General features: G+C 50.0%; 54 protein-coding genes and 1 riboswitch (1 of these 55 only partly in view). All 54 genes read left to right on the forward strand.

The features are described from left to right. Nucleotides 1-18 precede the first annotated feature (18 nt). Nucleotides 19-1617 (forward strand): DUF342 domain-containing protein, encoded by a 1599-nt coding sequence (locus tag F3H20_RS04185; RefSeq protein ID WP_149733698.1) that lies wholly within the window; start codon nt 19-21, stop codon nt 1615-1617. A gap of 137 nt (nt 1618-1754) precedes the next feature. Further along, on the forward strand, nt 1755-2078 hold the full coding sequence (locus F3H20_RS04190; protein WP_149733699.1) for a hypothetical protein: 324 nt from the start codon (nt 1755-1757) through the stop codon (nt 2076-2078). A 55-nt stretch (nt 2079-2133) separates the two neighbouring features. Next, nucleotides 2134-2676 (forward strand): DUF6115 domain-containing protein, encoded by a 543-nt coding sequence (locus F3H20_RS04195; protein ID WP_149733700.1) that lies wholly within the window; start codon nt 2134-2136, stop codon nt 2674-2676. A 188-nt stretch (nt 2677-2864) separates the two neighbouring features. Continuing rightward, nucleotides 2865-3575: a 30S ribosomal protein S2 gene (gene rpsB, locus F3H20_RS04200; RefSeq protein WP_091744886.1), complete on the forward strand. Its 711-nt coding sequence runs from the start codon at nt 2865-2867 to the stop codon at nt 3573-3575. A 64-nt stretch (nt 3576-3639) separates the two neighbouring features. Beyond that, the gene (gene tsf, locus F3H20_RS04205; RefSeq protein ID WP_188128192.1) at nt 3640-4287 is read left to right on the forward strand and encodes a translation elongation factor Ts; all 648 of its coding nucleotides are present in this window, start codon (nt 3640-3642) and stop codon (nt 4285-4287) included. Between the two features lie 107 nt (nt 4288-4394). After that, on the forward strand, nt 4395-5120 hold the full coding sequence (gene pyrH / locus F3H20_RS04210) for a UMP kinase (protein ID WP_149733701.1): 726 nt from the start codon (nt 4395-4397) through the stop codon (nt 5118-5120). Continuing rightward, nucleotides 5120-5677 (forward strand): ribosome recycling factor, encoded by a 558-nt coding sequence (gene frr / locus F3H20_RS04215; protein WP_149733702.1) that lies wholly within the window; start codon nt 5120-5122, stop codon nt 5675-5677. Before pyrH ends, frr begins: the two co-directional genes overlap by 1 nt. Nucleotides 5678-5680: 3 nt before the next feature. Further along, complete coding sequence (locus F3H20_RS04220) at nt 5681-5881, forward strand: hypothetical protein (protein ID WP_149733703.1); 201 nt, start codon at nt 5681-5683, stop codon at nt 5879-5881. 1 nt (nt 5882) lies between these two features. Beyond that, nucleotides 5883-6050, forward strand: a complete 168-nt coding sequence (locus F3H20_RS04225; protein ID WP_091744878.1) for a DUF362 domain-containing protein — start codon at nt 5883-5885, stop codon at nt 6048-6050. A 62-nt stretch (nt 6051-6112) separates the two neighbouring features. Further along, nucleotides 6113-6892 (forward strand): isoprenyl transferase, encoded by a 780-nt coding sequence (locus F3H20_RS04230; protein ID WP_149733704.1) that lies wholly within the window; start codon nt 6113-6115, stop codon nt 6890-6892. Nucleotides 6893-6928: 36 nt separating this feature from the next. Then, on the forward strand, nt 6929-7756 hold the full coding sequence (locus tag F3H20_RS04235) for a phosphatidate cytidylyltransferase (RefSeq protein ID WP_149733705.1): 828 nt from the start codon (nt 6929-6931) through the stop codon (nt 7754-7756). Between the two features lie 33 nt (nt 7757-7789). Then, nucleotides 7790-8839 (forward strand): RIP metalloprotease RseP, encoded by a 1050-nt coding sequence (gene rseP / locus F3H20_RS04240; RefSeq protein ID WP_394349558.1) that lies wholly within the window; start codon nt 7790-7792, stop codon nt 8837-8839. Nucleotides 8840-8862: 23 nt separating this feature from the next. Further along, nucleotides 8863-9936 carry a flavodoxin-dependent (E)-4-hydroxy-3-methylbut-2-enyl-diphosphate synthase gene (gene ispG / locus F3H20_RS04245; protein WP_149733707.1) on the forward strand — a complete coding sequence of 358 codons (1074 nt, stop codon included), beginning with the start codon at nt 8863-8865 and terminating at the stop codon, nt 9934-9936. Between the two features lie 2 nt (nt 9937-9938). Next, on the forward strand, nt 9939-11639 hold the full coding sequence (locus tag F3H20_RS04250) for a proline--tRNA ligase (protein WP_149733708.1): 1701 nt from the start codon (nt 9939-9941) through the stop codon (nt 11637-11639). 127 nt (nt 11640-11766) lie between these two features. Further along, nucleotides 11767-15432 carry a PolC-type DNA polymerase III gene (locus tag F3H20_RS04255; protein WP_149733709.1) on the forward strand — a complete coding sequence of 1222 codons (3666 nt, stop codon included), beginning with the start codon at nt 11767-11769 and terminating at the stop codon, nt 15430-15432. Nucleotides 15433-15679: 247 nt separating this feature from the next. Next, nucleotides 15680-16138, forward strand: coding sequence for a ribosome maturation factor RimP (locus F3H20_RS04260; protein ID WP_149733710.1), 459 nt, complete (start codon nt 15680-15682; stop codon nt 16136-16138). 30 nt (nt 16139-16168) lie between these two features. Then, nucleotides 16169-17212: a transcription termination factor NusA gene (gene nusA / locus F3H20_RS04265; protein ID WP_149733711.1), complete on the forward strand. Its 1044-nt coding sequence runs from the start codon at nt 16169-16171 to the stop codon at nt 17210-17212. A gap of 14 nt (nt 17213-17226) precedes the next feature. Beyond that, nucleotides 17227-17493 carry an RNase P modulator RnpM gene (rnpM, locus tag F3H20_RS04270; protein WP_149733712.1) on the forward strand — a complete coding sequence of 89 codons (267 nt, stop codon included), beginning with the start codon at nt 17227-17229 and terminating at the stop codon, nt 17491-17493. Beyond that, complete coding sequence (locus F3H20_RS04275; protein WP_223191599.1) at nt 17490-17798, forward strand: L7Ae/L30e/S12e/Gadd45 family ribosomal protein; 309 nt, start codon at nt 17490-17492, stop codon at nt 17796-17798. Before rnpM ends, F3H20_RS04275 begins: the two co-directional genes overlap by 4 nt. Nucleotides 17799-17847: 49 nt before the next feature. Next, complete coding sequence (gene infB / locus F3H20_RS04280) at nt 17848-20412, forward strand: translation initiation factor IF-2 (RefSeq protein ID WP_149733714.1); 2565 nt, start codon at nt 17848-17850, stop codon at nt 20410-20412. Nucleotides 20413-20523: 111 nt separating this feature from the next. Further along, nucleotides 20524-20880, forward strand: a complete 357-nt coding sequence (gene rbfA / locus F3H20_RS04285; RefSeq protein ID WP_149733715.1) for a 30S ribosome-binding factor RbfA — start codon at nt 20524-20526, stop codon at nt 20878-20880. Nucleotide 20881: 1 nt separating this feature from the next. After that, nucleotides 20882-21835, forward strand: coding sequence for a DHH family phosphoesterase (locus tag F3H20_RS04290; RefSeq protein WP_149733716.1), 954 nt, complete (start codon nt 20882-20884; stop codon nt 21833-21835). Then, on the forward strand, nt 21832-22704 hold the full coding sequence (truB, locus tag F3H20_RS04295) for a tRNA pseudouridine(55) synthase TruB (RefSeq protein WP_149733717.1): 873 nt from the start codon (nt 21832-21834) through the stop codon (nt 22702-22704). Before F3H20_RS04290 ends, truB begins: the two co-directional genes overlap by 4 nt. Nucleotides 22705-22771: 67 nt before the next feature. Next, nucleotides 22772-23716, forward strand: a complete 945-nt coding sequence (locus F3H20_RS04300; protein WP_149733718.1) for a bifunctional riboflavin kinase/FAD synthetase — start codon at nt 22772-22774, stop codon at nt 23714-23716. Between the two features lie 147 nt (nt 23717-23863). After that, nucleotides 23864-24130, forward strand: coding sequence for a 30S ribosomal protein S15 (rpsO, locus tag F3H20_RS04305; RefSeq protein ID WP_149733719.1), 267 nt, complete (start codon nt 23864-23866; stop codon nt 24128-24130). A 135-nt stretch (nt 24131-24265) separates the two neighbouring features. After that, the gene (locus tag F3H20_RS04310) at nt 24266-26365 is read left to right on the forward strand and encodes a polyribonucleotide nucleotidyltransferase (protein WP_149733720.1); all 2100 of its coding nucleotides are present in this window, start codon (nt 24266-24268) and stop codon (nt 26363-26365) included. A gap of 155 nt (nt 26366-26520) precedes the next feature. Continuing rightward, nucleotides 26521-27228 carry a polysaccharide deacetylase family protein gene (locus F3H20_RS04315; RefSeq protein ID WP_223191612.1) on the forward strand — a complete coding sequence of 236 codons (708 nt, stop codon included), beginning with the start codon at nt 26521-26523 and terminating at the stop codon, nt 27226-27228. Nucleotides 27229-27382: 154 nt separating this feature from the next. Beyond that, entirely contained in the window at nt 27383-28600 is a 1218-nt protein-coding gene (locus F3H20_RS04320) for a glycosyl hydrolase family 18 protein (protein WP_149733722.1), read from the forward strand. 24 nt (nt 28601-28624) lie between these two features. Then, entirely contained in the window at nt 28625-29515 is an 891-nt protein-coding gene (locus tag F3H20_RS04325; RefSeq protein ID WP_149733723.1) for an N-acetylmuramoyl-L-alanine amidase family protein, read from the forward strand. A gap of 223 nt (nt 29516-29738) precedes the next feature. Beyond that, a complete protein-coding gene (locus tag F3H20_RS04330) occupies nt 29739-30977 on the forward strand; it encodes a M16 family metallopeptidase (RefSeq protein WP_149733724.1) in 1239 nt (412 codons plus the stop codon). Nucleotides 30978-31017: 40 nt separating this feature from the next. Then, nucleotides 31018-31467, forward strand: coding sequence for a dUTP diphosphatase (gene dut, locus F3H20_RS04335; RefSeq protein WP_149733725.1), 450 nt, complete (start codon nt 31018-31020; stop codon nt 31465-31467). Between the two features lie 117 nt (nt 31468-31584). Further along, nucleotides 31585-31896: a hypothetical protein gene (locus tag F3H20_RS04340; protein ID WP_223191600.1), complete on the forward strand. Its 312-nt coding sequence runs from the start codon at nt 31585-31587 to the stop codon at nt 31894-31896. 14 nt (nt 31897-31910) lie between these two features. Beyond that, nucleotides 31911-32198 carry a YlmC/YmxH family sporulation protein gene (locus tag F3H20_RS04345; protein WP_149733726.1) on the forward strand — a complete coding sequence of 96 codons (288 nt, stop codon included), beginning with the start codon at nt 31911-31913 and terminating at the stop codon, nt 32196-32198. A 78-nt stretch (nt 32199-32276) separates the two neighbouring features. Further along, complete coding sequence (locus F3H20_RS04350; protein ID WP_149733727.1) at nt 32277-32990, forward strand: hypothetical protein; 714 nt, start codon at nt 32277-32279, stop codon at nt 32988-32990. Nucleotides 32991-33160: 170 nt separating this feature from the next. Next, nucleotides 33161-33338, forward strand: a riboswitch (Lysine riboswitch). Nucleotides 33339-33466: 128 nt separating this feature from the next. Next, complete coding sequence (dapB, locus tag F3H20_RS04355) at nt 33467-34261, forward strand: 4-hydroxy-tetrahydrodipicolinate reductase (protein WP_149733728.1); 795 nt, start codon at nt 33467-33469, stop codon at nt 34259-34261. Nucleotides 34262-34495: 234 nt separating this feature from the next. Then, nucleotides 34496-35527, forward strand: coding sequence for an aspartate-semialdehyde dehydrogenase (locus F3H20_RS04360; protein ID WP_149733729.1), 1032 nt, complete (start codon nt 34496-34498; stop codon nt 35525-35527). A 10-nt stretch (nt 35528-35537) separates the two neighbouring features. Beyond that, the gene (gene dapG / locus F3H20_RS04365) at nt 35538-36758 is read left to right on the forward strand and encodes an aspartate kinase (protein WP_091744822.1); all 1221 of its coding nucleotides are present in this window, start codon (nt 35538-35540) and stop codon (nt 36756-36758) included. Between the two features lie 69 nt (nt 36759-36827). Beyond that, nucleotides 36828-37709 carry a 4-hydroxy-tetrahydrodipicolinate synthase gene (gene dapA / locus F3H20_RS04370; RefSeq protein WP_149733730.1) on the forward strand — a complete coding sequence of 294 codons (882 nt, stop codon included), beginning with the start codon at nt 36828-36830 and terminating at the stop codon, nt 37707-37709. Nucleotides 37710-37935: 226 nt separating this feature from the next. Beyond that, nucleotides 37936-39597 carry a ribonuclease J gene (locus F3H20_RS04375; protein WP_149733731.1) on the forward strand — a complete coding sequence of 554 codons (1662 nt, stop codon included), beginning with the start codon at nt 37936-37938 and terminating at the stop codon, nt 39595-39597. A gap of 195 nt (nt 39598-39792) precedes the next feature. Further along, a complete protein-coding gene (locus F3H20_RS04380) occupies nt 39793-40569 on the forward strand; it encodes an ATP-dependent Clp protease proteolytic subunit (protein ID WP_316842412.1) in 777 nt (258 codons plus the stop codon). Then, a complete protein-coding gene (locus F3H20_RS04385; protein ID WP_149733732.1) occupies nt 40569-40802 on the forward strand; it encodes a YlzJ-like family protein in 234 nt (77 codons plus the stop codon). Before F3H20_RS04380 ends, F3H20_RS04385 begins: the two co-directional genes overlap by 1 nt. A gap of 221 nt (nt 40803-41023) precedes the next feature. After that, entirely contained in the window at nt 41024-43216 is a 2193-nt protein-coding gene (locus tag F3H20_RS04390) for an FtsK/SpoIIIE family DNA translocase (RefSeq protein ID WP_223191601.1), read from the forward strand. 217 nt (nt 43217-43433) lie between these two features. Then, nucleotides 43434-44186 (forward strand): helix-turn-helix domain-containing protein, encoded by a 753-nt coding sequence (locus F3H20_RS04395; RefSeq protein ID WP_149733734.1) that lies wholly within the window; start codon nt 43434-43436, stop codon nt 44184-44186. Nucleotides 44187-44230: 44 nt separating this feature from the next. After that, nucleotides 44231-46138: a YgiQ family radical SAM protein gene (locus F3H20_RS04400; RefSeq protein ID WP_149733735.1), complete on the forward strand. Its 1908-nt coding sequence runs from the start codon at nt 44231-44233 to the stop codon at nt 46136-46138. 170 nt (nt 46139-46308) lie between these two features. After that, nucleotides 46309-47343, forward strand: coding sequence for an ABC transporter substrate-binding protein (locus F3H20_RS04405; protein WP_149733736.1), 1035 nt, complete (start codon nt 46309-46311; stop codon nt 47341-47343). 39 nt (nt 47344-47382) lie between these two features. After that, nucleotides 47383-48711: a 30S ribosomal protein S12 methylthiotransferase RimO gene (gene rimO, locus F3H20_RS04410; RefSeq protein WP_149733737.1), complete on the forward strand. Its 1329-nt coding sequence runs from the start codon at nt 47383-47385 to the stop codon at nt 48709-48711. A 133-nt stretch (nt 48712-48844) separates the two neighbouring features. Next, nucleotides 48845-50086: a competence/damage-inducible protein A gene (locus F3H20_RS04415; protein ID WP_149733738.1), complete on the forward strand. Its 1242-nt coding sequence runs from the start codon at nt 48845-48847 to the stop codon at nt 50084-50086. A 32-nt stretch (nt 50087-50118) separates the two neighbouring features. After that, nucleotides 50119-51702, forward strand: coding sequence for a DEAD/DEAH box helicase (locus F3H20_RS04420; RefSeq protein WP_223191602.1), 1584 nt, complete (start codon nt 50119-50121; stop codon nt 51700-51702). A 146-nt stretch (nt 51703-51848) separates the two neighbouring features. Next, nucleotides 51849-52886 (forward strand): recombinase RecA, encoded by a 1038-nt coding sequence (recA, locus tag F3H20_RS04425; protein WP_223191603.1) that lies wholly within the window; start codon nt 51849-51851, stop codon nt 52884-52886. Continuing rightward, a complete protein-coding gene (locus F3H20_RS04430) occupies nt 52876-53322 on the forward strand; it encodes a regulatory protein RecX (RefSeq protein ID WP_149733740.1) in 447 nt (148 codons plus the stop codon). The genes recA and F3H20_RS04430 overlap by 11 nt, the downstream gene beginning before the upstream one ends. A gap of 247 nt (nt 53323-53569) precedes the next feature. Beyond that, nucleotides 53570-55087, forward strand: a complete 1518-nt coding sequence (gene rny / locus F3H20_RS04435; protein ID WP_149733741.1) for a ribonuclease Y — start codon at nt 53570-53572, stop codon at nt 55085-55087. 373 nt (nt 55088-55460) lie between these two features. Then, the gene (locus F3H20_RS04440; protein ID WP_149733742.1) at nt 55461-55979 is read left to right on the forward strand and encodes a hypothetical protein; all 519 of its coding nucleotides are present in this window, start codon (nt 55461-55463) and stop codon (nt 55977-55979) included. Nucleotides 55980-56156: 177 nt separating this feature from the next. Next, nucleotides 56157-56417, forward strand: a complete 261-nt coding sequence (locus F3H20_RS04445) for a stage V sporulation protein S (RefSeq protein ID WP_054260323.1) — start codon at nt 56157-56159, stop codon at nt 56415-56417. A 189-nt stretch (nt 56418-56606) separates the two neighbouring features. Further along, nucleotides 56607-57671 carry the 5' portion of a leucyl aminopeptidase gene (locus F3H20_RS04450; RefSeq protein ID WP_149733743.1) on the forward strand. Its footprint extends 438 nt past the window's final position, so only the first 1065 of its 1503 coding nucleotides appear in the window; it begins with the start codon at nt 56607-56609; its stop codon lies off the right edge, out of view.

A 57671-nucleotide genomic window follows, 5' to 3' on the forward strand; every position in this document is an offset into this window, starting at 1 on the left:
TAATAGGGGGCTGTCCTTATGTCTGAGAATATAAATGTTCTAGAAAATTCGACCGATGGCTACTTTCAGGTATTATTACAGGAAGATGGTTGCTATTTGACGGTATTTCCGCCGCGCGATGGTGGTATGCCGGTTGATGAAGCATTGATTTTTGAAGATTTAAATAAACGTGAAATAAACCATTGTGACAAGGTATTGGTTCAACAAGTGATCCGGGAGGCAGCCGGGAAGAGCATCCTGATTGCTCCGGCTGAGGCTGAACCGGTTATTCGTGTGCTGGTTTCGCGGGATAAGATGGAGGCTGCCCTGCAAATTGAGGTGCAGGGATCTGCGCGACCGGCGCTGCAGGATAAAGTTATGGAGCAAATCGCTAAAAGCGGAGTGACTTTCGGCATTGACGCCGATGCTATCCATACAGCCATTAATCAGCCTGGACAGGAAATTATTTTTGCCCGGGGGCAGCAACCAATACATGGGAATAATGCGTATATAAAGTATTTTGTGTCGACGGAAAACCAGGGCCGTCCGCTGGAAATGGCAGACGGCCGGGTTGATTTTAAAAATCTTAATCTGTTTACCGTGGTGCAGCCAGGTGACTTGCTTGCTCAGAAATATCCGGCCACTCAGGGTGAACAGGGATTTAACGTGCTGGGACAGGTGCTTCCGGCCAAACCGGGCAAGGATTTGCTGCTGCCAATGGGGAAAAACGTGGAAGTGGGGGAGCCTAATCAATTGGTGGCTTCTATCGCCGGTCAGGTACAGATTGTCAATAAAAAGGTCAGTGTCATTCCTCTTATTGAAATAAAGGGGGATGTGGACTTTTCGACAGGCAATATTGAATTTGTCGGCAGCGTCAATATTCGTGGCTCGGTGCAGCCGGGTTTTTTCGTAAAGGCCGAAGGCAATGTAGATGTGGCCGGAACCGTCAGCGGTGGGATTGTGGAAGGGAAAAACGTTATCATTAAGAGAGGCATTCAGGGAATGAGCCGCGGCTATATTCATGCCCGGGAAAATCTGATTACTCAGTTTATTGAAAATGCGACAGTCAGTGCCGGTAATGAGGTACAGGTCAGTGAGGCTATTCTGCATTCCCGGGTAAGTGCCGGCAAAAAGGTGGTTGTGGAGGGGCGGCGCGGTTTGATTACCGGCGGAACCATTTCGGCCGGGGAGGAAATCCGGGCGCAGAATGTGGGCAATCTTATGGCGGTGCCCACGGAATTAGAGGTTGGCGTTAACCCGACCTTGCGGGAGGAGTACCAGAAATTGCGTACGGAAATCCGCAAGGTAGAGGTCAGTCTGGATCAGACCCAAAAAGCGTTGACCATTCTTAAGGCAATGAACCAGAATACGATGGCACAGGATAAACGGGAAATGATGCTGAAGCTGACCAAGGCTCAATTTCATCTGGTAGGACAGCTTGGTAATATGCGCAAACGCTGGGAGGAAATCGAAGCGGCGCTGGAAGAAATGAAGGCGGGACGGATTAAGGTAGCCAATACTCTTTATCCCGGTGTAAAAGTTATTATCGGGACCTTGATTAAGCCGATCAGGGAAACCGTTCAATTTGCCTGTTTATTTGCCGAAGACGGAGAGATAAGAGTTGGAACTTTCAAATAACTAGCATCTTATCAGCCTTAATCCAGTGAATATGGTTTTCTGTTTTTCGCATCTTCTTCCTTAATGTTGCGAAAAATAACCTCGTCATGATCCTGTTGATTAAGGCTGACAAAGCACTAGCTTGTGAGGTGGGGAACGTGAATATACGACCTATAGACTTGCAAGTACTGATTCCGCGCACGACAGAAGTTGCCAAAAATCAAAACAACATCAATCAGCAAAATGTCGTTGCATCGGAACAATCGGCGGCGGAATGGCAAAAGCTATCTACTGTCCGGCAACAACAAATTCAACATACACCGAAAAGTGAAGGCGGCAGAGTCGGTGAGCGGGGAGGACAAAAACAGCCAGGCGGCGGGCACTCTTCCCGCGGCGGCGCAGGCGGGGGCGGCCAGCCGGAAGACGACGAGCTGCTTGCGAATGATCCTGTGCGGGGGCATACGATTGATATAAAAACCTGATAAAAGTGTGCAAGACATGGCAGGGTTGAAGTTTACAGTGATTAGAGGTGGTTTTATGTCCGGAAGTACGATGGTTACGGTAGCAGTACTTCTTTTTTTTGTATTTTTTATTTTTTATAAAAGAGATTTGGTTATGCGGCTGTTTTCCGTGGAAGCCCAGACCCCGGCCAATGAGCTGCAGGAGCGGTTGGAACGGACGGCCGATAACGTAATCTGGCGGCTGGAGGAGAAAATCGCCTATTTGGAGGCCTTATTAAAGGAGGCTGATCAAAAGATTGAACTGCTGGAAAGCAAAGTGGCGAGGGATGGTCAGGCCGAAAATGATGAAGCTACAGTTCCTGAGGTATCCTTTATGCCGCCGGCAAGAGCTGCCTCGCTGTATCAGCAAAGCAGCCTTCAGCCGGCGAAGGATAGACAGGAGGAACTGCTCCGGTCAGAAGCCCCGGCGGTGGAACCTAAGGGGAGACCTGTTCCGCAAGATAAGCATAAAGTTATTGTCGCCATGGCCGAACAGGGCTTTAACGTTACCGAGATAGCCAAAGCAGTGGGGATGGGCAAGGGTGAAATCATGCTGGTGTTGCAATTGAATAAGAAGTGAGATTTTTTTGCATAATATACATGAAAAATCTAGAACAATACTTGTTCTGTCTAAAGAGTTATGGTATACTAATTTTTGGTGTAAATCACACACGCATTTCAATTTTGTACTGTGCTGTTGGTAGCTATATCAACGGTGAAAACAAAAGATGCGGAATGCGGCGGAAAATTAACAGGAGGTGGCATGTTATGTCAGTAATTTCAATGAAACAGCTTTTAGAAGCAGGTGTACACTTTGGACACCAAACCAGAAGATGGAACCCTAAGATGGCTCCATACATTTTCACGGAGCGTAACGGCATCTATATTATCGATTTGCAGAAAACCGTTAAAAAGGTAGAGGATGCGTATAATTTCGTACGTGAAATCGCTGAACAGGGTCAAACCATTCTGATGGTGGGCACCAAAAAACAAGCACAGGAGGCTGTCAAGGAAGAAGCCAGCAAGTGCGATATGTATTATGTTAATGAAAGATGGCTGGGAGGCATGTTGACTAACTTCCAAACCATTCAAAAACGGATTAACCGTTTAAAAGAATTGGAAGATATGGAAGCCAACAACGTGTTTGATGTATTACCGAAGAAAGAAGTCATTGCTCTTCGTCATGAAATGGAAAGACTGCAAAAATTCCTTGGCGGCATCAAAAACATGAAGAAACTTCCGGGTGCTTTATTTATCATTGATCCCCGCAAGGAGCGTATTGCCGTTGCGGAAGCGAAAAAATTGGGGATTCCTATCGTAGCGATCGTGGACACCAACTGCGACCCTGACGAGGTGGACTATGTGATTCCTGGCAATGATGACGCGATCAGAGCCGTTAAATTGTTAACCGGCAAAATCGCTGATGCCATATTGGAAGGTCGTCAAGGCGAGCAGACAGCTGAAGCTGCAGCTGAGTAATAAAAAAGGTAAGGGGCAGTACGATTATGCCCCTTACCTTTACTAGTAGACAGGAGGATTTTACGTGATAACAGCAGGGATGGTAAAAGAATTGCGCGAGCGCACAGGCGCGGGCATGATGGATTGCAAAAAGGCGCTCAACGAAACCCAGGGAGATATGGATAAAGCCATTGACTTCCTGCGGGAAAAGGGACTGGCTGCTGCTGCCAAAAAGGCGGGCCGTGTGGCGGCTGAAGGTCTGGTGGAATCCTACATACATGGTGGCGGACGGATTGGCGTACTGGTAGAAGTTAACTGCGAAACCGACTTCGTGGCAAAGACCGAAGGTTTTAAAGCGCTGGCCAAGGATATCGGCATGCAGATTGCCGCAGCGAATCCCAGCTATGTAAGACGGGAAGAAGTGCCGGCCGAAATCATTGAACACGAAAAAGAAGTACTGCGGGCCCAGGCATTAAATGAAGGAAAGCCGGCTAATATTGTTGAAAAAATGATCGTCGGACGTGTTGAGAAGTTTTATAAGGAAGTATGTTTGATGGAACAACCGTTCATCAAAGATCCGGATAAAACAATTGCTCAATTGGTAACCGAGAGCATTTCTAAGATTGGTGAAAATATTTCTGTCAGAAGATTTACCAGATACCAACTGGGTGAAGGTATCGAGAAAAAAGCGAATGATTTTGCCAATGAAGTTATGGCGGCTGTAAAAAAATAAGAGAACACGGTTTGTGTTCTCTTTTTTTGAAAGTACTTTTTCAATAAAAAGGTATTACTGTGAATTTCGTAGAATGTATTTAATTCATGAGAGTTGGGTGAACATAAGTGAGTGCCGCAAAATATAAGCGTGTAGTGTTAAAACTGAGTGGTGAAGCGTTAGCCGGGACTAAGGGCTACGGGATTGATCCTGTCATTGTGGACACCATTGCCCGTGAAATTAAAGGCATCAAGGCTTCCGGGCTGGATTTGGCTATTGTGGTGGGCGGCGGCAATATCTGGCGGGGCTTGGCCGGCAGTGCAAAGGGCATGGACCGGGCAACCGCTGATTATATGGGCATGCTGGCCACCGTGATGAACTCACTGGCTCTTCAGGATGCGCTGGAAAATTACGATGTGGATACCCGGGTGCAAAGTGCGATTGAAATGCGCCAGGTGGCTGAACCATATATTAGACGGAGAGCCATTCGTCATTTGGAAAAAGGCCGGGTTATTATTTTTGCTGCCGGGACCGGTAACCCCTACTTTTCAACCGACACAACGGCTGCGCTCCGGGCTGCCGAAATTGAGGCTGATGTCATCCTGATGGCTAAGAAAAACACAGACGGTGTATATGATTCTGATCCCCGTCACAATCCGGATGCTAAGAAATTTAAGGAACTGGAATATATCGAAGTATTGCAAAGAGGTCTTGGCGTTATGGATGCCACGGCTACCAGTCTGTGTATGGACAACAAGATTCCCATTATTGTGTTTAGTATTGATGAACCCGGAAATATTCTAAAAGTAGCCCTGGGTGAGGATATTGGTACTGTTGTGGGAGGACGAAAATAATGTTAAAAGAAATTTATACTACCCATGAAGAAAAGATGAAAAAAGCCCTGGAAGCCTTGCGTAAGGATTTGGCTTCTCTGCGAGCCGGCCGAGCTACGCCGGCACTGCTAGACAAAGTGCTGGTTGATTACTACGGTACGCCGACACCGGTCAATCAGGTAGCCAATGTTTCTGTGCCTGAGCCGCGGTTGATTACGTTGCAGCCCTGGGAAAAATCAATGCTTGCTCCGATTGAAAAAGCTATATTGAAATCTGATTTAGGCCTTACGCCGAACAGCGACGGGTCCGTTATCCGGTTGAGTATTCCGCAACTTACTCAGCAGCGCCGTACCGAACTGGTGAAAATGGTCCACAAAAAAGCGGAGGATGCGCGGGTAGCTGTGCGCAATATCCGGCGTGACGCCAATGACGGTATTAAGAAGATCGAAAAAGAAAAATCTGCATCGGAAGATGAAACCAAAAAGGCGCAGGAAGATATGCAGAAATTAACGGATAAATACATAAAAGAAATTGATCAGGTTATGGGATCAAAAGAAAAAGAAATTATGGAAGTGTAAGCCATGCAGTATGTAGGATGGTCTTTAGCAGCAGCAACCCAGGCTTTGCGGGAAAAGCAGTTTGCCTTTGACGTAGTGACGACTAGTCCGGTAAAAAAGTCCGGAGCCGATCAGGGGCCGCTTTATGTGGTGCGTCAGCGGGAAAGGGAAGATGGGAGTTATTCTTTAGTCGTTGCTGCGAAAATGGAAAAGGAGGTGCAGTGATATGGCTTATAAAATTCAAGATGAATGTATTGCTTGCGGTTCTTGCGCTGGTACATGCCCGGTGGGTGCTATCGCAGAAGGCAACCCGATATATGTTATTTCCGATGAATGCGTAGAGTGCGGCGCCTGTGCGGCGGTTTGTCCGGTTGGTGCTATCGTAGCCCCCTAATTGGAGCCCCCTCTTGTGAGGGGGTTTATGTTTCATATGCATTTATTTTGGAGGTCACTTTTGTGTGGAAAAAGTGGTTTGGAAAACATCAGGTACAGGCAACTGGACAGAATTTATATGACAAGCTGAATAAGGATAATCTGCCCGAACATGTTGCAGTGATTATGGACGGAAACGGGCGATGGGCCAAAAAAAAAGGGATGCCCCGTACTTACGGGCACAGCGCGGGTGTGGAAGCACTGCGCAAAATTGTTACAGTGGCTTCCGATATAGGGTTAAAGGTACTTACTGCCTATGCGTTTTCCACGGAAAACTGGAAAAGGCCTGTTGAAGAAGTTGATTTTCTAATGAAATTATTTTCCGACTTTCTTGATAGCGAAATTAATGAGTTGCATAATAAAAAGGTGCAAATTCGGTTTATCGGTAAGCTGGACGAATTAGCGCCAGCCTTGCAACATAAAATGGAAAAAGCGCAGGACCGTACCAGACACAATCCGGGACTTGTTTTAAACCTGGCCGTCAATTATGGCGGACGGGCCGAATTGGTGCGGGCTGTTCAAATAATTGCCGAAAAAGTGCAGGCCGGCAACTGTACGCCGGCAGACATTGACGAAAATTTGATAAAAAAATGTTTATATACAGCCGATCTGCCTGACCCTGATTTGCTTATCAGACCTGGCGGTGACTGCCGCATCAGCAATTTCTTGTTATGGCAATTGGCCTATACGGAAATTTGGCTGACCGGCATGAATTGGCCGGATTTTGGACCGGAGCAATTTATTCAAGCACTTCAGGACTATCAACAGCGGGAGCGGCGGTTTGGCGGCCTGAGAAAGACATAGGGTGTGAGGATATAGACAGGAAAAAGTAGGTGGATTATGTTCAGCAAACGAGTTTTAACAGCAATTATCGGCATACCGGCCGCCATCTATATCATTCAATATGGACAGTGGCTGTTTTTCGCGACCATTGCCCTGTTAGCAGTGGCAAGCTGGCATGAATTTTGTACCATGCTGCGCGTTAAGAAAACAAAACTTGCCTATTATCCGGGAATTTTCGGCATACTACTTTTATTAGGGTGCGCTTGGCTGGGCAATCCGGATGAAACGATGGGAGTGTTGTTTATAACCATTTTGTTGCTACTGAGTAAAATGGTTATTGACCATAAGAATTTTTCCGTACAGGAAGCGGTATACAGCATATTCGGCATTGGTTACATCGGCCTGGCGTTTTCCTACTTAATTTTATTGCGCTCGCTGCAGTTGACTCAACTGTGTCCAACGCTGTGGGGAGCGTTGCCAGCGGGCATAGTTTATCTATGGCTGCCTTTTATCGGAACCTGGGCCAATGATACGGCCGCCTTTTTAGTGGGATCGCGTTGGGGAAAACAAAAATTGTGTCCGGCCATCAGCCCCGGAAAAACAGTAGAGGGAGCGCTTGGCGGGCTGGTTGGCAGCGTGGCCGCCTTGGCAGGGATCGGCAGTCTGCTGTTTGGTATTCCCGTGCTGCATGCCGTTCTGATTGGTTGTCTGGTGGGGGTGGCGGCGCCTGTCGGTGACCTGACTGAATCGGCGTTCAAACGTTTTTGCGGTGTAAAGGATTCAGGAAGTCTGCTGCCGGGACATGGCGGTGTGCTGGACCGGTTTGATAGTATAATGTTTACGGCTCCTCTCGTATATTATTATATACAGCTTTTTCTGATCTGAAGGTTAACAAGGGGTACCCCAATAACAATTGAGATGATAGGGGGAATTTTATTGTTTACAACCGTTATAGCCAGTATTTTCGTTTTCGGTGTATTGATTTTCGTACACGAACTGGGACATTTTATGACAGCCAAATGGGTTGGTATGCGGGTTGACGAGTTTGCGCTCGGTTTTGGCAAAAAGCTGATCAGCTTTCGCCGCGGCGAAACGCTGTATTCGCTGCGGTTGATCCCTTTGGGCGGTTTCAATAAGATTGCCGGCATGGACCCGGACGAAGAGCAGGATGAACGTTCTTTCGGCGCGAAACCAATCTGGGCGAGAATATTGGTTATTGTAGCCGGTTCGGCCATGAACTTTCTACTGCCGGTGCTTTTGTTTCTGATCGTATTTCTTAGTGCAGGAATCGATAATGTATCGGATCAGCCGATTATTGGCAATATCTTCGCTGATAAACCGGCGGCCAGGGCTGGGCTGATGACCGGCGACCGTATTGTCAGCGTTAACAATGAAAAAATTGATTCCTGGCGTCAGTTTGTCACGCTGGTTCAAAATAGCGGCCAGAAACCGTTACATATTCAGTTTGACCGGGCCGGAACAACAGGCCAGGCAGAAGTGGTGCCTGAGTTTGACAACAAAGCCAACCGGGGAATTATCGGTGTTATGCCGCAGATTGACAACTATCGCCCTGGTTTCTTTGAATCGGTAAAACTGTCGGTTGTGCAGACTTATACGGTTACGGCCGCCATGATCACTGGCTTGCTTCAAATGGTTACCGGGCAGGTGGCTGCTGAAGTGGCCGGGCCGATCGGTGTGGCTCAAATGGCCGGTGAAGTAGCCCAGCTCGGTATTATTCCGTTGCTTCAATTTGCCGCATTCTTGAGCCTTAACTTGGGTCTCTTAAATTTGCTGCCTGTACCGGTGCTGGATGGCGGCCATGTGGTGGCGCTAGCTCTGGAAGGAGTGCGCGGCAAATCCTTAAGCCGGGATAAAATGCAGTTTTTACAGATGATTGGTTTTGCTTTGCTGCTGTTACTTACTTTGGTTGCTACTTTCAAGGATATAGCAAAGCTGAAATTATTTTAGAACCTTTGGAAAAGAGTGGAACTATGCAAAGAAAAGTGACCAGACAAATTCGCATTGGCGCGGTGCCGGTCGGCGGTAGTGCGCCAATTTCCGTACAGTCGATGACAAATACCAAAACCCACGACGTAGCGGCCACCGTAGCCCAAATCCGCCGTCTGGTGGAAGCTGGTTGTGATATTGTCCGGCTGGCTGTGCCGGATATGCGGGCAGCCGAGGCACTGTCTGACATTAAGCAGGCGCTGCCGGCAGTGCCCTTGGTGGCCGATATCCATTTTGACCACCGCCTGGCTCTGGCTTCGCTGGAGCGGGGGATTGACGCGCTGCGGATCAATCCTGGCAATATTGGTGGCAACGATAAGGTCTCCCTGGTGGTCAAGGCGGCCCAAAGCCGCCATATTCCGATTCGGATCGGTGTTAACGCCGGTTCGCTGCCGCCCGATATCGTGGCCAAACACGGCGGGCATCCCTCCCCGGAAGCTATGGTGGAAAGCGCACTTCGCCATGTGCGTATTTTGGAAGAACATGATTTTCAGGATATAAAAATTTCCCTGAAGGCTCACGACGTACCGATGACCATCGCCGCTTACCGGCTGATGTCCGAAGCTGTCGACTATCCGCTCCACCTGGGAATTACCGAAGCCGGTACCGTTAGCAGCGGTGTGATTAAATCGGCGGTCGGCATCGGTGCTATGCTGGCCGGGGGGATTGGCGATACCCTGCGGATTTCCCTGACCGGCGATCCGGTGGAAGAGGTGCGGGTCGGCAACGAGATATTAAAGGCGCTTGGTCTGCGCGAATACGGACCTGTCCTGATATCCTGTCCTACCTGTGGCCGCTGTAACATTGATCTGGCCGGAATTGCGGCAGAGGTGGAACAAAAACTTGCCGCCATTAAAAAACCGCTCAAAATTGCCGTGATGGGCTGTGTGGTTAACGGTCCGGGCGAAGCCAGGGAGGCTGATTTCGGCATTGCCGGCGGAGCCGGACAGGGCCTGGTTTTCCGCAAGGGGGAAATCATCAAAAGAGTGGCCGAACAGGATCTAGTGGCCGAACTGTTTAAAGAAATAGATAAGTTTGTTGTTGAGGAGGAGCAATAATCATGCGCATGTCACATTTATACGCACCTACATTACGGGAGACTCCGGCCGAAGCGGAAGTGGTGAGCCACCAACTGATGCTGCGGGCCGGTATGCTGCGCAAAGCAGCCGGCGGCGTGTATACTTATTTGCCGCTGGCCTGGCGTGTATTGAAAAAAATTGAACAGATTGTCCGGGAAGAAATGGATGCCAAAGGTGGTCAGGAACTCTTAATGCCGATTGTTCAGCCGGCGGAAATGTGGCTGGAGACAGGTCGCTGGCATGTATACGGTGATGAAATGTTCCGCTTGAAAGACCGGCATGACCGGAATTTCTGCCTGGGTCCCACCCACGAAGAAATGATTACTACCCTGGTGCGTTCCGATGTCCGTTCGTACCGCCAGCTTCCTTTGCTGCTGTACCAAATTCAAAATAAATACCGCGATGAAATCCGGCCCCGCTTCGGCCTAATGCGCGGCCGCGAATTTATCATGAAGGACTTATATTCCTTTGACCGGGATGAAGCCGGCTTAAGCGAGAGTTATAGCAAAATGTATGATGCCTATTCCCGGGTGTTTTCCCGCTGTGGGTTGACCTTCCGGGCGGTAGAGGCTGACGCCGGTGCCATCGGTGGCAGCGGTACCCATGAATTTATGGTGATTGCCGATTCCGGCGAGGCGGCCATTGTCTATTGCACAAACTGTGATTACGCGGCTAATGTGGAAAAGGCTGAACTGAAACCTTTGCCGGCTGCATCGGAAACGCCGCAGGAACTGGCTGTGGTTGATACGCCGGCCATGAAATCTATTGCCGACCTGACCGCCTTTTTAGGAGTTACAGCCGATAAAACTATTAAAGCTATCGCTTACCGGACCGAAAAGGAAACCGTGTTGGCTCTGGTGCGCGGTGATCATGAGGTCAACGAAATCAAGCTGAAAAACAGCCTGAACTGCTTGGCACTGGAATTGGCAGGTGATAAAGAGCTTGCTGCTATCGGCAGTGTGGCCGGGTTTATCGGCCCGGTGGGCTTGAAAAACGTCACCGTCGTTGCCGACGCTTCGGTCATGAATCTCAGCAATGCCGTGTGCGGTGCCAATCAGACGGACAAACATTATATTCATGTGAATCCAGGACGGGACTTTACCCCTGCCATCGTTACCGATTTGCGGCTGATTACCGAAAATGATCCCTGTCCGCATTGCGACGCCGCCATCAAAACAGCCCGCGGTATTGAAGTCGGTCAGGTATTCAAGCTGCATACCAAATACAGTACCGCCCTGAAGGCCACTTATCTTGACGAAAATGGCAAGGAACAGCCGATGGTTATGGGCTGCTACGGCATTGGCGTCAGCCGTACCATGGCCGCCGCCATTGAACAGCATAATGACGAACATGGCATTATCTGGCCTGTAGCGATTGCTCCTTACCATGCAGTGGTTGTGCCGATCAGCACCAAGGATCAGGCCCAGGTAGCCCTGGCGGAACAAGTCTATGCCGCCTTGCAGGCCGCGCAGGTGGAGACTGTTCTGGATGACCGGAACGAGCGGCCGGGCGTTAAATTCAAAGATGCCGATCTCATTGGCTATCCGTTAAAAATAACGGTAGGACCCAAGGCAGTCAATGAAGATACCATCGAAGTAAAAATCAGACGTACCGGTGAAGTGTTGTACTATCCCCAGGAAGGTTTCGCCGCTAAAATAAAAGAACTGTTAGCAACACTGTAAATGGGTTAAAGAAGCGTGATGTAATGTTTATATCACGCTTCTAATTTGTCTTTTTAGCCTTTTTAGAGTATCAAAGAAAAACGGTTTTTATGGTACAATGGAAGTGTTAATGAATGGAGAGATAAGAATGCACAACTATTGTATAATCCCTGATAGTTGCCGGACGCTATATGAATTTATATCCGATGTTCCTGTTGCGGCAGAAGAGCAGGAGCTCTTGGCAGCGGCCAAGGTGGCCAGTGTTAATGTCAACACCGGTGCAAACGCCTGGGATCTGGTGCTTACCGTTCCCCGGCAGTTACCGGACAAGCTGCTAAATCTTGTAGCACGGAAACTGTGCCGGAACTGCGGCCTGCAAAGTGTAAGCTTCACCCAGCAGATGTCGAATCTGGAGGAGTACCTGGCCCGGGAATGGACTTCCTTTATCAGTCTGATTGCGCAAGAGGCTCCGGCCGTTAAACATATACTGATCCATGCTGCCTGGAGAGTGGAGGACCATACATTAACCATTGAGACATCCGGCGATCTGTCAGGGCAATTGATGGCCAGCTATGGGGTTGACCAAACGATACGGCAGTTTATTCTAAAGAAGTTTGGTCTTTCCTACCGGGTGGAGATACTGTCGGGCTTGCTTAGCGAAGATATAGCCAGCGAGGAAGACTATCTGACGCCGGAATATATGGAGGCTCTCTCCGAAAGTCTAAACAACCGGGAGAAAAAGAAAAAGGACAGTCCGGTTATTTTCGGCAAGCCAATTAAAGGGGATGCTCAGGCCATTCATGAGGTGCAGGATGAGGCCCGCAATGTCGTATTTTCCGGCGAGCTGGTAGGTTTTGAAACCAGGGAACTGCGGTCAGGCCGTTTTCTGCTTACCTTTGACTTGAGTGACGCGACCGACGGAATCAGCGGCAAGGCGTTTTTTGATGAGCAGGAGCAATTTAATCGGATTAGCGGTGCCTTGGCCCAGGGAATGCTGGTCAAAGTGAAGGGAACTGTCCAATATGACAAATTTTCCAAGGATTTAGTGCTGTTTGTGGACAGCATGTGCCGGTTGGATAAGACCGAACGCATGGATGACGCTGAACTGACACGGGTGGAATTGCACGCCCATACCCGGATGAGCAATATGGATGCCGTTGTTTCGGTGAAGAAACTGATTCAGACGGCTGCCCGCTGGAACCATCCGGCCATTGCCATCACCGATCATGGTGTGGTACAGGCCTTCCCCGAGGCCCATGAAGTGGCCGCTAAATGCGGGATAAAAGTGATTTACGGTATGGAGGGATATTTGTTTGACAACGAAATCAACCGTTCCTGCCATATTGTTATTTTAGCGAAAAACAGTGTGGGACTGCGCAATTTATACCGTTTGGTATCGCTATCCCACCTGAAATATATGCACAGGACACCGCGGATTCCCCGGACAGCCCTGATTGAGCACCGGGAAGGGCTGATCCTGGGATCGGCCTGCGAAGCGGGCGAATTAATCCGGGCCATTGTCAACCAGGCCAGTGAGGAAGAGCTCTTAGAAATTGCTTCTTTTTACGATTACCTGGAAATTCAGCCGATTGCCAATAATGCTTTTCTGGTAAGGGAAGGCAAAGTAGCCGATGACGAAGGCCTGCGCCAAATCAATCGCAAGGTATGCGAGCTAGGGGCAAAGCTGAACAAGCTGGTGGTGGCCACCGGTGACGTCCACTTTTTAAATCCCGAGGACGAAGTGTTCCGGCGCATTTTGATGGCCGGCAAGGGCTTTGCCGATGCCGATCAGCAGCCGCCGCTTTACTTCCGCACCACGGCGGACATGCTGGATGAGTTTTCCTATCTGGGCAAACAAAAGGCACATGAACTGGTGGTGGACAATCCCCGCCAGATCAGCGAATGGTTTGAGACCTTCAAACCAATTCCAGACGAACTGTACTCACCGCAAATTCCCGGCGCCGAGGAGCAGATCCGCTCGATGTCGTACCAAAGAGCGCATGAACTGTATGGCGATCCGCTGCCGGAAGTGGTGGCTGCCCGCTTGAAGTATGAACTGGATGCCATTATCAATAACGGGTTTGCCGTACTGTATCTCATTGCTCACAAGCTGGTTAAGAAATCGCTGGACGATGGCTATCTGGTTGGTTCACGGGGTTCGGTCGGCTCTTCCTTTGTGGCTACGATGACCAGTATTACCGAAGTAAACCCATTGCCGCCCCACTGGCGTTGCACGGCCTGTTTGTACAGTGAATTTGTTACTGACGGCAGTGTAGGCGGCGGCTATGATTTGCCTGACAAAGATTGTCCTCATTGCCAGCGGCCAATGGAGAAAAACGGACATGATATTCCGTTTGCCGTTTTCATGGGCTTCCACGGCGACAAGGTGCCTGATATCGACTTGAATTTCTCCGGTGATTATCAGCCGGTAGCCCATAAATATACGGAGGAACTGTTTGGCCGGGACAATGTATTCCGGGCCGGAACGATTGCGACGATTGCCGATAAGACAGCCTATGGCTTTGTTAAAAAATATTTCACTGAGAAGAATATCTCGGTCCGTGATGCCTACATCAACGGTCTGATCAACGGCTGCACCGGCGTCAAACGAACTACCGGCCAGCATCCGGGCGGCATTATGGTCGTACCCCGCGATATGGATGTGCACTATTTTACCCCCATTCAGCATCCGGCCGATGATGCCAAGTCGGGTACGATAACCACCCATTTTGATTACCACTCGATCAGCAGCAGGCTGGTCAAGCTGGATATTCTCGGTCATGACGATCCGACAGTGATTAGAATGCTGGAGGATTTGACCGGCATTGACGCCAAGCAAATTCCCTTTGACGATAAAATCACGATGAGTCTATTTTCCTCAACGGAAGCGCTCAACCTGACACCGGAAGAGCTGGGCAGCCAAGTGGGAACCTTCGGCATTCCCGAGTTCGGCACTAAGTTTGTTCGCCAAATGCTGGAGGATACGACGCCGAGCACCTTCAGTGAGCTGGTGCGAATCAGCGGCTTTTCCCACGGCACCGATGTCTGGCTTAACAATGCTCAGGATTTGATTAAGGCAGGCACGGCTAAATTGTCCGAGGCCATTTCAGCCCGCGACGACATCATGATGTATTTGATACATAAGGGCTTGGAGCCGCAGCTGGCGTTTAAAATCATGGAGGGCGTCCGTAAAGGGAAGGGCGTAAAACCGGAAGATGTGGAAAAAATGAAGGCCAACAATGTACCGGAGTGGTATATTGAGTCCTGTCAAAAAATCAAGTACATGTTCCCCAAGGCCCATGCCGTGGCTTATGTTATGATGGCTTTCCGCATTGCCTACTGCAAAGTACACTATCCGCTTGCCTTTTATGCCTCCTATTTCACGGTCCGGGCTACCGAGTTTGACGCCGATATTATTGTTCAGGGCGAAAAGGTGCTGCGCAGCCAGTTGGCCGATTTTGAGCAAAAGGGCAATATGATGACCGCCAAGGAAAAAGGCATGCAGACTATTTTTGAAATGGCGCTGGAAATGTATCTCCGCGGCTTTAGCTTTAAACGGGTTAACCTATACTCTTCTCACGCAACGAAATTTCTTATTGTGGACAACGGTCTGCTGCCGCCGCTGGCCTCCCTGCAGGGATTGGGCGACTCGGCCGCCCAGAATATTGTTCAGGCCCGAGAGGAACGGCCCTTTTCCTCAGTGGAGGACATCCGGGTGCGGGCCCGTGCTTCCAAGACGGTTATCGATATATTGCGCAACCATGGCTCCCTGAATGACTTACCGGAAACCGACCAAATCATGCTGTTTGCCTAAGCATAAGGTTGTTAAAATCTGTGATGTCGGTGTTGTAAATCCTATCCTATGGTGGTATAATTGATAAGGTATAATTTTGTTTACGCAGCTAAGAGTGGGATGTCAGCCCACTCTTTCCTCTTAATTACTGCTATTGACCTGCCAAATACAGGGTATAAGGGTGCGGGTTATTAGGCAACACTAAAAAGAGCAGGTATGTTGCTGCTCAATACCCGCAAGTGGCTACAAACGGTAGGGGGTTATCTATTTGTCGAAGGAACAGATCGAAAATTTGGTGGAAGGCTTGGTTAACGATATCATCGCTTCAACGGATTTGGAAATGGTAGACGTTGAATATGTGAAAGAACGCGAGTGGTATTTGCGTATCTTTCTTGATAAAGAAGGCGGTTTGGAAGTCGAGGACTGCCAATGGGTCAGCGAACGCCTTGAAAACAAGCTCGATGAGCTTGATCCGATAAAAGACAGTTATTACCTGGAAGTTTCGTCGCCGGGTATTGACCGGGCACTCAAAAAAGAACGTGATTTTGTCCGCCATAGCGGAGAAATGGTGGAAATCAGTACCTTTGCTCCGATTAACGGGAAGAAGAGCATCGTGGGTACCTTAATCGGCTTAACCGATGGAAACATTCATGTCGATGTGGCTGGCACCGAAGTGATTGTGGCGCGGGAAAAAGCGTCTCAGGTCCGGCTGCACATTGACTTCTAATTTAGTTAAAATTGAATAGGGGGAATTATAGTGAACGCTGAATTTATGCAAGCATTTGAGCAGTTGGGAAAGGAAAAGGGAATTGCACCGGAGATCTTATTTGATGCGATTGAAGCAGCACTGATTTCAGCTTATAAAAGAAATTTCGGTTCGGCGCAAAACGTCATGGTATCGCTTGACCGGCTAACCGGCGAAATCCATGTGTACGCCCGCAAAAATGTTGTGGAAGAGGTTACCGACAGCCGCTTGGAAATGTCGTTGGCCGAGGCAAAGAGCATCGATCCGCGCTATGGTCTGGAGGATATTGTTGAAGTGGAAGTAACGCCGAAGGATTTTGGCCGCATTGCCGCGCAAACGGCCAAACAGGTTGTTGTGCAGAGAATCAGGGAAGCCGAGCGGGGCATTATCTACGAAGAGTTTTCCAACCGGGAAAGCGATATTCTGACAGGCATTGTCCAGCGTATGGAACAAAAAAACGTATTCATCGATTTGGGCAAGGCGGAGGCTATTTTGGCGCCGTCCGAACAAATTAACGGTGAAACTTATCGTCACGGCGACCGCCTGAAAACTTACATAATTGAAGTCAAGAAAACGACAAAAGGACCGCAAATCCTCGTATCTCGCACACATCCCGGACTACTCAAGCGTTTGTTTGAATTGGAAGTACCGGAAATTCATGACGGTGTGGTGGAAATCAAATCAGTGGCCCGCGAACCGGGGTTGCGCTCGAAAATTGCCGTCCATTCCCGCGATGAAAATGTTGATCCCGTCGGCTCCTGTGTCGGCCACAAAGGGATGCGCGTGCAAACCATTGTCAATGAGTTGAAGGGTGAGAAAATCGATATCGTTAAGTGGAGCGTTGACCCGGCCAAATATATTTCCAACGCCCTAAGTCCGGCCAAGGTGGTATCCGTCGAGGTGAATGAGGCGGAAAAAATCTCCAAGGTGATTGTTCCAGACTACCAATTGTCACTGGCGATTGGCAAGGAGGGACAAAATGCCCGCTTGGCCGCTAAGCTGACCGGCTGGAAAATTGACATAAAAAGTGAATCCCAGGCCCAATCCGCCATATAGGGAGGGGAGTGGCTATGCAGAAGAAAAAGATCCCGCAGCGTATGTGCGTCGGCTGCCAAGAGATGAAAAGCAAGAAAGAATTACTCAGGATTGTCCGTACGCCTGACGGCAGTATTGTTTTGGATGCCACCGGCAAGAAGGCCGGACGCGGTGCTTATATATGTCCGTCAGAGGAATGCTTTACCAAGGCTATGAAGCAAAAACGGATAGAAAAAGCGCTTAATCAGCCGATTGAGGCGGCTGTGTACGAAGCCTTGCGCGACGGAATAACAAAATTATGAAGGAACAAAGAGTGATGTCGCTCCTGGGGCTGGCCCAAAAAGCCGGTAAAATCGTGTCAGGCGAACTGGCGGTGGAAAAGGCCGTCCGGTCAGGCAAGGCGAAGCTGATCGTGGTCGCGGCCGATGGTTCGGACAATACAAAAAAGGCCTATCAAAATATGGCAGCTTACTACAAACTGCCTTTTTACGAGATACTGTCCAAGGATGCATTGGGACAATGCATCGGAAAACATAACCGTGCGGCACTGGCCGTCATTGATGAAGGCTTCAGCCGGTCATTAGACAGCATATTGAACGGGAAATGAGAGTTTACCGGATGTGCCTTCGGGAGAGAACGAAAATGGGGGTGGATTGATGTCCAAATATAGAATATATGAATTAGCTAAGGAATTTAATACAACCAGTAAGGTGATTATGGATATTCTGGCACGCAACAATATGGCGGCCAAAAATCATATGAGCAGTGTGGACCAGGAAGCAAAGCAAATTATTGACCGTACCTTTGCCCGCAAAATTGATCAGCCGGTTCCGAGCAAAGCTCCGTCAGCACCGGCGGCGCCGGCGGCCAGACCGGAGTCAGCCCGGCCGCAGCCAAGACCGGGAGCTGTAGATGCACCACGGCGGGACCTGCGGAACGAACAGCCCAGTCGCCAGCAGCAGGGAGAACAGCGTCCTCACCAGCCCAATCGGAATAACGGAACGTTCCAGCAACAACGTCCGCAACAAGCTGCTCAGGGCAATCAGCAGCGCCCGCAGCAGCCTTTTCAGGGCAACAATCAACAGCGTCCGCAGCAGCAGGGCAACTATGCAAGACCGCAGCGCCCGCAGCAAAGCGGCGGGACTAATCAGCAGCGCCCACCGCAACAGGGTTCGCCAATTCATTCGCAGCAGCGTCCGCCTTATCAGGGGCCGCGCAACGCCGGCGGCACGGAGCAGCATAATGACAACCGGTCGAACAACCGGGGTCCGTCAGAACAACGTAACAACAATTCTGGTAACGCAGGCAACCGTTTTGCCGGACAGGGCCAGCAAAAACAACCATATAGCAACAACAATAACTTTAATAAGAATAAGCCTCATGGGGCAAACCGGCAGCAAAACCGTTCAAATCATGGCGGCAGAAACGCCCATCGTTCACCGCAGCCTGTACAGCCTAAAGTGGAGCCGCCGAAACCGAAGAATATTAAATTGGGCGAGTCCATCATTGTTAAGGAATTGGCCAGCAAGATGGGCCGTGAAGCCAGTGAAGTCATCAAAAAGCTGATGATGCTTGGCGTAATGGTCACCATCAACCAGGAAGTCGATTTTGATACGGCATCGTTGATTGCCACCGATTTTGGTGTAACAGTGGAGGCTTTGCCACCGGAAGAGGATCCGACGGAAATCCCTGAAATTGAAGATGACGAGGCAGATCTAGTGATAAGACCGCCGGTTGTAACGGTTATGGGTCATGTCGACCACGGCAAGACCTCGTTGTTGGATGCCATTCGCCAAACCCGGGTGACCCAGCAGGAGGCCGGCGGCATTACGCAGCATATCGGAGCCTACCAGGTTGTCTGTCAGGGCAAAAAAATCGTATTCCTGGATACCCCCGGTCACGAAGCGTTTACTGCTATGCGGGCCCGTGGTGCTCAGGTTACCGATATCGCTATTTTGGTGGTGGCCGCCGATGACGGCGTTATGCCGCAGACCATTGAAGCGATTAACCATGCCAAATCAGCCAAGGTGCCGATTATTGTGGCCATCAATAAAATGGACCGGCCGGGTGCCAATCCGGATAGGGTCAAGCAGCAGCTTGGCGATCACGGACTGGTGCCGGAGGACTGGGGCGGCGATACCATCATGGTGCCTGTCTCGGCTCATCAAAAAACCGGTATCGAAGAACTGTTGGAAATGATTCTGTTAATGGCGGAAGTGCAGGAAATTAAGGCTAACCCCAATCGGGCCGCCTATGGCATTATTATCGAAGCCGAGCTTGACAAAGGCCGTGGTCCGGTGGCTACCGTACTGGTGCAGAAGGGAACGCTGCGCATTGGTGATTCTATCATTGCCGGCACCGCTTTTGGCAAGGTACGGGCGATGGTCAACGACCGGGGCGAGAAGGTGAAGAAGGCGGAACCTTCGACACCGGTAGAAGTGCTGGGACTGGCGGATGTGCCGCAAGCTGGTGACATCTTAGTAGCCGTTGACGAAAAGACGGCCCGGGCAGTCGCCGAGAAGCGGATAGCCAAACGGCGTACCGAAGAAATGCAGCAGTCTCAGAAAGTGTCGCTGGATGACTTATTTAAACAAATCCAGGACGGAAATATTAAGGATCTGAACATTGTCATTAAGGCCGATGTGCAGGGGTCGATCGAGGCGCTGCGCCAATCGCTCTTAAATCTCAATACCGGTGAGGAAGTGCGCGTTTCCATCGTACATGCCGGCGTCGGTGCAATCAACGAGTCGGATGTCATGCTGGCTTCGGCTTCCAACGCCCTAATTATCGGCTTTAACGTCCGTCCCGACGGCAATGCCCGTAAAGCGGCGGAAAGCGAGAAAATCGATATTCGTCTCTACCGGGTTATTTATGAGGCGATCAATGATGTGGAAGCGGCTATGAAAGGGATGCTGGCGCCGGAGTATAAAGAAGTGGTACAGGGACGACTGGAAGTCAGAAAGGTTATTTCCGTCCCTAAAACAGTGGTGGCCGGTTCCTATGTGCTGGAAGGCAAGATCACCAGAACCTCTCAGATTCGTGTCGTCCGCAACGGTGTTGTGGTGCATGAAGGCGAAATTGAAGCGCTGCGCCGCTTTAAAGACGATGTCAAAGAAGTGGCTGCCGGTTATGAATGCGGCATCTCGGTAGAAAAATTCCGTGATATCAAGGAAGGCGATATTATCGAGTCCTTTGTCATGGAAGAAGTAAAGAAAGGTTAGCACTTACCGCTTTGGATTCTGTGAATGCCGGCGAAATGTGTTCGTCAGCATTCACTGGATTAGGTTAGCAAGGTACTGACGGTAAGGTGTTTGATAGAACGGAGGATAGTTATGGGACAACTCCGCGTGGAAAAGGTTCAGGAGTTTATTAAGCAGGAAGCCAGTAAAATTATCTTAAATGAATTGAAAGATCCCCGGGTCGGCTTTGTGACGGTGACTCAGGTGGAAGCGACCGGCGACCTCAGGCATGCGAAAATATATGTGAGTCTGATGGGTAGTGATGAACAGAAGGCTCAGACCTGGGAAGGACTGCAAAAGGCGCTCGGTTTTTTGCGTTCAGAAATCGGCAAACGGCTGCGTATGCGTTTTTCACCTGAGCTGACCTTACATTTGGATGAATCATTGGATTATAGTGATAAAATACAAAAATTGCTCTTAAAAATAAAAGAAGATGAGGATAACCGGTAGTATGGAAATGTCATTTGCAAGTATAGCAGCTTTGCTTGCGGCAGCGCGCAGCCTGGTGATTACCGGGCACATCCATCCTGATGGTGACTGCCTGGGGTCTGTTCTGGCGCTGTATCATGGGCTGGTGGCGGCCGGCAAAAAGGTTCAGATGCTGATTGATGATGATATTCCCGCTATGTACCGCTTTATGCCAGGAGTTGAGTTGATCGGCAAACCTGCCGATGCCAAGCTTGTCTGCGATGCTCTGGTGGTACTGGATGCCAGTGATGCCGAACGGATCGGCAAGGTTGGTGCCGTGGTAGCGGCGCCGGTAATTAATATTGATCACCATACCTCCAATGTTAAGTTTGCCGATTATTGGCTCATAGACAGTCAAGCTGCCGCAACCGGTGAACTCATTCTTAGGCTGCTGCGGGAAATGAGGACGGAAATTACCGAGGACATTGCTATTTGCTTATATACGGCGATTGCCACGGATTGTGGATTTTTTAAATATGCCAATACTTCTCCGTCTACCTTGCGGGATGCTGCTCAACTGATGGAGTGTGGTGCACAGCCACACTTAATAGCCGAACAATTGGACACTCGTCCGCTGGCCACGCTGACGGCGCTGGGCAAGGTGCTGCAAACGTTGGAGTTTCACGCCGGAGGGCAGATTGCGACTATTAGCGTAACCAGGGAAGTAGGCGAGTACGCTCAAAATACCGAAGGCTTTATAAATTATCCGCGGACGGTGGAAGGCGTGGAAGTGGCGATTATGTTCAAAGAAGCTGAAGATAAAAATGTCAGAGTCAGTTTGCGTTCGAAGAATATCGATGTCAGCAGCATTGCCTTGACTTTTGGCGGTGGCGGACATATGCGTGCTGCCGGCTGTACGGTAACAGGCAGCCTAAAGGATGCGCAGGTCAAAGTGGTGGCGGCTGTGACGGAAGCCCTGGACAGGACGCCGCTATGACGGCAGGAGTTATTAATGTTTTGAAACCGCCAGGAATGACATCGCATGATGTCGTTTCTTTTATTCGCCGGACTTATGGCCTTAAACGGGTGGGCCATGCCGGTACGCTGGACCCGGCCGCTGCCGGTGTGCTGCCGGTTTTTTTAGGCGCGGCCACCCGGTTGATTGAATATGTGACCGACTGTGATAAAAGCTACCGGGTGGAGTTGACCTTCGGTTATGCCACCGATACCGGCGACGATACGGGGACGGTTATTGCCCAGGCGCCTTGTCCGGCACTGCCGGTCGAGCGGCTGACGGCGGTGCTGCGCTCCTTTTTAGGTGATAGCGAGCAAATCCCGCCGATGTATTCGGCCATCAAAGTGAATGGGAAGAAACTGTATGATCTGGCCCGTTCCGGGGTTACCATCGAGCGTCAGCCCCGTAAAATTACCATCACTGACATCCAATTGCTTACGGTCAAGGACAATACCCTGTTATTTGATGTGGTATGTTCTAAGGGGACCTATATCCGGTCTTTATGTATGGATATTGGTGAAAAAGTAGGTTGTCCGGCGGTTATGAGCTTCCTGGTACGGACCAGAGTCGGGCAATTTCCCCTGCAGGAGGCCTTGACGGTGGAAGAAATCGGGCAAGATAAAGAACGGGCTCTACAGCCGGTGGACAGTTCGCTCGGCCATATGCCGGAGCTGCGGCTCACGGCGGCACAAGCACAAGCCTTTCTCTATGGACAGAGCATAGCTTGCGCCAGCAGCGAAACTCTGCCGTTGCGTATTTACAACGAGCAAGGTTTACTGATCGGTATCGGCCAAAGTAAGGATAATTCCCTGCTTGTGCCGGTCAAGGTTTTTCCGGACGATATCCGGTGATGTTGCAAGTAGTAATACTGAACTCCACTAACAGCTGGTAATGGGGGATCAGTATAAGGAGAGTCGTATGGAAAGTTTTGATAAGATTGCTAAACTTACACTTCAATATAAAAACATTGTGATTGCTCTGGGGACTTTTGACGGTTTGCACAAAGGCCATCAGAGCGTGATCAGCCGGGCGGTGGACATTGCCAGGGCCTCGAACGGCACCAGCGTGGTGTTTACTTTCAGCAATCATCCCCTTTCGGTGCTGGACCCGCTGCGTTGTCCGCCTAAGCTTATCAGCCAGGAGGAAAAAGAGACTCTGCTGGCTGATATGGGGGTGGATGTGTTTGTCGCCATTCCTTTCAATCAGGAATTTCTGACGCTGTCGCCACAGAAGTTTATTGAATTATTGCTGGCGGACTTTGCGCCGCGGCATATTGTAATTGGTCCCAATTACTCCTTCGGCAACAAAGGGGAAGGTACGCCGGACCTGTTGGCCAAGGCTGGCCGGCGGCATGGTTTTGCCGTTGATGTTCAGCCGGCTGTATACGTCGATCAGCAGCTTGTCAGCAGTACGTTAATCAGACAGATGATCGCTCAGGGGCAGGTTGATGAGGCTGCCCGGCTGCTTGGCCGTCCCTTTGCTCTTACCGGCAAGGTCATTGACGGCGATAAGCGGGGCCGGACGATTGGTTTTCCCACAGCCAATATGGAACTGGAACCGGCGTTTGCCATCCCGGCCAATGGGGTATATGCGGTTCAGGTTTGGTTAAAGGGGAAACGGTATAGCGGTGTGGCTAACGTTGGTACCAACCCTACTTTTCACGGTGTGGAGCAGCGGCTGGAAGTACATCTCCTGGATTTCTCCGGCGATTTGTACGGGCAGGTTCTGTGTACGCAGTTTGTGGCCTGGCTGCGCGGAGAAGTGGTATTTACCGGTATAGAGGAGCTTAAAAACCAGATCGACCGGGATATTCAGGCAGCCTTGCCGTATTTGAAAGAAAATATTAATAAATACGGTACATGATTGCATTATTTGTTCTAATATGGTAAAATATCATTTGTGTAATTCTGCTGGTAATTCCAGCAAAGCGTGAACCATAGCGAGGATGTTCGAGTCTCCAACGTTCGTCTTGGCTAATGGGGATAGAATATGAGGAGGTAGTAGTAAAATATGTTAACACCTGAATTAAAACAACAGCTTATCGAAAAGTTCCGCGTTCATGAGGCCGATACCGGATCGCCGGAAGTGCAAATTGCCATTCTGACCGAGCGGATCAACTATCTGACCGGACACTTGAAGGAACATAAGAAGGACCATCATTCCCGTCGCGGCCTTTTGAAAATGGTTGGCCAACGCAGAGGCCTCTTAAACTATTTGCGCGATAATGATATTGCCCGTTACCGTTCCATTCTTGAAAAACTCAATCTGAGGAAATAGACGTAAAAGCGGGATTTATCCCGCTTTTACTTTATTTTAAAGGTTAAATAGTAATAAAAGAGGGAATAATAAAAAAAATGTCGAAGCTCTATCTTTGTGATAATTAAAGGGGTTATAAGAGGAGGAAAAGAACAGATGCATAGTTTTGAGACAATGGTAGGAGGACGCAAGCTGGTTATTGAATCAGGCAAATTGGCTAAACAAGCCAGTGGCGCCGTATTAGTCCGCTATGGTGATACAGCGGTAATTGTAACAGCAACGGCTTCCGCCGAACCGCGGGAAGGAATTGACTTCTTTCCTTTAACTGTAGATTATGAGGAACGTTTGTATTCAGTGGGAAAAATTCCCGGCGGCTTCATTAAACGGGAAGGTCGTCCCAGTGAATCAGCTATATTGTCAGGCCGTTTGATTGACCGGCCGATCCGTCCCTTGTTTGCCGAAGGTTTCCGCAACGATGTACAAGTTGTGGCCACCGTTATTTCGGTAGACCAGAATAATCCGCCGGAAATTCCGGCCATGATCGGAGCATCCTGCGCGCTCTCTATTTCTGATATTCCTTTCAACGGCCCGATTGCCGGCGTCCGGGTTGGTCTGATTGAGGGCCAATTTATTACCAATCCTACGGTGGAACAGCAGGGTAAAAGCGACTTGAACCTTGTTGTGGCCGGAACGAGAGATGCCGTGCTGATGGTGGAGGCCGGTGCCAATGAATTGTCGGAAGAAACCATGCTGGATGCCATCTCCTACGGTCATGAAGTTATTAAGGAAATTGTTGCTTTTCAGGATAAAATCGTTGCCGAGGTCGGTAAACCAAAACGGGAAATCAAGCTTTATGATGTGGATGCCGAATTGAATCGCAGTGTGCGCGCCTTTGCCACCGAGCGTCTGGTAACGGCTGTGCAAAATGCCGATAAACTGACCAGAGAAGAAGAAATCAAAAAGGTAAAAAGCGAAACTGCCGAGCACTTTGCCGAAATCTACCCGGAAAATCAAAAAGAACTTTCCTATGTATTGCAAAAAATACTTAAAGAAACAGTCCGTAAAATGATTACTATTGACAAGATCCGTCCGGATGGCCGCAAAGTGGACGAGGTACGTCCGATTACCTGCGAGGTAGGTTTGTTTGCCCGCACCCATGGCTCCGGTCTGTTTACCCGTGGACAAACTCAGGTGCTGTCCATTACCACTCTGGGTGCCATCGGTGACGAACAAATTCTCGACGGGCTGGGTGTTGAGGAATCTAAACGTTATATGCATCACTACAATTTCCCGGCCTTTAGCGTAGGCGAAACCAAACCGTCCCGCGGCCCCGGACGGCGTGAAATCGGTCATGGCGCCTTGGCGGAACGGGCTTTGGTGCCGGTGATTCCCAGTGAGTCCGAGTTCCCCTATACCATCCGGGTCGTATCGGAAGTGCTCGAGTCCAACGGTTCCACCTCGATGGGCAGCGTCTGCGGCAGTACTTTGTCCTTAATGGATGCCGGTGTGCCGATTAAGGCGCCTGTGTCGGGCGTAGCAATGGGACTAGTTAAAGACGGTGATCATTTTACTATTCTGACCGATATTCAGGGCATGGAAGATGCGCTGGGCGATATGGACTTTAAGGTGGCCGGTACGGCGACTGGTATTACCGCCATGCAGATGGATATGAAAATCGCCGGTATCACCCGGGAAATTTTTACCGAAGCGCTGGAACAGGCGAAACGGGGCCGGACGCACATCCGGGAAAAAATGATGGAAGCCATCACCCAGCCGCGAGCTGAACTGTCGCCTTATGCACCGCGCATTATTACCATGGAAATTGATCCCGAAAAAATCCGCGATGTTATTGGGCCAGGTGGCAAAATTATCAAGAAGATTATTGAAGAAACCGGTGTAAGCATTGATATCGAGGATGACGGCAAAGTCTTTATCGCCGCTGTGGATGTGGAAGCCGGCCAGAAAGCCGTCCGGATTATTGAGAATTTGGTCCGTGAAGTGGAAGTCGGCGCCATTTATCCGGGGAAAGTAACACGGCTCATGAATTTTGGTGCCTTTGTGGAAATTCTGCCGGGGAAAGAAGGCCTGGTACACATTTCGCAACTGGCCAGAGAACGGGTTGCTAAGGTGGAAGACGTAGTGAAGGTTGGCGATGAAGTCATGGTCAAAGTGACCGAGATCGACCGTCAGGGCCGGATCAACCTTTCCCGCAAAGAACTGTTGAAAGCCGAACCGGACAATAAAGAACAGGCATAAACCTAACAACGGACAGACTGTTGCAGATGCGTAAAATCATTATGCGACAGTCTTTTTTTATTTTCATGAAACAGCCGCTGCCGTAATACATTAACCATAGAACGATAACAGGCCCGGGAATAGGGCCGGAGCGGGAGTGGTGACAGGTGAGATGGATGATAGTGGCTCGTGTGCGGCAGTGGTATATTTTTTTTGCTGCCGGGGTTTTCCTGGTATTGGCTGCGCTGGCTGGCTTTTTACAGCCGATAATTTCTACGGTAAAGCCGGCGGGACAGGCGGAGGCCATATTTCATGGTGATGAACAGCAACCCAAGGTAGCTTTTGCCTGCAATGTGTTCTGGGGTGAGGAATTTTTGCCGGATATGTTGAAAACGCTGGATGACAATCAGATAAAAATTACTTTTTTTATCGGGGGAAGCTGGGCCAAACGCTTTCCGGACGCTCTGAAAGATATTGGAAAGCGGGGCCATGAATTAGGCAATCATACTTACAGTCATCCTCATCCCAATAGCCTAAGCAAGGAAAAGAATCAAGAGGAAATTACCCGGGCGGAGAACCTGATTAAAGAGATTACCGGCATAAAAACCACGCTGTATGCCCCTCCTTATGGCGAATATAACGATATGGTATTGCAGGCCGCCAGCGAGCTGGGCTATAGAAACATTCTGTGGAGTATTGATACGGTTGACTGGAAACGGCCGGCGCCGGAGATCATTACGGCCAGAGTGGTAAAAAAAGTACATAACGGTGCGATTATTCTCATGCACCCTACAGCCCCGACAGCAGCGGCTTTGCCAACGCTGATTAAGGAGCTGAAAGAAAGAGGATATACGATAACAACAGTATCTGATATACTTAAATAGCAGAAACAGGCATAAAATTGCCTGTTTTTTTTATTGATATATAAGCTGTTCCATGCTATTATGTTTACATAACGACTATGGGTTATTGATAGTCGTGTGCCGTTCTGCCTGATGAGGTTAGTACGGTAGGCTTGTCTGGAATGGAGGTTGATATATGAAATACTACAAATTGCAGGTCACCTGGATGGTGCTTTTCTTGATGGCCACAACCATCTTTATGCCCTTGGCACCGACTGCCTCCGCTGCAGCCAATCCTTTGTTGGCACAGACCACTGCGGCGGGTTCATCTTCCGGTGGCGGGCTTCTTGACATTATCCTGGGTTTGCTGTTAGGCAAATTACTGGGGTCGTCCACCGACCTTTCCAACGGAACGAAGAATAATAATCCACCCGCTACAGGTCTAGGCGGTAAAAGCGCCAAAGATCTTGTCGGCTTTTACGCCGAGTGGTGGGATACCGACACGTCTTCTTTCAAGGCGATGTCGCAGCATACCGACACAATAAACACCATTGCTCCTTTTTGGGCAACTTTGCAAAGCAATGGCACAGTGAAGGACCGCGGTGGCAATGATCATGCCGCCGTTGTAAAGTTTGCCAAACAGAACAACATTTCCGCCTTACTGCTTGTGAATAATGCCAAGCAGGAAAAGTCCGAGATTCCGATTCATACCATACTGGATAACCCGGCTTTGCGAACCAAGGCCATTGACAGTATGGAGGCATATATAAAACAGTATGGCCTGGATGGAATCAATGTTGATTTTGAAATGGTTCCAGCCCAGGATAGGGACAACCTGTCGGCGTTTATGAAGGAACTATATAATCGTCTGCATCCGCAGGGCTATGTTGTTTCCATCGACGTTTTCCCGAAACAGAATGAGGATAACGATGTGGCCGCCGCTTATGATTACGCTGCGTTGGCCCAATATGCCGACAAGATCATGATTATGGCCTATGACAATCATGGTGTATGGAGCGGCGCCGGACCGATTGCCGATATCGGCTGGGTGGAAAAGAGCCTGCAATACGCCTTGCAGTATATTCCCAAGAATAAATTGTACCTGTGTGTTCCCGGCTATGGCTACGACTGGTCGTCTAAAGGCGTGGAAAGCATTGAATATGCGCCGGCCATGGCACTGGCCGAAAAATATAACGCCGATATTGTCTGGGACGATAAAGCCAAAGCGCCGCATTTTGACTATACGGCAACCGATGGTACGTCTCATCAGGTCTGGTTTGAAAATAGCAAAAGCTTGTCGTACAAGCTGGATCTAGTCAACAAATACGATATTGCCGGCGCCGCATTGTGGAAGCTTGGCGAGGAAGACCCCGGCTATTGGCAGGTCTTTAAAGAACATGGTTTTAAGAAGTGACAATACGCAACGAGGAGGTAACCAGTGTATAATACAAAACTACTGGCATGGGGAATGCTGTTTCTAATGGTGTGTACTTTCCTGCTGCCACTTTCGGCCGCTCATGCGGCAAGTGCCGATTCGGTGCTTGGCACGCTGGCTTCCTCCACGGTTGCCAGTAAGGATTCGGGCAGCGGAGGCTCCGGTTTTTTTGAGCAGGTATTCGGCTTTCTGTTTGACAAAGTGCTAGGACCAATTTTTAATATTTTCGGCGGCGGAAAAAGCAGTAGCGGTACTTCTTCACCGGTTAATGTAATCCCGCTGCCAAGTTCGCCCGGTGACACGGCCGGCGGTGTAGGCAACACAGCGTCGCTGCGCGGCAAGGTGATCGTGGTGGACCCCGGTCACGGTGGCAGCAATCCCGGTGCGGTTGCCAATAATGACCGCGAGTCGGACAACAACCTGGCAGTCGGGTTAAAGCTGCGTGATAAATTGGTACAAGCCGGTGCAAAGGTTATTATGACCCGTGACACCGACCGGACGGTCGCGCCAGAGGGAAGTTCGCTGGGAGAGGAACTGGAGGCAAGGGTAGCGATGGCTGAGCAGCAAAAGGCCGATATCTTTGTCAGCATCCATTCCAATTCCAATCCGGACTCCAATATCGCCGGCGCCATGACCTTTTACCACAGCAATAAATCACCGGATTTGGCCCGCGCTGTACAAACGGCGCTGATCAAAACGACTGGTGCTGTTGATAAAGGAATTTCCCCGGCAACCTTTTATGTGTTGCGCAATACCACCATGCCGGGAGTACTGGTGGAAATGGGCTTCGTAACGAATGAGCAGGAATCGGTTCAACTGAAAAACGATGCCTACCGGGGTAAAGTAGCCCAAGGTGTCTTTAATGGCATTGCGGCTTATTTTGCCAACCGGTAGTCGGCTGCAGCGGGAAGACAGGGATGTGTAGCGCATCTCTGTCTTCTCCTTTTCCTGTAAATTGATAACGGGCTTGCTGCAGCAGGGTTTCGCGCACCCGGCGGTATCGGGCAGATAATATAATAAATACTTCACAGCAGGAAATTTGGAATTTTACACGAAATTAATTAAGTTAAATCTTTGTCATATGCCTATGCCCATTTAAAATAAAAAGGAGTTTTTTATGTACTGTAAATCTACTTTACCAAATGGAGTAAGAGTTGTTTCGGAAGCCATTCCCTATGTCAAGTCGGTGACACTGGGGGTGTGGGTGGGTACTGGTTCCCGTTCTGAAACGGAGCATAATCACGGTATTTCCCATTTTATTGAACATTTGATGTTTAAGGGAACGGCCAACCGCAGTGCCAAAGATATCGCGGAAGAAGTCGATGCCATTGGCGGGCAGTTAAATGCCTTTACGGCCAAGGAACACACCTGTTACTATATTAAAGTGCTGGATACTCATCTGGAATTGGCGATTTCCATTCTTAGCGATATGCTGCTAACCTCCAAATTTGACGAAGAAGATATCAACCGCGAGCGGGAAGTTGTTCTGGAAGAAGTGAATATGTATGAGGACTCGCCCGATGAACTGGTCCATGATATTCATTTGGAGAAAATCTGGCCCGGCCATCAACTGGGCAGCAATATTCTGGGCTCTGCCGCCTCGATCAAGAAGTTTGATCAGGCAATGGTGCGGGACTACTATGGCCGGTTTTATACGCCGGACAATTTTGTCATCGCGGCGGCAGGCAATTTTGAGCACAAAAAATTGCTGCAATTAACGGAACGGTATTTTGGCAAACTAGCCGGACGCAAGAACCAGGCTGCTGTAATGCCGCCCGAACTGCAACCGGGATACAGCGTGTACAGTAAGGATACCGAACAGGTGCATTTGTGCATCGGCATGCCGGGTGTGCCACAGGGGACGCCCGATGTGTACGGCATTCACATCTTAAATAATATATTAGGCGGCGGGATTAGTTCACGGCTGTTTCAAGCCATCCGCGAAGAACGGGGACTGGCCTATTCGGTCTATTCCTATCAGACCAATTACAGTGATGCCGGCTTATTTTCCGTCTATGCCGGAACCAGGCCGGGCAACCTTGCCCAGGTACTTGAATTGATCCTGCAAAATGTAGCTGACTTAAGGGAGCAGGGGATCGATGAAAAAACGTTGGCCAAAACCAAGGAACAGTTAAAGGGAAGCCTGCTATTAGGGCTGGAAAGTTCGAGCAGCAGAATGTCGCGGCTCGGTAAGCTGGAAATCAGTTTGGGACGCTATATCACGCTGGACGAGGTGGTGGCCAAAATCGAGCGGGTGACGCTGGACGATATCAGGCGGATTGCGGTTGACTTGTTTGATCCGCAGCGGATGTGCTTTACGGCGCTAGGGCCTGTGGACGAGTCAATCTGGCCGTAAGGCTGACGATCGAAAAAGCTGACGATTGGGAGAAAAAGTGATGAGACAGCGGGGATTTGAATTGGTTTCGGCATTTGAATGCTCCGGTATTGCTTTACCGGAGCGAAAAACGGCCTGCAGTGCCGGCTACGACCTGGCGGCGGCTGCGGCGGCAGAACTGCCGCCAGGCAAACTGGCGCTCATTCCGACAGGTTTAAAAGCCTATATGGAATCGGATGAGTTTTTGGGCATTCACATCCGTTCAAGCTTGGCGATCAAACGGGGCGTGAGCCTGGCCAATAGTCAGGGCATTATTGATGCCGATTATTATAACAACCCTGATAATGAGGGTCATATTTTCATTGCCGTGCGCAACGACAGTGACAGTCCGGTGCGGATTGAGCGGGGCGAACGGATTGCTCAGGGAATTTTTTATAAATACTTAACGGCAGATCATGATACGGAGCCGACCGACCGGCGTGCCGGCGGCTTCGGCAGTACGGGCCGGTAATTTTGATCGTGTAAAATGCGCCGGAACAGCTTTACTTGCTGTTTCGGCGCATTTTTTATACATATTTTTTTATGCTCTGCCATACGATGTAATGACACTGGCAGTGGAGGTGCGGGGTTGATTAGCTTACTTGTTCTTTTTACACTGGCGCTTATGCTGCCTGTATCCATCTGGCTGCGCATGTGTTGGCTGCGGCAGCAGGCCGGCAAGGTGGAACCCAAGGCATCCCCTTTGTCGCTGGCCGTGCAGGAGCTGCTGGCGGCTGCTGGCGGCATTTATCTGTCGCTCATTATGTTGCTTTCGTTTTTAAAGATTGATGTTCCGGAAAAGATCCTGTTGCTGGGCGTCGCTATGGACCCGCTGCCTTGTCTGGCCATTGGCCTGGCTATTGTGCAGCCCCTGGTTATGCGCCTTTTTAACAAGAATTAGGAGTGAAGAAAAATATGAGGTTAAGTGAATTATCGGGAAAAGAAGTCATCAATATCGGTGACGGAGCGCGGCTGGGAGTCATTAACGAGTGTGAGCTTACGTTTGATGCCAGAACCGGGGAAATTGACTCCCTGATTCTGCCGGTGAGCCAGAGCTTTTTGCATTTTTTAAGCGATACGAAAGTTTCCGCCATTCCCTGGGACAGTGTTAAAAAAATTGGCGACGATGTCATAATTATTGAGTTGCAGCAGGCAGGAGAAGTGTCGAATTCCCGCATGCTTCGTCGAACCGGCAATACATAGTAAGCGGCAGAATGGACAAACTAACATGGTAGAATTGGACTTTGTCCAATTCATACTTCAATGTTAGGAGGTCTGTTTATGAACAATTCCGGAAACAACCAGTCTTCTACGCAACAAACTGCCAGCAGTGCAGTCGTTAACAGTTACGCCGGCGCTTCCTCAAGCAGCGGCCAGAACGCCGCCGGTGCGCAGGGACAGGCAACAAACGGCATGCAGGCACAAAATGCATCGCAGAGTCAAACAGCTACCTCAAGCAGCGGCCAGAATAGCGGTGCGTCAAACAGCACCCAGTCTTCGCAAGCTGCCGGTAAAGGAACAAAAAGCGTCGTTGGGGTATTTAAGTCACGCAGCAGCGCCGAGCAGGCTGCTCAGCAATTGCGTCAGCAGGGCTTTAGCACCGAAGAGATCAATTTGGTAAGCAAGAAGCGGGAAGGAGAGGGCAAACCCGAATACTATGACGACGATATTACCGACGGCGCTTTAACGGGCGGCACTATTGGCGGTATTGGCGGTTTGCTGCTGGGCGCCGGGGCTATGGCTATTCCGGGGATTGGTCCGGTTATCGCCGCCGGTCCGATTGCGGCAGCTATCAGTGGTGTTGTAGCTGGCGGTATTGCCGGCGGCCTGATTGATTGGGGCATTCCGGCCGAGGCTAGTCATCGGTATGAGGAAAGTGTGGCTCAGGGCAATACGCTGGCCGTTATCCGCGCCGACGCTGCCAAGGTAAATGCCGCCGCTCAGGTATTGCGGCAAAACGGGGCCAGTGAAGTGGAAAGTCACAATACCAAATAGTGATTGTAAAATCTGAAATTGACTAAACGGCTCCAGCGGTTAACTCGCCTTTACTCCCAGGAGTAAAGGCGAGTTAAGCGGCGGTCGGTGTTTTTTTTCGCAAAAAGATTGACACTGATGGAACGCTTAGTATACAATGTACGTAAAATAAATAGACCTCATCCTGCGCGGGGTGGAGTAGAGGTGCGAACAAGATGAGTACTTTCAGCTAGAGTGGTGTCGATGATCTGAAAGGAAAGGGTTGTTTGCCGAAGTATAGCAAGGCGGCCAAGCCTTGTATACTGGTCTTACATCGAATAGGTTTAAGACTGTCACCAAAGTGGTATTTGGTGGAGCGCTATCTCAAATCGACGGCAGGGGATATTCTTTTGTTATATTTCCTGATGTCATGGTTTTGGCTGTCTAATCACAAATAAGACAGCCGGTGAGATAAGCATTCACCGGCTGTCTTTTATTATTTTAGGAGGTGGACTTTTGTGATTAGAGTAATAGTGTGCGGCGCATACGGCAAAATGGGCCGTGAAGTGTTGAAGGCCGTATATAATGACAAGGAATTGGAACTGGTCGGTGCTATGGATGTGAACTCCAGCTTTGCCGATGCCGGCGAACTGATTGGTATAGGCAAGATCGGCGTTACGGTAGGCAAGGATTTACAGACGGTTATCACCGAGACCAAACCGCAGGTTATGGTTGATTTTACTAATCCCGCCGCAGTGATGCCCAACATTCGCACGGCTATTGCCTGTGGTGTAAGTCCTGTTGTGGGTACAACCGGCTTATCAGCGGATGATTTGGCAGAAGTAGGGCGGTTATGCAGCGATAAAAAGGTCAACGCGTTGATTGCGCCTAACTTTGCTATTGGGGCCGTATTAATGATGAAAATGGCGCAGGACGCGGCAAAGTATCTTCCTCATGTGGAAATTATCGAACTGCATCATGACCAGAAGCTGGATGCTCCCTCCGGTACGGCGCTGCGGACGGCACAGTTGATTGCCGAAAAGCGGGGTTTCTTAAAACAGGGCCATCCGAACGAAGAGGAAAAACTGGCCGGTGCCCGAGGCAGCGAACTGGAGGGTATTCGTATCCATAGCGTCAGACTGCCTGGCTATGTCGCCCATCAGGAGGTTATTTTCGGCGGCTTGGGGCAGACTTTGACCATCCGTCATGATTCGATCTCCCGTGAGTCATTCATGCCCGGCGTGGTGCTTGCCTGCAAGCGGGTACTTACTATCACGGGGCTGGTTTGTGGTTTGGAGAACATTTTGGACTAATGCATAATATGGTGAGTATGAACGGTGCTAGGGCGTGCCTTCACACTAACGGAATGATCCATGGCGACTGATTTTTTGCGCCAGACGAGATATACCCTAAAGGGCACGCGAAATTTTGCAGGAATAGCGGCCCCTATTTTCAAAAATTTTAGCGAAGTATGGCACAAAAAGCGCTGTCAGGGAGCGTTTCGGATAGTTTAAAGACACGCCTTACAGGAAAAGGAGCGATTGGGAATGAAAAAATATAATGTTGCAATACTCGGGGCTACTGGCGCAGTAGGCAAGGAGTTTCTGGAACTGATTGAAGAGCGTAATTTTCCGTTTGCCGAATTGAAACTATTGGCTTCCTCCCGTTCGGCAGGTAAAAAAATCGACTTTATGGGAAAAACTTATACTGTAGAAGAAGCCAAACCGGAATCCTTTGAAAATGTACAGATTGCTTTATTTGCCGGCGGCGCGGCGAGTAAGGCTCTGGCTCCCGAGGCTGTAAAGCGCGGCGCCGTCGTCATTGACAATTCCAGCGCCTTTCGCATGGATCCGAAGGTGCCCTTGGTCATTCCCGAGGTAAATCCTGAGGCGATTAAAGAACATCAAGGCATTATCGCCAATCCGAACTGTTCTACTATTATTATGCTGATGGCATTAAAGCCGATTTATGACAAAGCGAAGATTAAACGGATCGTCGTATCGACCTATCAGGCCGTTTCCGGTGCCGGTAAAGAAGCGATTGATGAACTGGAAAATCAGGTGGTTGCCCATATTCAACGGGCGTCGATCGAAGCTAATATTCTGCCGGGCGCCAGCCTGCCGAAGCATTACCAAATCGCTTTTAATCTGCTGCCGCAGATCGATGTGTTTGTTGACGGCGATTATACCAAGGAAGAAATGAAAATGGTTCATGAAACACACAAAATTCTGGGTGACCATACAATCGGCATTTCGCCCACAGCCGTGCGGGTCCCGGTGTTCCGCAGTCATTCCGAGTCGATCAATCTGGAACTGGCAGAACCGTTGTCGGCCCAGGAGGCCCGGAATTTATTGAGCGCTTTCCCCGGTGTTGTGGTGGAGGATGAGCCGGCAGATATGGTGTATCCTATGCCGCTGCTTACCTCCGGCAAAAACGATGTGGCCGTAGGACGTATCCGGGAGGACAAATCGGTACCGTACGGCTTGAACCTCTGGGTTGTAGGCGATCAAATCCGCAAAGGCGCGGCTTTGAACGCACTGCAGATTGCGGAATACATGATTGGACATAATTTAGTTTGAGGTGTTGGGAATGCGTATAATTGTCCAGAAATTTGGCGGCACATCGGTCGCCAATGAGGATGTTAGAAAACTGGTGGTAGGCAAGGTGGAAAAAGTGCGCAGCCAGGGCTACAGCCCGGTGGTTGTGGTATCCGCTATGGGTCGCAAAGGGGAGAATTACGCTACAGATACCCTTATCGGCCTGGCCCGGACCGCCAATAAAAACATTGCCGCACGGGAACTTGACCATATGATGTATTGCGGTGAAATGATTTCGGCAGTGATTATGGCCGGCACATTGCAGGCAGCCGGCATGGATGCCGTTATGCTGACCGGCGGGCAGGCCGGCATTATTACCGACAATCATTTTGGCCGCGCCCGGATTTTAAAGATTGAGCCGTCCCGCATTATAAGCCTGATTAAGGCTGGCCGGATTCCGGTCGTTTGCGGTTTTCAGGGGATGACCACCGAAGGGGAGTTCACCACGCTGGGCCGCGGCGGTAGTGATACGACAGCGGCGGCGCTCGGCGCGACACTGTCGGCGGAAATGATCGAAATCTATACCGATGTCGACGGGATTATGACAGCCGATCCGCGGATGGTGAAGAGTGCGCAGATTCTTGACTGTATCAGCTATGGCGAGGTTTGCCAACTGGCGCACCAGGGAGCCAAGGTCATTCATCCCCGGGCGGTGGAAATTGCCATGCAGAAAAATATTCCTTTAATTGTTAAGTCCACCTTCTCCGACGAACCGGGAACACTGATTACGAACATCGGTCAGGATGAGAACGGCGGAACTATTGTTAGCGATCGGATTGCCACTGGCGTAACCTCACTGAGCAATATTGCCCAGATTCGGGTAAATATTGATGCCGGAGCTGCTCATGGTTCGAGCTTTCAGGTGTTTAAGCTGATGGCCGAAAGCTGCATCAGCGTGGATTTGATTAACGTTCATCCCGGACAGATTATGTTTACTGTGGCGGGAGATGCCGCTGAACGGGCTGTTAACCGGCTGCGGGAAGGCGGTTATCAGGTAGCCGTAACCTATGACTGCGCCAAGGTATCGGTGGTCGGCGGCGGCATGCGGGAAGTACCCGGCGTTATGGCCAGCTTTGTGGAGGCGTTGGCTACCAATAAGATATCCATTCTGCAAACAGTCGACTCCCATACTTCCATATCCGCCCTGGTGAAACGGGAGGATGTGCAGGCGGCGGTATTGGCGTTGCATGAAAAGTTTGGCCTAGCAGGGTGAGCCGGAACGAACCCTGTTAGGTGGGTATATCCTCTACCTTATTAATAAACAAAAACAGGAGGGGCGTTTGTGAGGAATTTTGGCAGAGTGTTTACAGCGATGGTTACTCCTTTTCATGAGGATTTGCGGGTTAATTATGCTGCCGCTGCTCAGTTAGCTACACATTTGGCTGCCAATGGTTCGGACGGTTTGGTGATCGCGGGAACTACCGGTGAATCGCCGACCTTAACACAGGAAGAAAAACTGAATTTATTCAGTACCGTCTTGGAGGCGGTGGGCGACCGGGTTACCGTTATTGCCGGAACCGGCTCAAATGATACACAGCATTCCATCGAAATGACCAGGGAAGCGGAAAAACTGGGTGTCCATGGCGCCATGCTGGTAGGCCCCTATTATAATAAGCCCAATCAGGAAGGGTATTATCAGCACTTTAAAGCCATTGCCGAGTCCACAGCGCTACCGTTGATTGTATATAATGTACCCGGCCGTACGGGGTCCAATATTTCACCGGACACCATCGTCCGGCTGGCGGCCATCAAAAACATCGTGGCGGTGAAAGAAGCCAGCGGTTCACTGGATCAGGCTTCGGAGATCGTGCGGCGGGCACCGGCCGGTTTTATGGTGTACAGCGGTGACGACAGCCTGACACTGCCTATTCTGGCAGTCGGTGGCGTTGGCGTAATCAGTGTGGCCAGTCATATTATCGGCCGACAGATTCAAAATATGATTGCCGCTTTTGCCGCTGGCGATGTCCGGCAGGCTCAGGCCATTCACGGGAGCATTTTTCCGTTTTATAAATTGATGTTCATTAACAGCAACCCCATACCGGTTAAAACAGCCGTTAATCTGCTGGGATTGTCGGCAGGCCCCTGCCGGCTGCCGCTGACGACGGCGTCTGCCGGGGAAGTGGAGCAGATTAAAGAGAGCATGCGGCAACTGGGCATTATGTAATATATTGGGAACGGCCCCATTCTCGTAGAGGATGGGGCCGTATGTCTGTCGGGGAATGGGCATATAATAAATCAAAATCAGTTCCACTTGTTGTCATGACGGAAATAAGGTATAATGGCAGTAAGTGGAAGTGACGGACGGCTGGTTTGACCTGAGTGGAGTGGACGGCGATAATCGTAGAGAGGTCTGGTTCTTTACTTAAAATATTCTGGAGGTGTGCTTTTTTTTGGCAAAGTTACCGCAAAAACTTCAAATTATTCCTTTGGGAGGATTGGGAGAGATAGGAAAGAACATGACAGTGGTCCGCTGTGGCGACGACATTGTTGTGATTGACTCCGGCCTCATGTTTCCTGAGGATGACATGCTAGGGATCGATTTAGTCATTCCCGATATTTCGTACCTGCTTGACAACCGTGATTTGGTGCGCGCCATCGTGCTGACTCACGGACATGAAGATCATATCGGCGCCCTGCCGTATGTCTTAAAGCAGCTTGATGTACCGGTGTATGGGACGCGCCTGACACTGGGCATATTAGAAAACCGGTTGAAGGAAAACCATCTTACCAATGCGCAATTGGTGGCTGTGACACCGGGCAGCCAAATTCAGGCCGGAGCTTTTACCGTCGGCTTTATCCGGGTCAGCCACAGCATTGCCGACAGTGTGGCTTTATTTATCAAGACGCCGGTGGGAACTATCGTTCATACGGGCGACTTCAAATTGGATCAAACGCCGGTAGACGGCAAAGTGACCGACTTCCACAGATTTGCCGAACTGGGGGACCAGGGAGTCCTCGTCATGCTGGCAGACAGCACCAATGCCGAACGACCCGGCTATACGATGAGCGAACGGTCGGTGGGAGTCACTTTTGATGAAACCTTTCGTACCGCCAAAGACCGTATCATTATCGCCACATTTTCTTCCAACGTGCACCGTGTCCAGCAGGCTGTCGATATGGCCTGCAAGTATAAGCGCAAAGTGGCCGTATTGGGACGGAGCATGGTCAATGTTGTTAATATCGCGCTGGAACTTGGTTATCTGAATATTCCGGAGGGAGTATTGATTGACATTGATCAGATCAATCAGTACCCTGCTTCTGCGATTGTCATTCTGACCACCGGGAGCCAGGGCGAGCCGATGTCGGCCCTGACCCGTATGGCGATGTCGGATCACCGGAAGGTCGATATCGTTCCCGGCGACACCGTCGTCATTTCCGCTACGCCTATACCGGGCAACGAAAAGCTGGTGGCCCGGACGATTGACTATTTGCTGCGCCAAGGCGCCGACGTTGTTTATGAAGCGACTTCAGGCATCCATGTTTCCGGCCATGCCAGCCAGGAAGAGCTTAAGCTGATGCATAATCTGATTCGTCCTAAATTTTTCATACCCGTCCATGGCGAATACCGCCATTTGAAGAAGCATGCCAAACTGGCGCAGGACATGGGAATGGCCAAGGAAAACATCTTTGTAGCCGAGAATGGACAAGTTTTGGAGTTTACCAAAGACAGAGGTATGATCGCCGGAAAGGTTACGGCCGGTAACATTTTAGTGGATGGCCTGGGAGTTGGCGATGTCGGCAATATTGTACTCCGTGACCGGAAACAATTATCTCAGGATGGCATACTCATCGTCGTCGTCACCATGGAAAAACAAGGTGGTGTGGCGGCAGGTCCTGATATCGTTTCCCGCGGCTTCGTATATGTCCGCGAATCGGAACAATTGATGGAAGAGGCCAGGGAAAAGGTAAAACAGGCGTTGGAAAAATGCCAGACCAATAATATTACCGAATGGGCGGCGATTAAAAATAATGTCCGCGATGCGCTGGGCAAATATCTGTATGACCGGACCCGCCGCCGTCCGATGATTCTGCCGATTATTATGGAAGTATGAGTAAAGACTGTGAAGGGCCTGAATAAGTGGGCTTTTTACAGTCTTTTTTCTTTTAAACGAACGGTTTATGACAGGCTATCTTATATGGACCGGCCTTTTCGTCAGCCACAATGCGTATTTCATCACCAGGCTCTTTAGGTATGAAAGTTGATTTGCCGTCAATACTATTACTGAGAATTGATTACTGGAGGTAATATGATGATAAAGAGCAGCAATCCTGTTATTCCTGAGCCGGGAACACAGCCTGAAACGCCGGTAGTGCCTGATACGCAGAAGAAAAGTAAGCGGGCTAAGAAAGCGACCGGCCCGGCTGACAATATTCAGGAACTGGGAACTGCCGAAGTTCCAGTGGCCAAAAGTAACATTCATGTCATGACCATCATCGGTCAGATTGAGGGGCATATGGTGCTGCCGCCCCAGAATAAAACCACCAAATATGAACATATCATGCCGCAGTTGGTGGCTATTGAACAAAACCCGGAGATTGAAGGTCTATTGCTGTTGTTAAATACTGTAGGCGGTGACGTGGAAGCGGGATTGGCCATTGCCGAGTTGATTGCCAGTATGTCCAAACCCTCGGTGTCTATTGTGCTTGGCGGCGGCCATAGTATTGGCGCGCCCATTGCCGTATCGGCTACGCATTCTTTCATTGTCGAAAGTGCCAGCATGACCATTCATCCGATTAGACTGACCGGACTGGTGATCGGAGCACCCAGTTCGTTTGATTATCTGGAAAAGATGCAGGAGCGGGTGAATAAATTTGTGGTAACCCATTCCAAGATTACGGAAAAAAAGTGGAAGGAATTGTTGTATAAAACAGGTGAACTTTCGCGGGATATCGGAACCTCAGTTGTCGGCAAGGATGCCGTACATTATGGCCTGATCGACGAAATCGGCGGGATTGCTCAGGCCCAGCTTACCTTGCAGCAACTGATTACCGCTAATAAGGCCGATAAGGGGTTGAAACAATAATGCTGCTCTGGACGATTATGCCTCTGGAGTCGATTTTTCCGGCCGAACCATATCAGCCGGACTATGAGGAAGTCACGCTTGGCCAAAGCCGGGTTTTAATGGAAAGAATCAACGCCCGGCAATGTAAAGTGGTCCGGCTGATCACGACCGATCCTGGCGAATACCTGGATCCTAGGCTGCAGCCGGGAACAGTTGTGGCCTATTCCAGTAGTCCGACAAGCCTAAATTCATAGTGTTCTTATCGCGAGATTTTCCGTCAAGCTTCGTTGTCGCCACCTTATGTGCGATATGCGCGGCTCCTCCGCCAAAGCTGAACGAAAAATCTCGCGCAATTCATCCTATGCCTTTAGACTTGGCGGACTCTAAGAGGCGCTCGATTTATAGAGCGCTTTTTTTTACAAAAATAAAGGATTTTATGTATAAGCGTAGAAAAAACTACGGAGAGGTGGTTTTTTTGCCTAAACTCTCAGACTTGAAACCAGAAACAAGATACGAGTTACTGGGTATTTTGCTGTTCACCGCAGGAGTGCTGGCCTTCATCAGTCTTGCCGGCTTACATACAGGACCGTTCGGTTTGTTTATGGCAAAAGTCCAGCGTTATATGTTTGGCATCGGAGCCTTGGCTTTGCCGGTGGTGCTGGTGGCAATCGGGTCCCGTTATGTCTGGACGCAAATGGCAATCGACTTTTCTTTGAAGTTTTGGGGATTGTCGTTTTTATATGTACTGGCCTTAACGATTTTTCATCATTTTAAAATTCCGCCGGGACAGGAAATATTGCCGGAGAGCCTGGTGGCCGGCGGTGGCCTGCTGGGCGGAATGCTGCTGTTTTTTTTGCGGAAGCTGTTGGGGACGGACGGCTCGCTGGTGGTCTTGATCGGTCTGGCCGTTTGTGCCATTATTGGTACAACTACCTGGTCGTTGCAGCGGACCCTATGGCTTGCCAAACAGAAGGCCGGTGACAGTCTGGATAGCGCCCGGGAAGCCATTGCCGCTGCCAGGGAAACCCTTGTGGAAAAAATGGTCCGGACTGATGAGGAAGAACCGGCGGCAGTCAGCGCCGGGAAATATAACGCTCGCTCCCGGTCTTTTTACAATCAGGAACAGGATGTCTTTAAACTGTCCCGCCAGGATACTCCGGTCACACCGGAGCCTGTTATGAATTTTGCGCCGGACGAACCGGTGATGGAGATAAAAAGCGAGAAACGGGAAATTACTAGATATAGCCTGCCGCCGCTGTCTATACTAAAACGGGTGGTTAAAACCAAACAACCCAAGCCCTCCAAAGAAATCACCGATAATGCGCAAATTCTGATTAATACACTGGATAGTTTTGGCGTAAGCGCCAGAATGATCAATACCTGTCAGGGGCCGGCGGTCACCCGCTACGAACTGGAGCCGGCGCCCGGCGTCAAAGTAAGCAAAATTGTCGGCCTGGCTGACGATCTCGCTCTGAAACTGGCGGCTACAGGAGTCCGTATTGAGGCGCCGATCCCGGGCAAAGCGGCAATCGGCATTGAAGTGCCGAATAAGGATATTGCCGGTGTCCATTTGCGGGAGGTCCTGGAAAGCGAGGAAATTAAAAAGGCGTCATCCAAATTGACTGTGGCACTGGGCAAGGATATTGCCGGACAGGCGATCTGGGCCGATCTGGCGAAGATGCCCCACCTCCTGGTGGCGGGCGCTACCGGCTCCGGTAAGAGCGTGTGTATTAACACGTTGATAACCAGCATTCTGTTCCGGACAACACCCTCGGAGGTCAAGTTTATTTTAATTGATCCCAAAGTGGTGGAACTGTCCAATTATAACGGTATACCACATCTGATGACGCCGGTGGTGACTGATGCCAAAAAGGCGGCTTCCTCCCTGAACTGGGCGGTGCAGGAGATGGAACGGCGATATGCCGTATTTGCCACTGCCGGGGTACGGGATATCGGACGCTACAATGAAACGGTTGACGGCGAGGGTCTGCCGCTGATTGTGATTATCATTGACGAATTGGCGGATTTGATGATGGCTGCTCCGGTCGATGTGGAGGATGCCATCTGCCGTCTGGCCCAAAAAGCACGGGCTGCCGGACTGCATTTGGTGCTGGCGACCCAGCGGCCCTCGGTCGATGTTATTACCGGCACCATCAAGGCGAACGTACCTTCCCGGATTTCCTTCGCCGTGTCTTCTCAGATTGATTCCCGGACTATCCTGGATATGGCCGGTGCCGAGAAACTGCTGGGCAAAGGCGATATGCTGTTTTACCCGGTTGGTGCCCCGAAACCGCTTAGAGTGCAGGGGGCCTTCATTTCCGATGGTGAAGTGGAAGAACTGGTAGACTATATTAAACGGCAGGCTGAACCGGAGTATACGGAAGGAATTACCACTTGTGAGGGGCAACAGGCCGGCGTTGAGAAAGAACAGGCAACGCTGACGGATGAGTTGCTGGAAGAAGCCGTCCGGATGGTGTTGGAAACAGGCCAGGCTTCCGTGTCCATGCTGCAGCGGAAATTCCGTATCGGCTACACCCGGGCGGCTCGCCTGATCGACACGATGGAGGAAATGCGCATTGTAGGACCGAATATGGGCAGCAAAGCCCGTGAAATTTTAATGACTTCCGATCAAATTTATGCACGTTACTTTAATCAGGAAAATCAATAGGGCGTGTTTTCAAACTAATGGAATGGTCCATGGCGAGTGAGTTTTGCGCCAGCAAGGCAAAATTTTGTAGGAATAATGGCCCTTATTTCAAAAAATTTAACGAAGTATGGCCCAAAAAAGCACCGTCAGGGAACGTTGCGGATAGCTGAAAGCTGAAAGCACGTCTGGTTCCCTGGCACGGGATATCCTGCCAGTATGATATAAGGAGGAAACGTACATGCAGCAAGTGGGGGATATATTACGCTCCGAACGCGAAAAAAAGGGGCTGACGGTTAAGGACATTGAGTCGGCAACCAGTATCAGGGCGTTGTATATACAGGCAATTGAAGACGGGGAGTTCAAGGTCATTCCCGGTGAGGTCTATCTAAAGGGGTTCATTCGCAATTATGCTAATTATTTGGGATTAAACGGTCAGGAAATGGTTGACTTATACCGGCAAAGTCAGGCTCCGGCCAGCGTGACGCCGGAAACGGCCGCGGAAGTGAAAGCGGCGACCACCCCTTCGCCCTCGGCTGATACTGAGCCGAAAAAGACCAAGTCCTCGTATACCTGGGTTGTGATTCCGCTGGTGGCCGTTTGCCTGCTTGGTGCCGTGTGGTGGTTTATCGGCGGCGAGGGAAAGCCGGAAAGTCAGCCGCTGCCGGATGCCCCTAAGCAATCCCAGTCGGCGCCGGCTAAGCCGGCACCCGCCGCGCCTGTCACACCGGCCGCTCCGGTGCCGCAAACCGCTCCCGTTATGGTGACGGCTCAGTTTTCTGACGAATGCTGGCTGACAGTCATTGCCGACGGTAAGGAAATCTTTGAAGGTATTCCTAAAGCCGGCGAGTCAATGAGCTGGCAGGCACAAAAGACTTTGGTCGTAAAATTAGGCAACGCCGGCGGTGTAGATTGGGTATATAACGGCCAGCCGGTGGGGAAACTTGGGAAAAAGGGTGAAGTGGTGACTAAGACGTTTGCCGCTAAACAATAAAAGCCTATTTAGGCTTTTTTATTTTTATTTTGGAGAGATGGTTTATGAAGGAAAATTTTCTGCCGATTTCAATGGATGAGATAAGAAAACGTGGCTGGTCAGAGCTTGACTTTATTTTGGTATCCGGCGACGCCTATGTTGATCATCCCAGCTTTGGGCCGGCTATTATCGGGCGGCTGCTGGAAAAGCATGGCTTTAAAGTAGGCATTATCGCCCAGCCTGACTGGCGCTCCACTACCGATTTTAAAAAATTGGGCAAACCGCGGCTGGGTTTTTTGGTTACGGCCGGTAATCTGGATTCCATGCTGAATAAGTTTACCGCTGCCAAGAAATACCGCAGCAGCGATTCCTATTCACCGGGGGGAGCAGCCGGGCGGCGGCCGGAACGGGCTACCATCGTATACTGCAATCGCATCCGTGAGCTGTCCAAGACAGTGCCGCTCATTATCGGCGGCATCGAAGCCAGTCTAAGACGGTTCAGCCATTACGACTATTGGTCGGATCAGGTGCGGCGCTCCATTCTGGTGGACTGCCGGGCCGATCTGCTGATCTATGGCATGGGTGAAAAACAGGTGATTGAGATTGCCCGCCAGTTGGAGCAGGGGTTGGCGGTCAAAGATATCCGTGATGTCCGGGGTACCTGTTATCGTACCGAAAACCTGGACCATCTGTGGGATTATTGTGAAATCCCGGGGCACGAGGCAGTCAGCACGGATAAGAAGCGCTTTGCCGCCGCCTTTAAAACCCAGTACCAGGAGCAGGATCCTATCCGGGGCAAGACGCTGGTCCAACCCTGCAGCGAGCAGTATGTTGTGCAAAACCCGCCGGCTCTGCCATTGTCCGCTGTCGAAATGGACGAAATTTATGATTTGCCGTATCAGCGCACCTGGCATCCGGCTTATGATGCGGCAGGCGGCGTACCGGCCATTCAGGAAGTAAAATTCAGTATTGTCAGCCACCGCGGCTGTTTCGGCGGCTGTTCGTTCTGTGCCATTGTTTCTCATCAGGGACGTATCATTCAAAGCCGTAGCCGGGAGTCCATTCTGGCTGAGGCGAAAGCGATTATTGCGTTGCCTGATTTCAAAGGCTACATTCACGATGTGGGCGGCCCGACAGCCAACTTCCGGCTGCCTTCCTGCCGTCATCAGGCCGAGCGGGGAACCTGCAAAGGCCGCCAGTGTCTGCATCCTTTCCCCTGTAAGGAAATTCAGTCCGATCATTCCGAGTATTTGGATCTGCTAAGGGATTTACGAAAGCTGCCGGGGGTAAAAAAGGTATTTATCCGTTCCGGTCTGCGTTATGATTACTTAATGACAGGCAATAATAAAGAATTCTTGCGCGAATTATGCGAACATCATGTCAGCGGGCAACTGAAAATCGCGCCAGAGCACATTTCAACCAAGGTGACCCGCCTGATGGGCAAGGCTGATAAATCAGTCTATCTGGCGTTTATGCGGGCCTATCAGAAAATGAATCAGGAACTGGGGAAAGAGCAGTATCTGGTGCCTTACTTTATGTCCAGCCATCCCGGCGCAGGCTTGAAGGAAGCGGTAGAACTGGCTGAATTTATCCGCGACCTGGGATATCATCCGGAACAGGTGCAGGATTTTATTCCTTCGCCGGGCAGTTTGTCCACTTGTATGTATTATACCGGTCTCCATCCATTGACCGGCGAAGCGGTCTATGTGGCCAAAGACCCCCATGAGAAAAAACTGCAGCGCGTACTGCTGCAGTATCGGGACCCTAAAAATTACGCACTTGTTCATGAAGCGCTGGTCAAAGCCCAGCGGCAGGACTTGATCGGTTATGACCCTAAGTGTCTGATCCGGCCGCCTCGTCCGGCGACCGCTAGAAACAAGCCGGCCATTTCGGGATCGAACGGCCGTTCACTTCGTTCCGGCAGTCCGGCGACCCACCGTAAGAAAACGGGAAAGCAGCAATCCCGCAAATAAAACGGCCATTTTTGGTCAACGAGCGAAGCAGGTTGATCCGAAGCGGCGGTTATTAAACTTGAGAAAAAGCCGTTGTCCAGGGTGTCTTGGTAGGATTTTTTTCTTGCATGACGAAAGAATAAAGGGTATAGTTATATTGTTTTGTATTTAAGTTAACTTGGAGGTAAATTATGCGACGTTATCTATCGGTCCTGTTTGTTTCCTATCTGCTGATTATCGCCGTAGTATCGGGCAGTACCTATCTGACCGGACAGGCCGGTAAACAACAGGCCAAAGATATCAAAAGTATTACCGTATATACTTCCTTACCACTGGAGCAGATAGAGCCGCTTGCGCAGGACTTTGAAAAATCACAGGAAATACGAGTCAACATCGTGCCGCTGTCCGAGGCCGATCTGTTAGTGCGGGCAAACAGCCAGAAAGAGAAGCCCCAGGCCGATCTGATTTTGGCGAACCGAGCACTATTAGAGCAGGCTAAGGCAGCCAATTTGTTGATGCCATATACATCGGAGCAGTTGGATATTATTCCGGCCCGGTTCATTGACAAGGATAATTTTTGGACAGGTATCTGGTACGATCCCATCGTATTTGTCGCAAACCAGGATTTTTTGAAAAAAATGCCTCAGCCTCCGGCTAAGTGGTCCGATTTAACCAAGGTCAACACTGTCCGGGTGGGCATAACGGATTTTCTGGCCTCAGAATCATCGGCCAACCTGCTGTATACGCTGATGTCCAATCAAGGTGAGCAGCAGACCTTAACCTTTTTGAAGCAGCTTCATCCACAAATCGTTCAATATGCCAAATTCTTAGCTACACCGGTGCGTATGGCCGGGCTGGGTGAAGTGGATATTGCCATTGCGGTGCAAAGCGAAGCCATGCGCTATCTAAAAGACAGTTTTCCTCTAACCATTATTCATCCGGAAGAGGGGACGGCTTATTTGCTGACCGGTGCCGGGCTGGTTAATGGCGCGCCACAGCAGGCAGAAGCCAAGCTGTTTATCAACTGGCTGACGCAGGACAATGCTCAGGCCGCTTTGCAAAGAAACAAACTGTATTTTGTACCTACCAATCCGGAAATTCCGGCTTATAAAAGCTATGATACCAAGAATCTAAAACTGCTGGAAAACAAGCTGGTAAATCAGGACCAGCAGAAACAGCTCTTGGATAAATGGGTGCAAACCGTGCGTTTGAATACAAAACAATAACTACTTTATTATGCTTGTGTGAGTTTAGGAGGAACGTTCATGCTAAAAGCCGGGTTTGTCAGCCTAGGCTGTGCCAAAAATCTTGTAGATACCGAAGTGATGCTGGGAATGCTGTCGGCCGGACAGATTGAAATTATCGACGAGCCGTCCGAGGCGGATATTTTAATTGTCAACACCTGCAGCTTTATAGACTCAGCCAAGGAAGAGTCGATTTCCACCATCTTACAGATGGCCGACTATAAAAAAACAGGCAAATGTCGCGGGCTAATCGTGGCGGGCTGCCTGGGGCAACGGTACCGGGAAGACCTCTTGCAGGAATTGCCGGAAGTGGATGCCATTGTCGGCACCGGTGCCTGGCACCGGATTAATGAAGCCGTCGAGGCCGTTTTGCAGGGCCAGCGGGTACTGCTGGTGGACGCAACCAATACGATTTACGATGAAACCATGCCGCGAATTAATGCCACCCCCTTTTACAGTGCTTATGTAAAAGTGGCGGAAGGCTGCAGCAACTGCTGTTCCTATTGCGTCATTCCCCAGGTGCGCGGGTCTTTTCGCAGCCGGCCGGTGGAGTCTGTCGTTGGCGAAGTCCGCGCTTTAGCGGCGCGGGGCATTAAGGAGATAAATTTAATTGCCCAGGATACAACCAGCTATGGCCGGGACTTATACGGCAAAGCATATTTGGATACACTATTAAAAGAGCTTATTAAGATTGAGGAGATTGTCTGGATCCGCTTATTGTATTGTTATCCGAACTACTTTACCGATGAAGTGATTGAACTGATTGCAACGGAGCCCAAGATTTGCAAATATATTGATTTGCCGCTGCAGCACGTCCATGACGATATCTTAAAGGCCATGTACCGTAAAGACAGCCGCAGTGATCTGGAAACCTTGCTGGCCAAATTGCGCCGGCGCATTGCCGGTGTGGCCATTCGAACCTCTTTTATTGTCGGTTTTCCCGGCGAGACGGAAGAACATTTTGCGGCGCTGAAGCAGTTTATGGCCGAGCAAAAATTTGACCGGGTCGGCATCTTTACCTATTCACGTGAAGACGGGACGGCTGCTGCCGTGTTGCCCGGACAGGTTCCGGAAGAAGTGAAAGAGGAGCGGTATCATCAGTTAATGGCCTTGCAATGCCAGATTTCGGAGCAATTAAACCGCAATCTGGAAGGACAGGTGCTGGACATTCTGGTGGAAAGCATCGACGAACAGACGCCGGGCACAATAGCAGGACGTTCGTATCGTGAAGCCCCCGATGTGGACGGAAAGGTATTTGTGGAGAATGCCGCCGGTGTAAAGATCGGTCAGTTTATTAAGGCAAAAGTGGCGCAGGGCTTTACGTATGATGTGGTGGCGGAAAAACTGTAAGGCGATCTACTTATAGTGGGCGGCTCTGTCCTGCTATTTTCTTTTGCTTATTTTGTAAGGGAATTTTTTCTACTAATAGGGTTTGCCGCTTGTTGGCCGTAGCTGACACGGCTGATTGTGAGGAGGTAGTATTATGATTCTGGAAATAGTAACTACCGGAACCGAATTATTGCTGGGACAAATTTTCAATACCAATGCGCCTTATCTAGCGGAAAAACTCAATGAAATGGGCTTTGACGTGGTGTACCAGACCACGGTTGGCGATAACCGGGAAAGAATGGCTCACGTTTTACAAACGGCGCTGGAACGGGCCGATATTGTGATCACTTCCGGCGGTATGGGGCCCACGCAGGGTGATATTACGAAAGAAGTGACGGCAAGCCTGTTTAACCGTGCCATGTATGTCCATGAGCCCAGCCTGGAACGCATCCGTACGCTCTTTACCCGTCGCCAGATGGCCATGCCCCAAAGCAATGAACGGCAGGCGATGATCCCCGAAGGAGCCATCGTTGTGGACAATGACTGGGGAACGGCGCCGGGAGTTATTCTGGAAGACGGCGGCAAGACCATTATCAATCTTCCCGGGCCGCCGCGCGAATTGGAAAGCATGTTTTCTCACGCCATTGCTCCTTATCTGGCCAAGCGTTATGGCGGCCAGGGAACCATTGTTTCCCGGGTTCTCCATACATATGGCATCAGTGAATCGGCCCTGGAAGAACGCATCAGCGACTATATCACGAAACAGACCAACCCGACGCTGGCTCTGCTAGTCCGGCCGGGCGGCGAAATTATTGTACGCCTTACGGCTAAAGCGGCGGATAAGCCGTCCGCTACCGCTTTAATTGCCAAATTGGAGGAAGAATTGCGCCAACAGATTGGCGAATATATATTCGGCGTGGACGGCGTGAGTCTGGGCGAGGTTGTCGGCAAGGCTCTCATGGAGCGAAAACTTAAAATCTCTTTAGCCGAATCCTGCACCGGTGGTCTGGTTACCAGCCGGATTACCGACGTGCCTGGTAGTTCAAGCTATCTTTTGGGCTCGGTGGTATGCTATGATAATAGCATAAAAATCTCTCAGGTTGGTGTGGCTGAAGCCACCCTCAGGGAATATGGCGCAGTGAGCTATCAGACGGCCCTCCAGATGGCCGGCGGCATCCGCCACCGGTTTGGCTCTGATCTTGGCGTAGGCATCACTGGCATTGCCGGTCCCGGCGGTGATACCAGCGACAAGCCGGTCGGACTGGTTTATGTGGCCATTGACGGGCCGCGCGGCAGTGAACATTATAAATTCAATTTCAGCGGTGAACGGACGTACATCAAAGAGCGTACGGCCTATACCGTGCTGAATCTGATAAGAAAATATTTAGAAACATAGAAGTACTATGAAAGTACTAAGGAGGATACACATTGAAAGATAATAATGGTTTATTTGGGGATATTCAATTAAGTAAGAAACTTTACTCCGCCGTTGCGGAGATGGGCTTTGAGGAGCCTTCGCCTATCCAGTCCAAAACCATACCGTTGGTTTTGGAGGGACATGATGTCATTGGTCAGGCTCAGACAGGCACCGGCAAAACAGCCGCTTTCGGCATACCCATAATGGAACGGATTACCGACAGCCGGCAAATTCAGGCGCTGGTGCTTACTCCCACCCGCGAACTAGCCATCCAGGTATCGGAGGAGCTGGCCAAGATTGGCAAATTCCGCCGCATAAAAACGCTGCCCATTTATGGCGGCCAGTCAATTGACCGGCAAATCCGGGCCTTGCACTTTGGCGTGCAGGTGGTTATCGGCACCCCAGGCCGTCTGCTTGACCACATCCGCCGCAATACTATCAAGCTGAACTCCGTAAAAATGCTGGTGCTGGATGAAGCCGATGAAATGCTGGATATGGGCTTTGTCGATGACATTGAAGCCATTTTGCAGAACATTCCTGCCGAAGATCGCCAGACCCTGCTATTTTCCGCCACTATGCCCAAACCGATTGCCACTTTGGCCGCCAAGTATATGAAAACGCCCAAGACGGTTACCATCAGTAAGGAACAGTTGACAGTGCCGCTCATTGATCAGATTTATTATGAAACCAGGGATAAGCTGGACGGTTTGTGCCGGGTTCTCGATCTGGAAGATGCCGACAAACTGATTATCTTTTGCCGGACCAAACGTGGCGTCGATGATCTGGTGGCATCGCTGCAGGGCCGGGGCTTTATGGCTGACGGACTGCACGGCGATTTAAGCCAATCTCAGCGCGACAAGGTTATGAAAAAATTCCGGGACGGCAAACTGGAAATCCTGATTGCCACCGATGTGGCCGCCCGGGGTCTTGACATTGATCATGTGACCCATGTTATTAACTACGATATACCGCAGGACCATGAGTCCTACGTGCACCGGATCGGCCGTACCGGGCGGGCCGGTAAGAAGGGTATAGCCATTACCTTTATCGGCCCCCGCGAGTACCGCCAGTTGAAACTGATCGAGAATCTGGCCAAAACCCGGATTATCCGTAAACAGCTTCCTTCGCCGGCCGATGTGCTGGAACGTCAGAGAGACCTTCTGAAGGGGCGGATCAACCGTATGGTTGAGCAAGGTGGTTTCAGTGACTATCACACTATCGTATCGGAGCTGGCTACCGACTATGATCCGCTGGATATTGCTGCCGCTGCGTTAAAATTATTCCAGGAAGGCTTTAAAGAGAAACCGGACAGTGAGGATTCGACGCCGAATTTCGCCAACACCGGCGGTCAGCCAGGCATGGTGCGGCTGTTTATCAATGCCGGCAAGGCGCAGAAAATACGGGCCGAGGATATTGTACGGACCATTGCCAGCGAAGCCGATATTCAGGGTAGCCGGATCGGCGTGATCAACATTTATGAGAAATTCACCTTTGTCGAGGTGCCGGAGGATGTAGCCGAACGGGTTATTTCGGTTATGCATAAGAACACCATCAAGGGTTATAAAGTGAATGTGGAACCGGCCAAGGGCCGTTAACCAAAGAAGAGGGCTGCGGCTCTCTTTTTTTGGGCTTTGTCTGTGGCAACGGTAGAAATCCGATGTCAGGGCTTCGCAGGCAATACTTGACAAATCGAACAGATGTTTGTAGAATAAAAGTATTAGTAGGAGAGAGGATGTGCCGCATGGATAAATTGAAGGCGATCGAGAGTGTACTTAAACAGGTAGAAAAGGATTTTGGCAAAGGGGCGATTATGAAGCTGGGTGAGGCGGCGGCCAAAATGAATGTGGAAGTCATCCCCACCGGTTCGATTGCACTGGATGCGGCTTTGGGGGCTGGCGGCGTTCCCCGGGGCAGAGTCATCGAAATATACGGCCAGGAGTCTTCCGGCAAGACAACGGTGGCACTGCACGTGATTGCTCAGGCCCAGAAGGCTGGCGGTTTTGCTGCATTTATTGATGCCGAGCATGCCCTGGATCCGGTATACGCCAAGAAACTGGGCGTTGATATAGACAATCTGCTTATCTCTCAGCCTGATAACGGCGAACAGGCGCTGGAAATTGCCGAGGCGCTGGTGAGAAGCAATGCGATTGACGTTGTGGTAGTGGATTCGGTAGCTGCTTTGGTGCCTAAAGCGGAAATCGACGGTGATATGGGCGACTCCCATGTCGGCCTGCAGGCGCGTCTTATGTCACAGGCCCTGCGGAAACTGACCGGGATCATCAGCAAATCGCGGACTACGGCTATTTTTATCAACCAGATCAGAGAAAAGGTCGGCGTCATGTTTGGCAATCCGGAAACGACCACCGGCGGTCGGGCGCTGAAATTCTACTCTTCGGTACGTCTGGAAGTAAGAAAAGGCGAACCGCTCAAGCAGGGCAATGACATCGTCGGCACCCGTACCAAGGTAAAAGTCGTTAAGAATAAAATCGCGCCTCCTTTCAAACAGGCGGAATTCGATATTATGTATGGCGAGGGGATTTCGCGTGAAGGCGGCATCGTTGATCTTGGCAGTGAGATGGATATCATCAATAAGAGCGGTGCCTGGTACTCCTATGGGGATAACCGTCTGGGACAGGGCAGGGAAAACGTCAAAGAGTTTATGAAAGAGAATCCGGCCATAGCCGCTGAAATTGAAACCAAGATCCGGGAGCGGCTTGGGCTGTCGGCGGTCAAGGTAACGGTGCCGGATGAGGTGGAGGAAATAAGCGGTGCCGAGTAAACGGAATGCGCTGCAGCAGGCGGTGTACCTGCTGTCCCGCCGGGATTACAGCCGGCAGGAGCTGATACGCCGTCTGAATCTTGGCCGCTATGAGCCGGAGGATATTGAGGCTGCTGTGGAACGGGTCAGTGCGCGGGGCTATCTCAATGACGCTGCCTTTGCCCGGAATCTGTACGAGCAGCTCAACCGGACCGGGCGGTACGGAATCCGGGCCATCCGGTTCAAGTTGGCCCAAAAGGGGCTTACCGAGGCGATGATCAGTGAGATTACCGGCGACTATGATTTCGAGGAAGAATATGAGCGGGCCTTGCGGCTGGTTGCAGCCAGGTTTGACAGTCCGCCCACAGGGGAGCAAAAGCAAAAAACAGCTCGTTTTTTGTCGGCGCGAGGCTTTGCCGATTCGACGATTGGCAGGGTTTTTTCACAATTTGAATAAGTTGAACGTAATTGCATATATTTTAAAGTTTGGCTAACTTGACACTAAATTCAAAAAGCTTTACAATTAAGTTGCTTGATCTTTCAGCTACCGTAGATTTGGCCGAACTTTTAAGAGTCCTTTTGCTATAGGGGAAGCAAATAGGTGAAGAAACTTTTAAAAGCCGAGTAAACATTGCTCGGCTTTACCCTTATCAAAAATACACACAAGGAGGTGGAAAACCATCGACATTTTTGAAGTCATTCTGATAGCCGTCATTGCAGGATTTGTGGGTGCCGGAATTGGCTATGTCATACGCAAAAAGATCGCCGAAGCCAAAATTGTCTCAGCCGAAGAAGCTGCTAAAAAGATACTGGAAGACGCAGAACGGACCGGCGAAGCGAAAAAGAAAGAAGCGTTAGTCGAAGCCAAGGAAGAAATTCACAGACACCGCAGTGAACTGGAACGTGAAACCAGGGAACGTCGTACGGAACTGCAACGGCTGGAAAGAAGATTATTACAAAAAGAAGAGAATCTTGACCGGAAAATAGACTCTCTCGAGAAAAAAGAAGAAATTCTTAGTCGTAAAGAGGCTGAGTTAGATAAAAGTCAAGAAAAAATTAATGATTTATACGCGAAGCAACTGGCTGAGTTGGAAAGACTGTCCGGTTTGTCTTCCGAAGAAGCCCGCACCTTACTGCTGGCTAACGCACAGGAAGAAATCAAACACGAAACAGCGATGATGATTAAGGAACTGGAGCAACAGGCAAAAGAGGAAGCGGACAAGAAGGCCCGCGAGATTATTTCCTTGGCAATACAGCGGTGTGCTGCCGACCATGTGGCGGAAACCACTGTATCGGTTGTAGCATTGCCTAACGATGAAATGAAAGGCCGGATTATTGGCCGTGAAGGGCGCAATATCCGTACTTTGGAAACACTGACCGGTATCGACCTTATTATTGACGATACACCGGAAGCCGTTATCTTGTCAGGTTTTGATCCCGTTCGCCGGGAGGTTGCCCGGATTGCTCTGGAAAAACTGATTACCGATGGCAGAATTCATCCTGCCCGGATTGAAGAAATGGTGGAAAAAGCCCAAAAAGAAGTGGAACAAAAAATCAAAGAAGCCGGTGAGCAGGCTACTTTTGAAACGGGCGTACATGGACTGCATCCGGAAATCATCCGCTTGTTAGGACGTTTGAAGTATCGTACCAGCTACGGACAGAATGTACTTAAGCATTCTATTGAAGTGGCCCATCTGGCCGGGGTTATGGCCGCCGAACTGGGTGTCGACGTTATGCTGGCGAAACGGTCCGGCTTATTGCATGACCTTGGTAAAGCTGTGGACCACGAAGTAGAAGGCCCCCATGTCACGATCGGGGCTGACTTGGCTAAAAAGTACCGGGAATCGGCTGAAGTGATCAACGCAATTGCCGCTCATCACGGGGATGAGGAACCGAAGACGGTTCAAGCAGTATTGGTAGCTGCTGCTGATGCTGTATCTGCTGCCCGTCCTGGGGCGCGGAGGGAAAGTCTGGAAAGTTATTTGAAACGGTTAACGAGACTGGAAGAAATTGCGGAAAGTTTTGAAGGTGTTGAGAAATCTTTCGCCATTCAAGCCGGTCGCGAAATACGCATTATGGTTAAACCGGATAGAATTGATGATTTGACTTCTGTTCGTATGGCACGGGACATAGTGAAGAAGATTGAAAGCGAACTAGAGTATCCCGGTCAGATTAAAGTTACCGTCATCCGTGAAACACGGGCGGTTGATTACGCTAAATAAGTAAACTCAAACGACCTCTTGCAGGGGTCGTTTTTAATTTTTCCAGTGGTCTATCTGCTTTGAAGTGCAAATTGGAAAGGGAAAGACGAAGGAGGCCGCATAGAAAACATATGCAAATCGATGGTAACGAGGCCTGCGAAATAAGATCTGTAAAGAAATTATGGCTTCAGAAAATTTGACGCTCTGAGTCCTCTTTCCAGTAATTGAAACTATGGAAAAGAAGGATTTACTCATTACTTAGAGAATAATTTATTACATTGCATGATGAATTACAGTGAGCTGGCTTGCTTCTTTCTCTAAATGGCTATCAACTGGTAGCTGTCATGTTCTCATAGCTTTTATTTTATATGATGGAGTGGACGGTGACCTTACAATGCCAAAATATCGGCAAGATGATGAACAAATTTCCGACGGTGTGAACTTACTTATTTCGATTCTGGTGCGTTATCCCGAGATTGGAACGATAAATTTTGATCCGCGGCAGGATTCCTTGAAGATGACTTTTTTGCTGTCATCCATTCCCTCGCCGCAGGAATTTTCCGCCTTGGAACAGGTGCTGCTGAACAGTATGCTGGCCTATCATATGCTGGAAGGCGTTAGTGTGACGACAGCGGAGATTCAACTGAACAAGTATGATCAGGTGGCTATGGTGACCATTCTTCGCGATGTGCATACGCTGTCTAAGGGTGAGATTGCCTTGATGATCACACTGCTTAGAGAAAGGCTAAAGGACCGGCTGATTACCGATCATAATGAAGCCATGCTGGAGGAAGACCTCTTAATTCAGGAAGAGCTGATTGACAACATGCTGCAGAGCATGAAGCAAAAAGAAATTGTCCAAAGCTTAATCGGTATCCGCGAGGATGGACGTGTACTGGTGTTTAACAAGTAGCGGCCCGCTTTGACAGGAATCAGAAAACGGGTGTATTTTTCTAAATGCTTCCGTTTTTTCGCTTTGTTAAATTTATAAAATATTTCCAAATAAAAAAGGAATTATTTGGTCAGGTAACGAATACCACATAAAATAGGACTTTAACTTTGCGTTTTAATTAAAGGAGGGTACTTAAACATGGAAGTCTTGAAGGTATCAGCAAAATCCAATCCTAATTCCGTAGCAGGCGCCTTGGCTGGAGTGCTTAGAGAACGTGGTGGTGCAGAGATTCAGGCCATCGGTGCGGGCGCTCTCAATCAAGCAGTTAAAGCAGTAGCAATTGCAAGAGGTTTTGTAGCTCCTCATGGTGTTGATCTCATCTGCATCCCTGCCTTTACCGATATCCTGATTGACGGAGAAGAACGTACCGCCATGAAATTGATCGTAGAGCCGCGCTAATAGTTAATATGAGTAAAACCTGTTCTGTTGAACAGGTTTTACTGTTTTATCTTTGCAAAATATGGCATACTATTCTATATAGCCGGGTGTTGGGGAAAGAAACCTGACGGTGATTTTCTTCACCTTGTGGCAACGCAACAGGCCATTGTGGAAGCACACCGGTCGAACTGACGCTATGGGAGTGAGACGATGCATATCTACGTGGAAATAAAAGAGCAGCTGGGGCAAGCGGCTTGTGATAGCCTGGTTGTCGGGCTGTACCAGGATATGAAGGTAAGTGGCTCGTATCTGGAGGAAATTGATAAGGCCCTGGCAGGCTATGTCACTGAACTGCTCAGCCGCCAGCCGAAATGCAGTGAATTTGGTGAGATCCATTCATTCTATACCTGCGGGAAAATAGCAGCTAAACATATTATTTTCATTGGTCTGGGCAATAAAGAGAAACTGACGGCCGGGAAAATCCGCCAGGCGGCGGGAACGGCTATCCGGGCGGCCCAAAAGGCCAATGCCCGGCGGGTACTGACTACCTTGTACCGGAGAGAAGAGACCCTGCCTGGCGCGGTACAGGCGATGGTAGAAGGCAGCTTGCTCGGCTTATACAGCTTTGACTATTACAAGACGGAGAAAAAGGCTAAGGAAGAAGTCTGTGTCACGGAATTAGGCCTGCTGGCCGGGGGCCAGACGGATATTGCCAAGCTTAGCCTTGCCATGGAAAAGGCACAAATCATTGCGGAAAGCATAAGCCTGGCCCGGGATTTGGTCAATCATCCCGGTCAGGTCATGACTCCCAGCAAAATGGCCTGGCATGCGTCTCAGATCGCGAAGGAAGGCCGGATGGAGCTTACTGTACTGGATAAAGGCGCCATGGAGAAACAGGGCATGCATGCTTTACTGGCGGTGGCTCAGGGCAGTGTACAGCCGCCGGCGTTTATCATACTAAAATATACGGGCAATAAAAAAAGCAGCAGCTATGTTTCTTTTGTCGGAAAGGGAATCACCTTCGACAGTGGTGGTATTTCGTTGAAACCGAGCGAAAATATGGGGGACATGAAGGGCGATATGGCCGGCGGCGCCGCCGTATTGGCTGCCATGTACGCTATTGGCCGGCTGGGTCTGCCGGTTAATATTCTTGCTTTGGTGCCCTGTACGGAAAATATGCCGTCCGGCTCGGCCGTAAAGCCCGGAGATGTGATTTCCTCTCTTGGCGGCAAAACCATTGAGGTCGTCAATACCGACGCCGAAGGCCGGTTGATT

Origin of the sequence: Propionispora hippei DSM 15287, from assembly GCF_900141835.1 — a bacterium.
In the GTDB taxonomy this organism is placed as follows: Bacteria; Bacillota; Negativicutes; order Propionisporales; family Propionisporaceae; genus Propionispora; species Propionispora hippei.

Excerpts from the sequence above, each read along its gene's own strand:
- dut (WP_149733725.1), top strand. The coding sequence starts at position 31,018 with ATGAGACAGCGGGGATTTGAATTGGTTTCGGCATTTGAATGCTCCGGT.
- F3H20_RS04360 (WP_149733729.1), top strand. The coding sequence starts at position 34,496 with ATGAAAAAATATAATGTTGCAATACTCGGGGCTACTGGCGCAGTAGGC.
- dapG (WP_091744822.1), top strand. The coding sequence starts at position 35,538 with ATGCGTATAATTGTCCAGAAATTTGGCGGCACATCGGTCGCCAATGAG.
- F3H20_RS04395 (WP_149733734.1), top strand. The coding sequence starts at position 43,434 with ATGCAGCAAGTGGGGGATATATTACGCTCCGAACGCGAAAAAAAGGGG.
- F3H20_RS04350 (WP_149733727.1), top strand. The coding sequence starts at position 32,277 with ATGAACAATTCCGGAAACAACCAGTCTTCTACGCAACAAACTGCCAGC.
- frr (WP_149733702.1), top strand. The coding sequence starts at position 5,120 with ATGTTAAAAGAAATTTATACTACCCATGAAGAAAAGATGAAAAAAGCC.
- F3H20_RS04320 (WP_149733722.1), top strand. The coding sequence starts at position 27,383 with ATGAAATACTACAAATTGCAGGTCACCTGGATGGTGCTTTTCTTGATG.
- F3H20_RS04195 (WP_149733700.1), top strand. The coding sequence starts at position 2,134 with ATGTCCGGAAGTACGATGGTTACGGTAGCAGTACTTCTTTTTTTTGTA.
- rseP (WP_394349558.1), top strand. The coding sequence starts at position 7,790 with ATGATAGGGGGAATTTTATTGTTTACAACCGTTATAGCCAGTATTTTC.
- F3H20_RS04185 (WP_149733698.1), top strand. The coding sequence starts at position 19 with ATGTCTGAGAATATAAATGTTCTAGAAAATTCGACCGATGGCTACTTT.
- F3H20_RS04290 (WP_149733716.1), top strand. The coding sequence starts at position 20,882 with ATGGAAATGTCATTTGCAAGTATAGCAGCTTTGCTTGCGGCAGCGCGC.
- infB (WP_149733714.1), top strand. The coding sequence starts at position 17,848 with ATGTCCAAATATAGAATATATGAATTAGCTAAGGAATTTAATACAACC.
- F3H20_RS04400 (WP_149733735.1), top strand. The coding sequence starts at position 44,231 with ATGAAGGAAAATTTTCTGCCGATTTCAATGGATGAGATAAGAAAACGT.
- rpsO (WP_149733719.1), top strand. The coding sequence starts at position 23,864 with ATGTTAACACCTGAATTAAAACAACAGCTTATCGAAAAGTTCCGCGTT.
- F3H20_RS04440 (WP_149733742.1), top strand. The coding sequence starts at position 55,461 with ATGCCAAAATATCGGCAAGATGATGAACAAATTTCCGACGGTGTGAAC.
- F3H20_RS04405 (WP_149733736.1), top strand. The coding sequence starts at position 46,309 with ATGCGACGTTATCTATCGGTCCTGTTTGTTTCCTATCTGCTGATTATC.
- rimO (WP_149733737.1), top strand. The coding sequence starts at position 47,383 with ATGCTAAAAGCCGGGTTTGTCAGCCTAGGCTGTGCCAAAAATCTTGTA.
- F3H20_RS04330 (WP_149733724.1), top strand. The coding sequence starts at position 29,739 with ATGTACTGTAAATCTACTTTACCAAATGGAGTAAGAGTTGTTTCGGAA.
- F3H20_RS04380 (WP_316842412.1), top strand. The coding sequence starts at position 39,793 with ATGATGATAAAGAGCAGCAATCCTGTTATTCCTGAGCCGGGAACACAG.
- F3H20_RS04310 (WP_149733720.1), top strand. The coding sequence starts at position 24,266 with ATGCATAGTTTTGAGACAATGGTAGGAGGACGCAAGCTGGTTATTGAA.
- F3H20_RS04220 (WP_149733703.1), top strand. The coding sequence starts at position 5,681 with ATGCAGTATGTAGGATGGTCTTTAGCAGCAGCAACCCAGGCTTTGCGG.
- F3H20_RS04255 (WP_149733709.1), top strand. The coding sequence starts at position 11,767 with ATGCACAACTATTGTATAATCCCTGATAGTTGCCGGACGCTATATGAA.
- recA (WP_223191603.1), top strand. The coding sequence starts at position 51,849 with ATGGATAAATTGAAGGCGATCGAGAGTGTACTTAAACAGGTAGAAAAG.
- ispG (WP_149733707.1), top strand. The coding sequence starts at position 8,863 with ATGCAAAGAAAAGTGACCAGACAAATTCGCATTGGCGCGGTGCCGGTC.
- truB (WP_149733717.1), top strand. The coding sequence starts at position 21,832 with ATGACGGCAGGAGTTATTAATGTTTTGAAACCGCCAGGAATGACATCG.
- rpsB (WP_091744886.1), top strand. The coding sequence starts at position 2,865 with ATGTCAGTAATTTCAATGAAACAGCTTTTAGAAGCAGGTGTACACTTT.
- rbfA (WP_149733715.1), top strand. The coding sequence starts at position 20,524 with ATGGGACAACTCCGCGTGGAAAAGGTTCAGGAGTTTATTAAGCAGGAA.
- F3H20_RS04315 (WP_223191612.1), top strand. The coding sequence starts at position 26,521 with ATGATAGTGGCTCGTGTGCGGCAGTGGTATATTTTTTTTGCTGCCGGG.
- F3H20_RS04225 (WP_091744878.1), top strand. The coding sequence starts at position 5,883 with ATGGCTTATAAAATTCAAGATGAATGTATTGCTTGCGGTTCTTGCGCT.
- F3H20_RS04345 (WP_149733726.1), top strand. The coding sequence starts at position 31,911 with ATGAGGTTAAGTGAATTATCGGGAAAAGAAGTCATCAATATCGGTGAC.
- F3H20_RS04445 (WP_054260323.1), top strand. The coding sequence starts at position 56,157 with ATGGAAGTCTTGAAGGTATCAGCAAAATCCAATCCTAATTCCGTAGCA.
- F3H20_RS04300 (WP_149733718.1), top strand. The coding sequence starts at position 22,772 with ATGGAAAGTTTTGATAAGATTGCTAAACTTACACTTCAATATAAAAAC.
- F3H20_RS04385 (WP_149733732.1), top strand. The coding sequence starts at position 40,569 with ATGCTGCTCTGGACGATTATGCCTCTGGAGTCGATTTTTCCGGCCGAA.
- F3H20_RS04415 (WP_149733738.1), top strand. The coding sequence starts at position 48,845 with ATGATTCTGGAAATAGTAACTACCGGAACCGAATTATTGCTGGGACAA.
- rnpM (WP_149733712.1), top strand. The coding sequence starts at position 17,227 with ATGCAGAAGAAAAAGATCCCGCAGCGTATGTGCGTCGGCTGCCAAGAG.
- F3H20_RS04235 (WP_149733705.1), top strand. The coding sequence starts at position 6,929 with ATGTTCAGCAAACGAGTTTTAACAGCAATTATCGGCATACCGGCCGCC.
- F3H20_RS04275 (WP_223191599.1), top strand. The coding sequence starts at position 17,490 with ATGAAGGAACAAAGAGTGATGTCGCTCCTGGGGCTGGCCCAAAAAGCC.
- F3H20_RS04250 (WP_149733708.1), top strand. The coding sequence starts at position 9,939 with ATGCGCATGTCACATTTATACGCACCTACATTACGGGAGACTCCGGCC.